A 55,752-nucleotide genomic window follows, 5' to 3' on the forward strand; every position below is an offset into this window, starting at 1 on the left:
ATGCCGTGGAACCGGGTGATGGGCAGCACCGAGGCACCCGCCCGCGCTGCCCGCGCCCTGGGGCCGTGGCATCCGCAGGAGTTCATGGCCGAGTGCGTGGAGACCGTTCCCGAGGCCGGCGGCCTGATGACGTTCGTGTTCCGCCGCTGCGACGGGGCACCCCTCGCGTTCCGGGCAGGCCAGTATGTCAACATCGCCTTTCCCGTGAATGGCGAGGACCAGGACCCGGTGGACCGCAGCTACTCGCTGTCCAGCTCGCCAACGGAACCGTGGACCTTCAGCATCAGCGTCAAGCGCGACGCCGGTGGCCTGGTGTCGCCGTGGGTACATGAAAACGTCAAGCCCGGTACGGTCCTGGAGATGCTGGGACCGGTGGGAGCCTTCCACCTGCCCGATGCCGACCGGCGCGCGCGGTACCTACTGCTGGCTGCCGGCGCGGGTATCACACCCATCATGTCCATGGTGCGGACCATCCACTCACTGCCGGGGCATGCCGACGTCGTTGTCCTCTACCACGGGGCGGAGGCGGGCGGCTTCGCCTTCCACAGCGAGCTGGCGTACATCGCCTCCGTGGATTCGCGCATCCGGGTGTTCTACTCCTTGGGTGACCGCAACAAGCCCGAAGACTGGGAGGGTCTCAGCGGCCGTCTCACCGCGGCCATGATCGATGAAGTGGCGCCGGACGCCAACGGACGCCAGGTGTACGCCTGCGGTCCCGAGGGATACCTGAATACGGCCACGGAGCTGCTTAAGAAGGTAGGGGTGGACGACACCTCGATCTACATGGAGTTCTTCTCGGGTGACCGGCAGACGCTCCTCGAATACGCGGCCGAAGTGGCCCTCGCCGCGGACATCGCGGAGGAAATCGCCGAGGAAATCGCCGATTCAGCGGAGGACTACTTCGAAAGCCAGCCCGCAGCGTTCGGGCTGTACGAGCCCGGCTATGACGCCGACGGAACCTTGGAAGCCACGGGACTGCCGCTGGAAACGGTCGACGCCGAACCGTCAGGTTCCGCTGCCGACGCCGGTCCGGTCGCCTCGCCGGAGCCCGAGGCCGCAACCCCGGATGCGTCGAACTTCGACACCGTGGGAACGGGTAGCCTCACCATGTCCTTCCTGCGCACGGGAATCAACGTCCGGATCGATCCCTCCGAACACATCCTGGGGGTGGCCCAGCGCGCCGGTGTGCGGATCGGTGCGAACTGCCAGGAAGGCATGTGCGGTTCCTGCAAGGTGGTCAAGCTGTCAGGCGACGTGGACATGAACCACCAAGGCGGGATCCGGAAACGGGAAATCGATGCCGGCAAGTTCCTGCCGTGCTGCTCAACAGCGCAGACCGACCTGGTGATCGACGCCTAGTTCCGTGGCCGCCACAGTTGGGGCTTTTCTGCCAGCTCGGACATCCATGGCCGTTGGCCGTGGTGGACGGTGAGCCCGTCGGGGATGCCGCGGATCGTGGCTTCGGTGCCTGAGGCGTCGATGGTGATCCGCGCATCCCCCATGGGGGCGTTGCTGATGTGGAGATCGCCGAATTCCCGTGGAAGGACGGGGTCCAGCCAGATGCCGCCCAAGGAGATGTGCGTGTCATAGCGCATCAGCGAGGTGACAACGTGGATGGGCGTGGTGGCGGCCCAGGCTTGCGGTGAACAGGCCGTGGGGTAGGGAACGGGTTCAGTGAACTGCTTCCGGTCGAAGCCGCAGAAGAGTTCGGGCAACCGTCCGCCGGAATACTCGGCGGCTTCGAGGAGCGCGGTGCCGATCCGCTGGGCTTCCTCGACGTACCCGTACCTGAGGAGCCCGGACATGATCAGGGCATTGTCGTGCGGCCAGACCGAGCCGTTGTGGTAGCTGGCCGGGTTGTAGGCCGCCATGTCCGTGGCCAGTGTCCTGACGCCCCAGCCGCTGAACATCCGGGGCGACATCAAGTGCTCCACCACCGAGGGGACTTTGTCCTCGTCCATCAACCCGAACCACAGGCAATGCCCCATGTTGGAAGCGCAGGCATCCACCGGACGCTTGTCGCCGTCCAGGGCCACGGCATAGTAGCCCTTGTCCGGCAGCCAGAAGTCTTCGTTGAATTTTTGCTTCAGGCGGTCGGCGCGTTCCCGCAGCTCGTTCGCCAAGGCGAGGTCGCCGTCGTCGTACGCCATCCAGGCGCGCGCCACATAGGCGCCGTGCACGTATGCCTGGACCTCGGCCAGGGCGATGGGCGTTTGGGCCAGGGTGCCGTCGGCAAAGTTGATGCCGTCCCACGAGTCCTTCCAGCCTTGGTTGATGAGGCCGTGTTCGTTGGGCCGGCCGTACTCCACGAAGCCGTCGCCGTCACGGTCGCCGTAGTTTTGGATCCAGTCAAGGGCCCGGTCGGCGTTGGGCAGCAGCTCCTTGATGGTGTCCTTGGAGAATCCCCAGCGGCTCACCGAACCCAGGACCACCATGAAAAGGGGAGTGGCATCGACGCTCCCGTAATACGCCGAGTTTCCTTGCAGGGCCTTGCCCGTGCTGACGTCGAGGCGGACCTCGTGCAGGATCTTGCCCGGTTCCTCTTCGGTGTCCGTATTAACCTCGGTGCCTTGACGGTCCGCGAGCGTGCGGAGCGTGCCCAGGGCCAGTGACGGATCCACCGGCAACGCCATCTCCGAGGCCCAGAGCGAGTCGCGTCCGAACAACGTCATGAACCACGGGGCGCCGGCCGCCACCACCACCCGGTCCGGATGGTCGGGATCCTGGATGCGCAGGGCACCCAGGTCCTCGTAGCTGCGGCGAAGCGTGCGTTCGATGGAGCGGTTGCCGATCTGCAGGGCCGGGATCCTGGCTACCCATTCCTGCCTCCGGCGATCGCTCGGCGACAGCTCGCCCGCGGCCGGGTGCGTGAACGGAACCGAAGCGCCTTCCACTGTGGGGGCCACGCTCACGCGGGTGCTCCACGTGCCAAAAGCGGGAACCTTGACTTTGAAACCGAGGGCCTTCGCACCAACGCCCGCGCCCTCGGCCCGGATCACCACGGACTTCCTGATGCCTTCCCAGATGCCGCGGATTTCCAGGGAGTCGTTTTCGATGCGCCGGGTTTCGTGCCACTCCCGGGTGATGCGGGCTTCCTTGACCTCGAACAAGTCCGCGAAGTCCGCCTCCACAACCAGGGTGATGCGGCAATCGGCCGGCTCCCGGGAGTAGTTCCGCACGGTGATGTGTTCCAGGATCCCTGCGCCCACTTCCCGAAGCCGTTCCACCAGCAGTGGGCTGTCCGCATAACCGTCGGCGCGGGGGACCCGGCAGGCGAACAGGGCGCGGTACGGTTCCTTGGTCTCCGCCGCCAGGGATTCCAAAGGCTGATCGTTGATGGTCAGTTCCCACCGGGAAACAATGCGGGTATCCAGGTGGAACACGCCGTGTGGCAGTTCGGGCCGGATGTCCCCGTTGGATGCGGAGATGCAAAAGGACGAGCCCTCAACCAGGGTGACCGTTCCGGAACCAAGCGGACCGGCGGCCGTGTCAGCATTCCATCCAGCCACGTGAAGCTCCTTATTCACAGCGTCGGCAGGGTCGTTCTCGACGCTACGCCGGAGGGCACACGGAAGCCATACCCCGAAGGGCCGGGATGACGCCGGAATTCCGGAGTGGGAGATGCAACCGAGAGTTAACCTTCGCCCCGGCGTGCGGCCCGCAGATAGCGTCTATAGTGAGATTTGTAGCACTCGCTGATGCAGACCGGCGGCCCTTTTATGGCCGGAGGCCTATCCAATGACCGATACCCAGATCGGCGCATTCCTGCGTGAATGCGTTGTGTACGAAGAAGACAGCGAAGAAGGCCTGGATTTGGAGGCCCTGTACGGCCTCTACATCAGTTGGTGCGTCCTTGGCAGCAAGGTGCCCATTCCGGACAGTGCGTTCATCACTTCTGTCCGCATCAACGGCGTGAAACACGACAAGCGCGAGGGAATCCGCTTTTACCCTGGCCTGCGCATGGTGGGCGACGCTGCACGTGACTATGTCCTCAACAGCGTCCCCGCGGCGTACGAGGTCAACGTCCCGCCGCTGCCCATCACCGATGAGGACGAGCCGCTGCCCACCGCAGTCTGAGTTTGTCCAGAGCAGATGCCCCCGGGAACACTTTTTGGGGGCATTTGCCGTCTATAGACTCGGAAGGGTGACTCAAGTGAAGCCATCCATCGTCTGGTTCCGTGACGACCTCAGGGTCCGGGATAACCCGGCCCTGCGTGCCGCCGTCGACGATGGAGCGGCCGTGGCCCTGTTCATCCTCGACGAAGAATCGCCGGGAATCCGCCCGCATGGCGGCGCCGCGCGGTGGTGGCTGCACCATTCCCTGGCTGCCCTCCGCGAGGACCTCGACGCCCTCGGCATCCCCCTCCTGCTGCGCCGCGGACCCGCCGCGGAAATCGTCCGGAAAACCACGACGGCGGCAGGTGCGGGCGCGCTGTATTGGAACCGGCGGTACGGCGAAGTGGAGCGGACAATCGACGCCGGCGTCAAGTCCTGGGCGGGCGACGAAGGCTTGCACGCGGAGAGCTTTCAGGCGTCCCTGCTCCACGAGCCTTGGAAGGTCTCCACCAAGACCGGCGGCCAATACAAGGTGTTCACGCCTTTCTGGCGGGCCGTGTCCGAGCTGGACTTCCGGAAGCCGCTGCCCATCCCCGCCACGGGGCATGGGTTCAACGGCGAGCTTCCGGCGTATGAGGACCTGGACTCGTGGCACCTCCTGCCCACCAAGCCGGACTGGGCGGGCGGTTTGAGGGAGCGCTGGACTCCAGGATCCGCGGCCGGACATCGGCGCTTGAAAGCTTTCGTGGACCGCGGCCTGGACGAGTACAAGGACGGCCGTAACCGCCCGGACGAGGACGGCAGCAGTTGCCTGTCGCCGTACCTGCGCTGGGGGGAGCTCAGTCCGTTCGAGGTGTGGCATGCGTTGGGGCCCAAGCGCTCGGAAAGTGCGTCGATCTATGCCTCCGAGCTTGGCTGGCGGGAGTTCTGCTGGCATCAGTACTTCCACAATCCCAACCTCGCCACGGCCAACCTGCGTACTGAATTCGACCGGTTTCCGTGGGCGTGGCCGGGCGCTTCGGGCGGCGCGGAAGACGGCAAGCACCCCGGCCACGCGTCCGCGGCGCAGGAACTCCGCGCGTGGCAAAAAGGGCTCACCGGCTTCCCCATGGTCGATGCCGGCCAGCGGCAGCTCTGGCAGTGGGGCTGGATGCACAACCGGGTGCGGATGGTGGCCGCGAGCTTCCTGGTGAAGAACCTGGGAATCCATTGGCAAGTGGGCGAGCAGTGGTTCTGGGACACGCTGGTGGATGCCGATCCCGCCTCCAATCCGGCCAACTGGCAGTGGGTTGCCGGCTCGGGAGCGGACGCCTCGCCCTTCTTCAGGATTTTCAACCCGGAGGCCCAACGGACCAGGTTCGACCCCGGCGGAAAGTACATCGCCCATTGGATTCCGGAGTTCGGCACACCCGAGTATCCCGGGGAAATCGTTGATCTCAAGACCACCCGGCAGGAGGCCCTGGAGGCCTACAAGGAGCTCAAAAGCGTCACTGGAAATTAGTAGGAAGTCCGAGTATATTCGGGATCAGAGATGATCTGGATCACAGTTGGCAGCGTTTTGCCGCGGTGCTCCAGCCAGGCGCCACGGCCGATCGGCACGGCGATCATTCACGAATGCAAAGGAGCATTTCCACCATGGTGCGCGAGCTTTCACATTATGTAGGCGGGCAACGGGTCGATGGCGTGTCGGGCCGTTTCAGTGACGTTTATGATCCCTGCACGGGCGAGGTCCAGGCCAGGCTTCCGTTGGCCAGTGCGGAAGAGGTCCGCAACGCGATCGCGAATGCGGAGAAGGGCCAGGTTGAATGGGCCGGCATGAACGCGCAGCGGCGTGGCAGGATCCTGTTGAAGTTCGTGGACCTGGTGAACGAGAACATGGACGAACTCGCCGCGCTGCTCTCTTCCGAGCATGGCAAGACGTTCGCGGACGCGAAGGGCGATATCCAGCGCGGCATCGAGGTGGTGGAGTTCTCCGCCGGTGCCCCGCATCTGCTCAAGGGTGAGTTCTCGGACAGCGCCGGTGCGGGGATTGATGTCCACTCGTTGCGCCAGCCCCTCGGGGTGGTTGCGGGCATCACCCCGTTCAATTTCCCGGCCATGATCCCGTTGTGGAAGTCCGGCCCGGCGCTTGCTGCGGGTAACGCGTTCATCCTGAAACCGTCCGAGCGGGACCCGTCCGTTCCGTTGCGCCTGGCCGAGCTGTACAGCGAAGCCGGGGTCCCGGACGGTGTCTTCAACGTGATCAACGGGGACAAGGAAGCGGTGGACGCGCTGCTGGAGGACCCGCGCGTGAAGGCGATCGGCTTTGTGGGGTCCACCCCGATCGCGCAGTACATTTACGCCACCGCGGCAGCGCACGGGAAGCGGGCTCAGTGTTTTGGCGGGGCGAAGAACCACATGGTGATCATGCCCGACGCCGATCTGGACATGGCTGCCGACGCCCTGATTGGTGCCGGGTACGGTTCCGCGGGAGAGCGGTGCATGGCGATCTCGGTGGCGGTCCCCGTGGGCCAGGAAACCGCTGATGCGTTGGTGGCCAAGCTGAGCGAACGGGTCAAGGACCTCCGCGTGGGGCACAGCATGGACAAGGACGTGGACTTCGGCCCGGTCGTGGCGGCCTCGGCGAAGGAACGGATCGAGGGGTACATCCAGTCCGGCGTGGACGAAGGCGCCACCCTCGTCACCGACGGGCGGGGCCTGACGGTGGAGGGTTACGACGGTGGGTTCTGGGTGGGTCCCACGCTCTTCGATAATGTCACCAAGGACATGAAGATCTACAAGGAAGAGATCTTCGGACCCGTCCTGAGCGTGCTGCGCGCGGCGGACTACGACGAGGCGCTGCGGCTCTGCAGCGAGCACGAGTTCGGCAACGGCGTCGCTATTTTCACCCGCGACGGTGACTCCGCCCGGGACTTCGCCAGCCGCGTGGAAGTGGGCATGGTGGGCATCAACGTTCCGATTCCCGTCCCGATCGCGTATTACACGTTCGGTGGCTGGAAAGCGTCCGGTTTCGGGGACCTCAACCAGCACGGCGCCGATGCCTTCCGTTTCTACACCAAGACCAAAACCGTCACCTCGCGGTGGCCCTCCGGCATCCGCCAAGGCGCCAGCTTCGTGATGCCGGCAGGCAGCTGATGGGAGAAGTGCAGGAGAAAGACGTTCTCTTCGAGCGCCGCGGCCACCTCGGCATCGTGACGCTCAACCGGCCCCGGGCAGTCAACGCCCTCAATGCGGGCATGGTGAAAGCCATGCTGCAGCAGTTGGCTGCCTGGGCTGATGACGATTCCATTGGGACGGTCCTGGTCCAGGGTGCCGGCGACCGCGGACTCTGCGCCGGTGGCGACATCGTGGCCATCTACAAGGACATGCTGCACGGAGGTTCGGAAACCGCCGATTTCTGGGCCGACGAGTACCGGCTCAACGCACTGATCGCCAGCTACCCCAAGCCCTACGTCGCCTTCATGGACGGCCTGGTGCTCGGCGGCGGCGTGGGCGTTTCCGCCCACGGCTCAGTCCGCGTGGTGACCGAGCGTACGCGTACCGGCATGCCGGAAACCACCATTGGGTTCGTGCCCGACGTCGGCGGCACCCTTCTGCTCTCCCGCGCACCGGGGGAGACGGGAACCCACGCCGCGCTGACGGGCGCGCACCTGGGCGGCACGGATGCACTGTTCCTCGGACTCGCGGACCACTTTGTGCCGTCCCAAAGCCTCCCGGCGCTCGCGGAAGCATTGGAAAGCTCGACTGCGGAAGACGCCGTCGTGCGTTTTGCCCAAGCTGCGCCGGACTCGGCACTGGCGGCCCAGCGCGACTGGATCGACCACTGCTACGCCGGCGACGACGCTGAGGAGATCGTCCGGCAACTCCGCGCTGCCGGGGGAGAGGCCGCGGCCGTGGCAGACACCATCGAGGCCAAGTCGCCGACGTCGGTCAAGGTCACTTTGGAGTCGTTGCGGCGCGTCCGTGGGTTGTCCCTCGAAGAGGCCCTGGACCAGGAATACCGCGTAGGCCTGCGGTGCCTGGCCGGCCCCGATTTCCGGGAGGGCATCCGCGCCCAGGTGGTGGACAAGGACCGCAACCCGCAATGGAAACCTGCCACGCTCGCCGAAGTCCACGAGTCCGACGTCGAGGGCTACTTTGCGCCGCTCGGTGAGCGGGAGCTTGGACTTGCCGCAACGCCAGTCCAGTCGAGTTGAAGGAGACGATCATGGCAACGAATGAAACGGGACTCATTGCTTTCCTCGGGCTCGGCCATATGGGCGGTCCCATGGCAGCCAACCTGATCAAGGCAGGGCATGAGGTGATCGGCTACGACCCCGTGCCGGCAGCCGTGGAAGCAGCCAAGGCCCATGGCGTGCCCATGGCAGACTCGGCGGCGGACGCTGCCCGGGACGCAGCGGTGGTGCTGACCATGCTGCCCAGCGGCAAACACGTGCTGGACGCGTACCGCGGCGTGGGTGGACCGGGCCTGCTTTCGATTGCGCAGCCGGACACGCTGTTCCTGGACTGCTCAACCATCAATGTGGACGAGGCCCGCGAAGCGGCTTCCCTGGCCGTCGCGGCGGGGCACCGGTCCGTGGATGCTCCCGTGTCCGGTGGCGTGGTGGGTGCCGAGGCCGGAACGTTGACGTTCATGGTGGGCGCTTTGCCGGAAGATTTTGACACCGTGAAGCCCATCCTTGAGCTCATGGGCAAACGGATTGTCCATTGCGGGGACCACGGTGCGGGGCAGGCCGCGAAGGTTTGCAACAACATGATCCTCGGCGTCTCCATGATTGCCGTGTCCGAGGCGTTCGTGCTCGGCGAGAAGCTGGGGCTCACGCATCAGGCCCTGTTCGACGTCGCTTCCAATGCCTCGGGACAGTGCTGGGCGTTGACCACCAACTGCCCGGTCCCGGGACCCGTGCCCACGAGCCCTGCCAACCGCGACTACCAGCCAGGATTCGCCGGGGCGCTGATGGCCAAGGATCTGCGCTTGGCAGTGAACGCGCTGGAAAGCACAGGTGTTGCGGCTGAAATGGGGCCGTTGGCGTCCAGGATCTACGATGCCTTTGCCGCCGGAGAGGGCGCCGCACGGGACTTCTCCGGCATCATCACCGATATCCGCGACAAGTCCGAGTAAATGTTGGCTGCTGAGAGGGAGAGTATGACGTTCGAGAACATCCTGGTAGAGCGCCGGGGCCGGGTTGGCCTGGTGACGCTGAACCGGCCCTCGGCGCTGAACGCGTTGAATACGGCGCTCATGAATGAGCTCGTCGAGGCTGTCACGGACATGGACCGTGATCCTGGCGTTGGCGCAGTGGTGATCACGGGATCGGCGAAGGCCTTCGCCGCGGGCGCAGACATCAAGGAAATGTCCTCAAACAGCTACATGGAGATGTATGCGGCGGATTGGTTCCGGCACTGGGAGGACCTCACGCGCCTGCGCATCCCGGTCATTGCAGCGGTGTCCGGATTTGCCCTGGGTGGCGGTTGCGAACTCGCCATGATGGCCGATTTCATCATCGCCGGGGACGACGCCAAGTTCGGCCAACCGGAGATCAACCTGGGCGTGATTCCAGGCATGGGAGGGTCCCAGCGGCTGACCCGTGCCGTGGGCAAGGCCAAGGCGATGGACATGGTCCTGACGGGGCGTTTCATGGAGGCCGAGGAAGCCGAGCGTTCCGGGTTGGTCTCGCGCGTGGTGCCCGCGGCCGAATTGCTTGACGAGGCGTTGAAGGCTGCGGAAGTCATCGCCTCCAAGTCCAAGCCCGCGGCGATGGTGGCGAAGGAGGCGGTCAATGCCGCGTTCGAGATGGGGCTCGCGCAGGGCGTGGTCTTCGAGCGGCGGGTGTTCCATTCGTTGTTTGCGACGGAGGACCAAAAGGAAGGCATGGCGGCGTTTGCCGAAAAGCGTCAACCGGAGTTCAAACACCGTTAGACTCCAAGGCACGGACCAAATGGGGAGAGAAACATGTCAATGGAGAGTGTTCGCGCCGACGCTTCGGAAGCCGGAGCCGAATCCGTACTGGAGAGCAATCCCGTCAACAACCTGGCCATCGTCTCGGCGGCCATGGCAGCACTGGCGATCGTCGGGCTGTTCCTCGCGGGTATGGCGATCATCGCCGTGTTCGTTGTAGGTGCCGGGCACGTTGCGTTGAAGCAGATTGAACAGCGCGGGGAGCGAGGACGCCCCTTCGCCATCTCTGCCTTGGTGGTTGGCTACGGGATTGCGGCATTGTCGCTGGTCTCCGCGCTCATCTATACGTTCACTCGATAGGGCGCAGCTCACTGTCTTTCCTGCGTCACTAACCGGGAGTTCCGACACTAGTCGTGGGCGGGGCCGTCCTTTGGCGGACCCCCATCGACGTGAGCGAGGAACACCATGACGTGGAAGTACTGCGACAACCACCGCTGCCCGGACAACTGGCACTGGACCGACCTTGCCGGGGTCCCTGAACAGTGTGCCGCGGCGGACGACACTACGGAAATGGGCGATCAATAGCCCATTGCTAAGCATGCTGATAATATGGTTGTACGGAGACAGAAGTCGAGCAAGGACTGGCCTGCCTGGGGGTGTCAGTAATGACGAAGCGGAAGGTTCCGGACGTGATCAATCAGGATAGTGTCCGGCGGGAGGCTACGGATGTCCTCGCCGAAGGAGACTTGTCCCTGACTGACCTCTGGATCGAGTTCTTTGCCCGCGGGGGCATGGCCGGCGTGGAGGAATTCGAAGCCTTCATCCAAGGCATGATGCCTGTTGAGGGCACCGACCTGCAGATCCTCGACCTCACGCTGGTGGAGCTCCAGAGTCCCTGACCTGGCTCCCTCAGCGGGTGGGTGATGCCGCCAGTGCGGCGTCAAAGAATTCACGTTCCAGGCGGACCGCCTCGAGGAAGGTCGCCGCAACGCGCGCCCGGACCTCGGTGGATTGGGGCTCGACGGAGTCAAACTCTCCGCCCAGCCACGACACCCACGCGTTGTACTCCGGACTGTTGTGAAGGCGTATCCACTCGGCATGCTTTGCTTCCGCGGGCCACGCACCGGCGTCGCCGGCGCGGGCGGCCCAGTCTCCGTACAGCCATTCGGCGACCAGCAGTACTGCCAGCACATCAGGGTATGAGCGGGTGTGCAGCGCGCTGCGCATCAGGGCATCAAATTTCCCGGTGGTTGGCCCCAGTTTCGGTGCCAGCCTGTCCTTTTCCGGCACGCCGAGTTCATTGAAGCAGTCCTGGAAATAGGTGTTCTCATCGGAGGCGAATGCTCCCAGGACCTTGGCGAAGACCAGCCGCGAGGGAAGCGATGGCGCTGATGCAACGGCCTGCCCGAGGAGTGCGGTGAACGCGTCGCAGAACTGGTAATCCTGGTAGACGGAGCCTAGTAGACGGATCCCTGCAGGAGTTCGGAGAGCCGGCCGGCAGCCCGCCTAAGCTCCGGGACCCCGGCCTTCAGGGCTTCCTCTGTGGCGGTTTCCACGGGGCTGGTCAGGGCAATGGATTCGCTGGGCCGCGCGTTCGGGTGTGGTACGGCGACGGCTACCGAGAGGACGCCGGTGGCCCGTTCGTCCTCCGAGTAGGCGAAGTCCGCTCCGTCCTGGGGCAGGCGGCTGCGGAGTTCCTCCACCGAGAATGTGTCCTTTTCGTGGCCTGCCGTGATCGCGGCCGCTGTCACTTGATCCAGCTCCGCCTCTGATGCCGTGGCCAGCAGGATCTTCCCGGCGGCGCCCACTGTCAGGGGCAGGCGCTTGCCGAGCGGAAGGTCGTAGCGCAGCGGGGATTCGCCGTCGACGCGGGCCACCAGGATGCGTTCAAATCCCAGGCGCGTGTACAGCGAGGCTGTGAGCCCGGTTTGGGTGGCCGCCTGCTGCAGGATGGGACGGGCCGCGACCACCAAGGGATCGTTCTCCAGATAGCTGCGTGCTGCCGGCAGCACCGCGGGACCTATGCGGTAGGACTTGTCGGTCTGGCTGACCATGCCGAAATCCTGGAGTACCCGCAGGATCCGCAGCGTGGTGGGGAGGCTCATGCCACAGGTCCTGGCGAGATCGCTGAGCCGCTGCGGACGCTCGGCGCGCTGCAGCTCGGCAAAGACTTCCATGGCCCTGGAGAGGGATCGCATGTTGGCGGCTTTTGGGCCATCCTCGGCTGCGCCGGCTGAATGCGTGGAGCTCACGGTCATCCTTTCATTCTATGTAAGGTCCTTGCGCTTGACATGCATTGTGGCTCCTGTCACTATTTCTCCATACGCAATATTCTTTCATTCTATGAAATTTAGATCCGCACAATGTAAGGATCGCCGGGATGGAGGAACCAGAAAAACCTAAGAAGGAAACCATGACAACGGAGTCACTTATGGCCGAGCCCCGAATCAAGGGGAGGGTCGCGAAGTCCGTGCTCGCGGGTATTGGCGCTTTCACCGTAGTTGGCGTCTACGTCCTCATCAGTTCCATCAGCCTCGGCCTGTGGACCACCCTTGGCCCAGGCCCTGGGTTGTTCCCCTTCGCCATGGGCGTGCTGTTGGTGGCCATGTCCGCCGTGTGGCTGGTGCAGGAACTGCGCAAGCCCAGTGAAACGCCCGGGGGAGTGGACGGCGGCCTGGTGATTGCCGTCGTCGTGAGCCTTGCCGTGCTGGCAGCCGTGCTGGACCTGATCGGCTTCCAACTCAGCATGTTCCTGTTCTTGCTCTACCACCTGAAAGTGCGTGGCCGCAGGGGCTGGATCTCGTCGCTGATCATCGCGCTCGCCGGCAGCGTAGGGGCGTTCTACGCCTTCAACTACGGACTTAACGTCACCCTGCCCACGGCGGGGATCCCCCTCTTGAACTCGATCGGACTCTAGACGTGGACACACTCAACGAACTGATTGGCGGCTTCGCTGCTGCCATGACGTGGCAGAACCTGATCTTCGCCTTCCTGGGCTGCCTCCTGGGCACCATCATCGGTGTGCTTCCCGGCATCGGCCCGGTAGCCGGCGTCGCCCTGCTCATCCCCCTCACCATGAACCTCGACGCCACCGGGGCCATCATCATGCTGTGCGCCATCTTCTACGGCACGGCCTACGGCGGAACCATCACCAGCGTCCTGCTGAACACGCCAGGCGAGGCGGCTTCTGCGATCACCACCATTGACGGCTATGCCATGACCAAGATCGGCAAGGCCGGAGCGGCGCTGACCATTGCCGCCGTCGGGTCCTTTGTGGGCGGTACCATCGCCACGCTCGGACTGGTGGCCGCCGCCAAGCCCCTCGGTGAGATGGGCCTGCTGGTTGGCCCACCGGAATTCTTCGCCCTCATGGTGGTGGGCATCTCGCTCCTGGTGGCGCTGGCAGGCAAGTCCATGGTCAAGGCCATCATCTCCGGAGCCCTTGGCCTGCTGATCTCCATGGTGGGCATCGACCCTGTGGCAGGCGCTCCGCGATTCACCTTCGGCTCGGACAACCTCCTGGACGGTGTCAGCTTCGTCGCCGTCATTGTGGGTGTCTTCGGACTTTCGGAGATCCTGTCCTACCGTAAGGACGCAAAGGCCGAGACTGTTCATGCCCCGGGTTTGAGGTCCCTGCTTCCCAACCGGACCGAATGGCGCCGCAGTGTTCCGTCCATGGCACGCGGCACCGGCATTGGCTTCGGACTTGGACTGATCCCGGGCATGACGGGCTCCGTCTCCTCGCTTCTGGCCTATGGTGCCGAAAAGAAGTTTTCCAAGCACCGCAAGGAACTCGGTCACGGTGCCATCGAGGGTGTCGCGGGACCGGAAACGGCGAACAACGCCCACGCCAATGCGGCGCTCATCCCGTTGTTCACGCTCGGCATCCCTGCGTCCCCCACCATCGCCGTCCTGATGGGCGCGTTCCTCCAGCAGGGCCTGACTCCCGGGCCGACGCTGTTCACCGAGCACTCGGAGATTGCCTGGGCCATCATTGCCAGCCTCTTCATCGGCAACCTGTTGCTGCTGCTCCTGAACGTTCCGCTGGTGGGCCTGTGGACTTCGATCCTGCGCGTGCCGGCATCCATCCTGACGGCGTTGATCCTGCTGTTCATGGTGATCGGTGCCTACACCATCAACTTCAACGTCTTCGATGTGTTCGTCATGATCGCCTTCGGACTGCTTGGCCTGGCCTTGCGGCACCTTGATATTCCGCTCGCTCCCATGGTCCTGACGCTCGTGCTGGGTCCCCTCATGGAGAGGTCGTTGCGCGAGTCGCTCGAAATCTCCCAGGGCGACTTTGGAATCTTCGTCAACCGGCCCATCTCCGCGGTGCTGATCGGGTTGGGACTCCTTATTGTCCTGAGCCCGCTCCTGAAGCTCCGCAAGCCCAAGGCGCTCACCGAAGACCCCGAAACCTAAACCACCACCCGCCCCCCACATCACATACTTCAAAGGAGAAGACCCATGCCTCGTGCACGCATCCTCGCAGCTTTCGCTGCAGTAACCCTCATGGCCCTCACGGGCTGTGGCGCCAACGCCGGAGCCACCAACAACGCCGCCGACGATTTCCCCAAGAAGGGTAAGTCGATCGACCTGATCGTTTCCTTCTCCTCGGGCGGCGCCGTGGACACCGCCGCCCGGTTGGTCCAGCCGATCCTCGAAAAGGAACTCGGCACCAACGTAGAGGTCATCAACAAGCCCGGCGCCGGCGGCCAGATCGGCTACACGCAGCTCACCAGCGCCAAGCCCGACGGCTACACCATCGGCGCCACGGGCTCCCCGTCGGTCGTTGTCTCGCCGCTGGACCCGGCCCGCGGAGCCAAGTACACCCGCGACAGCTTCCAGCCGCTGGGCCGCCAGGTCATCGACCCCACCGTGATCGCCGTTCAGCCGGACAGCCCCTACAAGACGCTCAAGGAACTCCTTGACGCCGCCAAGGCAAAGCCCAAGTCCATGACGGCCAGCACCACGGGCCTCCAGACCGGCGAGCACTTCGCCCTGGCGCAGATGCAGGAAACCACCGGTGCCGAGTTCGCTCCCGTCCACTTCTCCGAGGGTGCATCGCAGGCAACCACGGCGTTCCTGGGCAAGCACGTGGACATCCTGGTTGCCAACGTCAGCGACGTGACCGACCTGTCCAAGCAGGGGAAGGCCCGTGTGCTGGGTGTCATGACCGCCGAGCGTGCGCCGTCGCTGCCTGACGTACCCACGTTCAAGGAATCCGGTTACGAACTCGAAGCGGGCACAGTCCGCGGCTACTCCGCACCGGCAGGCCTGCCGGGCGCCGTCGCCAAGAAGATCGAAGCAGCCCTGCAGAAGGCGATCGAAGACCCCACCGTCGTCCAGAAGATGAAGGACCTCGGCCTCCAGACGAGCTACCTGAACGGCGCCGACTACAAGTCGTTCTGGGCTTCCCAGGAAGACGACTTCAAGAAGGTCCTGCCGCTGGTCCAGAAGAAGGACTAGCCCAGGCCGGGCAAATACCCTCCAGAAAGAAGAAACACCATGACATCTCCCGTCCTCGAAGACCTTGACGCAGATTTCCCCCGTCCCGACCGGGACCGGGAGGTCCTCGACCGCCTCGCGAAGCTGCCCGCGGCCAACATCGGCGATGCGATGGACCGCCTCGGCGTGGCAGACTCCGCCATCCAGGCCGTCTGGCCCGGCGCACGCCTGGCAGGGCCGGCGTTCACCGTGTGGACCCGTCCCGGCGACAACCAAGGCATCCACCGCGCACTCCAACTGGCCCAGCCCGGCGACGTGATTGTTGTTGCCGGTGGTGGAGACGAATCGCGGGCGTTGCTGGGCGAATTGATCGGCGAGCGGGCCATCAACCTCGGCATCGCAGGCTTCGCCCTGGACGGTGCCGCAAGGGACGCGGAGGCTTTGGGCGAGATCGGGATGCCTGTCTTTGCGCGGGCAGTGACGCCGGCCGGACCGTACAAGCACGGCCCTTCCAGGCTCGGAACCCCCGTGGCCTTCGGCGGCGTTCCGGTCATGCCGGGCGACATCATCATTGGCGATTCGGATGGAGTGGTGGTCATTCCGCAGGACCAGGCCGTGGCCGTCGCCGACGCCGCGGAGGCGGTCTTCGCAGACGAAACCAACCGCCGCGCTGCGATCATCGCGGACCGCCAAAAGTAAAACGCCGGTACACAGCGACCTGCCGGACCCCACAACGTCCGGTCCGGCAGGTCAGCGCCAGCGTGCCCTCAGAACCCACACAGGAAAGACAAGATCATGACAGTTTGCACCGTCATCGGGCTCGGCGAAGCCGGAGCCACCTACGCGGCAGCCCTCGTTGCCGCCGGCCACGAGGTCAAGGGCTTCGACCCCGTTGCTCCCGAAGCACCCGCAGGAGTTGCCCGTGCAGCCACCGCCGCCGAAGCATGCGCCGGGGCGGACATTGTCCTGGTGCTGACGGGGGCAGCGGCAGCCCGCAGCGTGGCCGCGGAATGCCTTCCGGTCCTCGCAGAGGGCAGCTGCTACGCGGACTTCACCTCTTCCTCGCCGCACGTGATGCAGGAACTTGGGCAGTTGCCCTCCCGCGCAGCGTTCGCCGACGTGGCCATCCTCGGCCCGGTCCCGACGCAAGGTGCCAAGACCCCCTTGATGGTCAGCGGCCCAGGCTCCGAAGCGGTAGCCGCACTGCTCGCCCCGCTGGGTACCGACGTCGAAATTGCCGACGGCGAACCGGGCGCGGCCATGGCGCATAAGCTGTTGCGCAGCGTGCTCATGAAGGGCCTCGCGTCCGTGGTGGTCGAAGCGGTCACCGCCGGCCGGGCCGCCGGGCTGGAGGAGTGGATCCGGAGCCAGATCGCGCGCCAGTTGGCCGGTGACGGCCAGGCAGTCATCGACCGTTTCCTGGTGGGCACGGCGAAGCACGCGCAGCGGCGGTCGAAGGAAATGCAGGACACCGCGAGCTACCTCGCCGACGACCTGAACGTGCCGGCAGAAATGACGACGGCGGCCGCCGCGGCCTTGGTACGGATGGCCAGCTAGTAAGGACAAGAGCAACAATGAAGTACTCAGCAGCAACGCAATCCCCGTCAGGAGCACCAACATGATCGGCATCTGGGCCCTCGGAGCCTATCTCGCCGTGATCCTGCTCTGGACCACCCTCTTGAAGCGCAGTGTCGGCGAGGCCATGATCATCGGCTTCCTGGCGGTCCTGCCTTTCACTGGTGCTGCCGCGGCCCAGGTTGGCTGGGCGTCGCTCTATTCGGCCGTGACGGATGAGATTGTGTACGCCACCATGGCGTTCGTCTTCATGGGGTATCTCCTGGACAGGACGGGCGTGCTGGACAAGCTGATCGACCTCTTGAACTCGATGATCGGCGGCGTGAAGGGCGGGCCGGCCTGGGTTTCCACGGTGGCGTCGGCCGGCCTGGGCGGTGTGGTCCACAACCAGGCCGCCATCGCCGCGACCGTTGGCTCGGTGACCATCCCGTGGATGGAGAAGTCCAAGCTGGACAAGCCATCGGCGGCCACACTGGTGGCGGGCAATGCGGGCATGGGCATCACCTTCCCCTTCAGTGCATCCATGTTCGTCCTGGTGGGATCGGCAACTGTCGGGCCACTGCTGAACATCAACGATCTGGTGCTGCCCCTGCTTGTTGGCGGTTTGTGGTGCTTCCTGCACCGGCTGGTAGTCACGTGGTTGCTGGTCCGGAAGAGCGGAATGACGGCGTTGGATTCGGCTCATCGGCTTGCCGTCCGGACCGCGTTCGGTCGAGGATGGGCCACCCTGCTGCTGTTCGTGGTGGTGGCGGTTCCGCTGATCATCACCTCTGGAGCCATTGCTTCTGCGCTGTCCGACTGGACCGGTGGCGACATCACCAAGTCCGTCAGCGTCATCGTGTGGATTCCCGTGGTGCTCATCATCACCGGCGCTTTGCTCGGCTGGAAGCTCCTTCCCCGGAACCGCCGGGCCTGGTGGAGTTTGCTGGAGTCGTCGGCTCCGCGCTTCGGCGTCGTCGGAATCACGGTGGTGTTCGCGTTCGCCGGAGCCAACGCCTTGGCCGCAACAGGGCTGCCCAAGCAAATGACTGCGCTGCTGAGCCAGATGAACCTGCCGCTGTGGTTGCTCGCGATCCTGATCGGCCTGATTGTGATTGCCGTGGCTGCGCCGTTGTCCGCGACGGCGACCATGGCCGCCGTCGGGACCGTTGGCGTGGCGACGCTTGTGGCAGCCGGCGTACCGGCGACGACGGCCGCAGTTGCCGTGCTTGTCTTTTCCTCCTGCGAAGCCGCGGTCCCGCCCGGCGGTGCGCCGCTGTACGTCGCGTGCGGCATTGCGGACGTCAACCCGATCAAGACTTTCTCCAGGCTCCTCACGCACTATGCCTTGCCGTTGCTGGGCATCGGTGTGCTGATCATCCTGGGCGTCCTTCCCATCTAAGGAACCACCATGCAACAGATACGACGAGCCATCCAAGCAGTCTTCGTGATTACCCTCGCCGTGCTCCTGGCCGGAGGTGTGCTGTTCGTGGCCGGGCAAGCCGCTGGCCTGGTTGCCGGGCAGGGTGCGTGGTTGACGTTCCTCAACGAGTTCTTCAAGCCCGGTATGTGCATCGCGGCCTCTGTTTGCGCCGTGGCAGGGTTCCTGTTGAGCTACAAAAGCCGGCAGGAGACGGACGTGAAACAGGAAGCAGGCACGCGATGAGCTACCCGTCCTACGCCCAACTGCTGGAACGGGAAGGCCGGCTCGCCGGGACGTCCTGGGCGCTCTTCCCGGAGAAGGACCGCGGAACTCCGTCCTTCATCACCCCGCAAGCCGTCCTGGCGGCAAAGGCGTGCATCCGGACCGGTACGGTTTTCGGGCTGGACTACGCGGCAGACGACTTCGACCCCGGAATGTCGCTCAAACGGGGTGCACCCCGGCACATCATCTACTCGGCGCATCCGGCCCACCGCGACGATTACCTCGATGGCTACTACCTCCAAGGGTCCACACAGATCGACGGGCTCAGGCATCGCCGGGCGGATGACGTGGGCTTCTACAACGGCACTCCGGACCACTTGGTGTGCGAGGGCACGTCCGAGCTCGGAATCCAGGAGTGGGCGGATCAGCCAATCGTTGGCCGGGGTGTGCTGGTGGACGTCGACAGCTACCGCTCCACCGCCGGGGCTCCCATCGACCACGCGGCCGGTGAGCCGCTTGGTTTCGAGCTGATCCAGGCGGCGCTTGAGGCCCAGTCCCTCACCTTGGAACCCGGGGACATCCTCATGCTGCACACGGGCTGGTGCGAGTGGTTCCTCGGTCTGCCGTCCGATGAGAAGCAAGAGGTCCGGGCCAGCAGAAAGGCTACCGGAATCGCGCAGAGCGAGGAGTTTGTGGCCTGGGCCTGGGATAACCAGCTCGCGGTTCTTGCCGCGGACAACTTCGCGTTCGAATGCCTCCCCGCCGTACCGGACAGCCCGTTCCTCGAGTCGGCGCCCAACGACAACGGCATGATGCACCAGCAACTCCTCGCCAAACTGGGCATGCCACTCGGAGAACTCTGGCGGCTCGGTCCCCTGGCCAGGCACATGCGAACCACCGGTACCTGGGATGCGTTCCTCAGCATCAAACCGCTCAACATCGTGGGCGGCACGGGTTCGCCCGCGAACGCCACCGCGCTGATCTGAGGCGCGCAGCCCTGAGGCGCGCAGCACGACGCCGGCCGGACAGTCAGGGTGACTGTCCGGCCGGCGTCGTTGTTTTGGGCCAGTACGCCCATCAGCAGACTATCCGGCTCCTTTCCGCCTGCATTGGCTCCGGCCAGTTGCCGACCAAGTCGGGCCAAAACCCGATGTTTCGGCTGGCGGATGCCTTTGCGTGGTTGCGTACGGGGACCTGGATCTTGCGAAGCATGAGTGCCTCCTGACTGATGACTATGCCTGCGTCGGTTGGCGCAGGTGGTGGTGCCTGCCGGAGCAGGAGCCACCGCATCAGTCGGGTCGGGACCCTGGATCGAACGAAGGTTGTGGTGCTGCCGTTCGCTGCGGGTCCGTCACTGGACCCGCTCGGGGTGGTGGCAGCGGGGAGAGAACGTCAGGGATGTCGGACGTTCCGGGGGCGGACGTGCTTGAGCCGCCTGCGCCGGGACCGCCAGCAGTTCGCGGCGTTGGCAAAGGATCCAGAGGCGCCCCGGGAGCCGGGCGGCCGGGGGCTGGCGTGGCAGCAGCCGCAACACCCGCTGGATCGAACACCGGCAGGTTCAGCGGGAGCGGAATGTTTTCGGGCAGAGGCTCCGCAGGCGGCATGGGTTGAAGAACGACGGCGGGTGGCAGCGCGGGAAGCGGCGGTGCGGGCGGTGCTGCCATCGAGACGGTCAGTGCTGGCGGTGCTGCTGCCGGCGGCGCTGCCGGTGGTGCTGGCGGTGCTGCTGCCGGCAGTGCGGGCACTGTCAACCCAGGCGCCGGAAGCTCGGGCGCAGACAGGCCATCAGGAACGTCGGGAAGGATCTCCGGGATATCGCCCACCACGGGAAGTTCCGGGACAGCAGGTAGTGTCTGGCCGAGGAGTTGGACGGCGGGGACAGTTACGGCGGGAAGCGCGGGAATCGCCGGCAGCGGGGCCGCCGGGGGAGCCGGGAGCGGGACCGCCGGAGCCGGGACCGCCGGAGGAGCCAGGGCCACGCCCACCGGCTCCACAGCGTCCGTCAGCGGTTCAACTGGCGGCGGTTGCACGGGCTGCGTCAGTGCGGGGGCGCCGTTCGGAAGCGGAGGAACGGCGGGCAGGATGTCCGCGGCCGCTGCCGAAGGACCCGTCACCCACAGAATCCAAACAGAAGAGACCAGCGTGGCCAAGAGGAGAGGGCGCAGCAACATACTGCGGCGTCTTGGTTCCTTGGCCAAACAGCCCACCCCCTATTTGGCAATGGGGTAACAGGATACGCTCGCACGGGCTTCGGGTACAGACGCTTGGGCTGACATTCCAGCGCGAAAAACTACTCGTCCGTGAAGTCTCCGGCGTCCCTGCGGAAGGTGCCCAGCACGCGGATGAGGTGATCGACGTCGTCGTCCCCAAAACCCGACTTGCCGAAAACCTCGGCGTTGAGTGCCGCCGTCGCCTTTTTCGCGAGCGTGCGGCCCTCGGCGGTGAGCTCGATCAACGTGGTGCGGCCGTCCGTGGGGTGGGGTGAACGGGCCACCAGGGCGGCCCGTTCCAAACGGTCGACGGCGTTGGTCACCGAGGTGGGGTGCACCTGCAGGAGAGCGCTGGCTTTGTTCATGGGCAGCGCTCCGCTGCGGGCGAAGCTGAGCAGGGCGAGGAGTTCGTAGCGCGCGAAGGTCAGTCCGAAGGGCTTGAGCACAGTTTCGATGCGGGCGAGCAGGATCTGCTGCGTGCGCATGATCGCGGTGATGGCAGCCATGGGCGCGGCGACATCGCCCCAACCATGCCGTTCCCAGTTCCGTTGGGCGTCGGCAATGGGGTCTCGGGGGAGCGGGTTGCCCATGGGCCTCCTTAGTGGGTGGGGAATCAGTCTTTCAGATTCGGAAACTCTTCCTCGGTGTATTCCACGCCAAGCCCCGAGGGCAGCGGACCGTCGCTGCGCCGTTTGATCTCCGTGCCGCGCAGCTCAACCCGGCGGATCTTGCCCGAAATTGTCTTGGGCAGTTCGCCGAATTCGAGCCTCCGGATCCTTTTGAACGGTGCCAGGTGCTCGCGGGCGTACCGGAGGATGTCCTCGGCGACAGCGGGCCCCGGTTCGTAGCCGGCGGCCAGCACCACGAACGCTTTGGGCACCGACAGCTTCACCGCGTCAGGCGAAGGTACGACGGCGGCCTCCGCCACTGCGGGGTGTTCGATCAGGACGCTTTCGAGTTCGAAGGGCGACAATCGGTAGTCCGAGGACTTGAAGACGTCGTCGTCACGCCCAACGTAGGTGATGACGCCGTCGGCGTCCCGGCTGGCCATATCGCCCGTGTGGTAGTAGCCATCGCGGAAGGCTTCGGCTGTTTTCGCTTCGTCGCCGAAGTAGCTTTTCATGAGCCCCACGGGCCGCGGGTCCAAGCGCAAGCAGAGCTCGCCGTCGTCGGACTCCTGGCCGGTGAGCGGGTCCACCAGGACCACGTCGTAACCGGGGAGGGGCCTCCCCATGGAGCCGATCTTCACCGGTTGCGCAGGGGTGTTGGCGATCTGGACGGTGGTTTCGGTTTGGCCGAAGCCGTCCCTGATGGTCACGCCCCAGGCTTCCTCGATTTGGCCGATGACCTCCGCGTTGAGCGGTTCGCCGGCGGACACCACCTTGTGCGGAGGGTTCTTGAGCTGTGTCAGGTCGGCTTGGATGAGCATACGCCACACGGTGGGCGGGGCGCAGAAGCTCGTGACGCCTTCCCGGTCCATCTGTTCCATGAGGGCTTTCGCGTCGAAGCGCTCGTAGTTGTAGATGAAGACGCAGGCCTCGGCGATCCAGGGCGTGAAGACGTTGGACCATGCGTGCTTGGCCCAACCCGGCGAAGCGACGTTGAGGTGGACGTCACCGGGTTCCACGCCGATCCAGTACATCGTGGACAGGTGTCCCACAGGGTAGGAGGTATGCGTGTGTTCCACGAGCTTGGCCCGCGACGTTGTCCCGGACGTGAAGTACAGCAGCAGTGTCTCGTCCGCCCGGGTGGGGGCGTCGGGCGTGAAGTCCGTGCCGGCGTCGTACGAATCTTTATAGTGTTTAGCCGCCTTGCTGGTGGCTTCCTGGCCAACTTCGATCAGCGTGTAGGTGCCCTCGACATCGGCGAACTTGGCTATGTTGGCGCTGCCCACAGCCACCCAGCCCGCGCCGCCACGCTCCACCCGGTCCTGCAGGTCCCGGGCGCCCATGAGCGTGGTGGTGGGGATCATGACAATGCCCAGCTTGATGCCGGCCAGCATGAGCTCCCAGAGTTCCACCTGGTTGCCGAGCATGATGATCATGTGGTCGCCGCGTTGGATGCCCTGAATCCGGAGCCAGTTGGCCAGTTGGGAAGACCGCTGGGAGAGTTCTTCATAGGTGCGACGGGTGGAACTGCCGTCCTGCTCCACGATGACCAGTGCCGGGTGGTCCTTTCGCGCCGGGTCTGCTGCGAGCTGGTCGAACCAATCCAGGGCGAAGTTGAAGTTTTCGAAGCGGGGCCACTCGAAGTCACCGTGGGCCTGCTGGTAGTCCTCACGAAGCTCGAGCAGGCGGTCGCGGGCCGCACGGAAGTCGTCAGTGACTGTCATAGTCCGCCTTTCGCTGGGGCATCGATGCCCTAGTGATCCACATCACCTTGCAATATACTAGGACATCCAAGGGTTTGGAAGAGCCTGCGCGGGACATGACGAAGGGGTCACATGCTCGACGAGAAAGCCGGCACTGCCACAAGCGGTGCAGCCAAGGAAAATGTCCTCCCTCCTTATCCGGAGGCGGACCTGATGTACGTAGTGGACCTGCTCCCGGCCGGGGAGCGCGCCCGTTACGTTGAAGTGCGGGAGTTCCTCCAATCGCAGGTGCGGGCCGCGAGCATCGACTACTGGAACAGGGAAGAATTCCCCTTTGGCCTGCTTGCCGACATGGCCAAGTTCGGGCTTGGCAGGCTGCAGACGGACGGTTCGTCCAAGCTCTTCAAAGGGCTCATGTACACCGAAATTGCCAGGGCCGACGTCTCGCTCTCCGCGTTGGTGGGCATCCACAACGAACTCATTGTCGGAATGATCCACGAGTTGGGTTCCCCCGAGCAGAAGCAACGCTGGTTGCCGGGGCTCGAGACTTTCACGCAACTGGGTGCCTTCGCACTCACCGAACCCGAGCACGGTTCCGACATCGCCGGAGGACTCTCGACGACGGCGCGGCGCGACGGCGGCGAATGGGTCATCAACGGTGCCAAACGCTGGATCGGAGCGGGGACCATCGCGGACTTCGCCTTGGTGTGGGCGCGCGACGAGGCCGACGGGCACGTCAAGGGCTTCATTGTTGAGACGGACCGACCCGGCTACACGGCCACCAAAATCTCACACAAGATCGGCCTGCGGATCATGCAGAATGCCGACATTCTTTTGGATGAGGTCCGCGTGCCGTTGTCTAATCTCCTTCCCGGCGCCACGGAGTTTTCCCGTGCCAACGACCTCCTCCGGGATTCCCGGGCGTGGGTGGGATGGCAGGCCGCAGGGATCCAGCTGGCCGCGTTCGACGTCGCCCGGTCCTATGCCTTGAGCCGTTTCCAATTCGGCAGGGAGTTGGCGCGCTTCCAGTTGGTCCAACAGCAACTCGCGGACATCCTGGGGAACGCCCACGCGTCCCTTTCCCTGATGGTTGAGCTGGCCCGCATCCAGGAGGCCGGCAAGCTCGAGATGGTCCAGGCCGCCATGGCCAAAGCCACCACCACCCGCTTGGCCCGTTCCTCCGTGGCGATGGGGCGCTCGCTGCTGGGTGGGAATGGAATCACCACGGACTACCAGATGGGCAAGCTCTTCGGAGACGCTGAGATTCTCTATACGTACGAGGGCAGCTACGAGATCAACTCGATGATCGTGGCCCGCGCGGTAACGGGGAAGTCGGCGTTTGTTTAAAGGAGCCCTGGCTGCTGTGGTGATCAAGGATCTTTTCACTTAGTGGACTAAGTGAAAAGATCCTTGCCAAACTATTTCACTTCCCGAACCACCTAGGCCGGGCAATCTCCAAGGATCCGCGCCATGGCGTCGTGTTCAGCCTGCGTTACCCAGAGCTTGTACGCGGCCTTGACGGAAATCTGCCGTGCAACGTATTCGCAGCGGAAGGCTTTGCTGGGCGGCAACCAGGTGGCGGCGTCGCCGTCGCCCTTTTGTTGGTTGGTGGGTCCATCGGTGGCTTGCAGGTTCAGCGGATCGTTCGCGAGGGCGGTGCGCTTTTCGAGGCTCAGCTGCTGGGCCCCTTTTTGCCAGGCGTCGCTGAGAGCAACCACATGGTCGATTTGTACAGCTGAGCTTGTGGTGGTGCCGCGGACAAAGGCGATGGTCTTGGCCGTGTAGGGGTCGGCGAGTGTGCCGCTTTGGACTTTGCACGGAACGCTGTTGGTGTAACTGATGGCCGTGAGGTCACGTTTGAGGATGTCGTTCCGGGTATCGCATCCATTGCGGTCGACGTCGGCCCAGGCTTGCCCGAAAAGGTCGCGGTCGTATCCGGTTTTCGGCGCGCGGCCTTTGATAGGGAGGGCAGCCAGGGCGTCGAGTGCTTGGGAGGCACCACGAACGCCAGTGGCTTCGACGGGACCGGGCGCGCAGCTTCCCAGGAGCAGTGCGAGCGATACCGCCAGGACAAGGGCGCCTAAGCGTCGCCAGCCGGATAGGACGTGTGTGGGCAAAGCCGACAAAAAGAATCCCCTTCTTCATGACATCAGGCCGCGAGTCAACGGCCGACTGGGGCGCTTTTGGGAAAACACCCTCGGGGATTCTAGTTGGCTGAATTACAAGGCTGGAATTTGCTCCGGCCTGTTCTACAGGTTCGCCTCCGCGTAGACCCGCAACGCGTCCCGCACAAATGATGCACCGGACTCCCCGCCGTAGTTGGCCGCGAAGCGCGGATCGGCGACGTACATTTCGCCAAGCCCAATGACGTACCCCTTCACATCGCCCCCGGGAGCGGCGGAGGGGGTTCCCGGAGTACCGCGCAGCCACTCGACGTGGCGCCGTGCGAGATCCTGGGCTTCTGCGCTGTCAGGCGAAACCCCGGACATCGCGGCCGCAATCCAGTCGCTGCCAAGCTTCTGTGAACGGTCCTTCCATTCCTGCTTTTCGTCAGGGCTCATGCCACGCCACCACGCATCACTCGCGGCGTAGGCGTCCTTGCCCCATCGCTCCTCCACCTCGTCCTTGTACTGAGTGTGGTCGAAGCCGTCAAACATGTCCTGTGCCATGTACTTTCCATCCCCTTTCAATGTCTCGATGGTTTGCTGCACGGAGGCGATCTGCCTGGCCAAGCGGTCCCGTTCCCGCCCGAGCCATTCCAGATGGCCGCTCAAGGCTTTGACGGTGTCCGTCTCCCTGGCCAGCACGTCTGATATCGCCGGCAGGCCCAATCCGAGCTCCCGCAGCAAGAGGATGCGCTGGAGTTGAACCAAGGCCGGACCGTCGTAATAGCGGTAGCCGTTATGTCCGGTCCGGCTTGGTTTGAGCAGCCCGATGTCGTCGTAGTGACGCAGCGTTCGGCTGGTGGTTCCTGCCATCCTCGCGATTTCCTGGATTGACCAGTCCATCCGTCCTCCGTCCGTGCCTGTCCTTTGACAGTAGAGGTTGACGTTACGTCAAGGTCAAGGGGATGAGTGTGGCACTAGTCGGCCAGGATCAGGTACAGCGCGCGGCGGGTTTCATCGAGCTTCTCGATGGCTGCCTTGCGCTGTTCCTCTGTGGCCGTGGTGCGGAACTGGTGGATGGCTCCCATGAGCTTCCCGATGCTCTGGTGGAACTCGTGGTCGGTCCCGTCCACGCCGGTATTCCAGGCGTTGGCGAGTTCCTCTTCGTGTTCGGCCACGTATTCGCGGCCGGCGTCGGTGAGGGTGAACTCGGTGCGCCGCCCCTCGCCCGTAGCGGTGATGAGGTCCTCATCAACCAACTGCTGCAGGGTCGGGTAGACGGATCCCGGGCTGGGACGCCACGCGCCGGAGGTCTTCTCCGCGATGGTCTTGATCAGGCCGTAGCCGTTCGATGGGGATTCGGCGAGCAGCGACAGGATTGCCGCGCGGACGTCACCGCGGTTGCGGCGCGGACCGCCCGGTCCGAATCCGCGGGGGCCGAATCCGCCGGGTCCAAATCCAGGACCGAAGCCTGGCCCGAATCCGCCGCCGTGACCGCCCGGACCCCGACGCCCTGCGCCGCGGCCAAACCGTCCACGGCCGGGGAAACCCGGACCCTGCTCGGGAGAGTGGTGTTCATTTTCGTGGATGCCTTTCATAACAGCATCGTCCTTTCGGTAGGTTTCACCGATGGAGTATCGGCGATAGTTAACGATATATCGGTAACTATCGGGACGTCAAAGGGTAGTGAGAGAGCGTTTGGCTGAAGGGGGCGTTAGGTGAGAGAGCGTCGTTAACGCACGACGGCGGGTGCGGACTTATCGCTAAGTCCGCACCCGCCGTCGGGGTTTTGGCGTTGTCTCCGGCTATTTCCACCAGGTATCGAAGATCGTGACCGGAACGGTGCGCTTGTGCCGGGTCCGGAGGTACTTCTGTTCGATGAGCGCTGCGACGCCCTCGGGTACGTCGCGGCCCTCGAGGTAGTCGTCGATCTGGTCGTAGGTGATGCCGAGTTCGTCCTCGTCGGTGCGGCCGGGGGTGCCGTCCAGGAGGTCGGCCGTCGGAACCTTCTCCCACACGCGGGAAGGGGCGCCCAGTTCGCCCAGGAGCTCACGGTTCTGGCGTTTGTTCAGGCCGAACAGCGGCAGGATATCCGCACCGCCGTCGCCGTATTTGGTGAAGAAGCCCGTCACGGACTCGGCGCCGTGGTCGGTTCCGATCACCAGGTAGTTGTGTTCTCCGGCGAGTGCGTACTGGGCGATCATGCGGGCACGGGCCTTGGTGTTGCCCTTGTGGAAGTCGGAAATCGCGGCACCCGTGGTCTTCTCGAACTCATCCTCGAAGCCGTCCACGGCGCTGGAGATGTTGAACGTCCACTCGGTCTTGGCCTTGATGAAGTCCAGTGCGGCCTGGGCGTCGTCTTCGTCGTGCTGGATGCCGTACGGCAAGCGGACTGCTACGAAGTTGGCCTCGACACCTTCAGCCTCAAGCTCCTCGACGGCGAGCTGGGCGAGCCTTCCGGCCAATGACGAGTCGATGCCGCCGGAGATGCCGAGCACAAAACCTTTCGTGCCCGTCGCCTTCAGGTAGTCCTTCAGGAAAGCGACGCGTTTGCGAACCTCCTCTGCGGGATTGATCCGGGGCTGGACGCCCATTTCCTCGATGATCTTTGCCTGGAGTTCGCGCATGGGTTCAACACTAGCCAGCGCACTTGTGACCGCTCAACCATATTGCCGCCGGAGACCCAACTAAGTCGCAGTTGTGCGCGTTATGGGCCCGCTAAACGCGCTCTGCTGCGACCTACTTGGGTGCCGGGCCTGTTGAGCCCCGCACGGTGAGGTGCGTCGGCATGACAGCTAGCCGCCGGCTGGAACCGGCGTGAAGCCGATCCAGTTGGGCCAGGAGCATGGACACGGCCACCCGCCCTGCCTGCTCAATCGGTGAAGCCATGGTGGTGAGGGGTGGATTGCAGAAGTCGGCGCCGAAAATGTCGTCGCAGCCCACAATGCTCATGTCTTCAGGGACGCGGATCCCGCGCTCCCGAAGGCGCTGCAGCATGCCGATGGCCAGGAGGTCGTTGAAGACAATGCAGGCCGTTGCCCCGGTTCGCGCCGCAGCGTCGGCGGCTGCTGCTCCGGACGTTGTTTTGGGGGTGAAGGGTCCTACCCGGGAGGTGGTCAGTCCGCGATCACGGCTTTCGTCTTCAAAAGTCTTCCAGCGTTTGGCGTTTGACCATGACGACGCCGGCCCGCCGACGTAGCAGATCCTGGTGTGGCCCAGTGATGTCAGGTGTTCAAGGGCCTGGACTACGGCGCCGGGGGTGTCGATGACCACGGTGGGGGCGTTGGCTGAGGAGCGGTTGATGGTGACGATTGCCTGCGAGCTTGCCGCCTCCAGAATCTGGGCATCGGTGAGGCGGGAGGCGGCAAGGATGAATCCGTCGGCGGTCCGCTGCATCTTCTGCAGGGTGTCGGCTTCCATTTCGGCCGACTCTTCGGTGTCCACCAGCAGCTGGGTGTAGCCGGCGGCTTTGAGCTGGTTCTGGGTGCCGCGGATGATGTCGAAGTAGAACGGGTTGGTGACGTCGGGAACCAGCAGGGCGATGGCATTGGTTCGGCCGGAGCTAAGGCTGCGGGCCTGCGAACTGGGGACGTAGTTGAGCTCGGCGGCCACTTTCTCGATGCGTTCACGGGTTGCCCGGTTCACGCGGTCCGGGTTGGAAAGGGCCCTGGAGACAGTGGATGTTGCCACTCCCGCCAAGGCAGCAACATCCTTGATTGTGGGTGCGGATCCCCGCCCGTTCGTCTCAGCCATAAAAAGATTGCACCATCTCATGGCAACTTTTGGCAACCGCTTGCCGCAGCTTTGCCACACTCCTAGACTCGAAGCCGAAGCCCCTGTGACGTAGACCACTACCGGGCTGTGTATCCAAGGAGGAAACAATGAGGTTTGCACCATCAGCCAAGCTTGCCGCCGTCGCTCTGACTGCCGCGCTGGCACTGACAGCCTGCGGCGGGAGCGGCAACAGCACGACGTCGGCCAGCTCCGGGGGTGCCGTTGACGGAACAGGCAAGACACTGAATGTCCTGACCGGCGTCAACAACCAGTATCCGGAAGAGCAGAAGAAGTGGCAGAGTGACATCGCCGCCAAGTTCAAGGCAAAGACCGGCGCGGAGGTGAAATTTGAGACCTTCGCATCAGCAAACGACGAACTGACCCGCATCCAGACCTCTGTTGTTTCCGGCCAGGGCCCGGACGTCTACACCCTGGGCACCACATTCACGCCAACTGCCTACGCCACCAAAGCCTTCGTGACTCTTTCCGAGGACGACTGGAAGAAAGTAGGCGGCAAGGACCGGTTCAACCCCGCCGCCCTTGGCATCTCCGGCCCGGACTCCGAGCACCAAGCAGGCATCCCGTTTGTCAGCCGTCCGTTCGTCATGGCTTATAACAAGGACCTCCTGGCAGCGGCGGGTATCGAAAAGCCTGCAACCTCGTGGGACGAGCTCGCCGAGCAGGCAAAGAAAATGACCAACGCCAGCGCGGGAACCTACGGTCTGGCCACCGGGTACAAGGACAACTTTGATCCCTGGAAGTTTATCTGGGCCATGTCCGTGCAGGCAGGCAATCCGCTGGTGGACGGCAACAAGCTGAAGATGGATGACCCCACAGTCAAGAAGGCCTACGAAACCTACTTCGGCTGGCTCACCAAGGACAAGGTGGTGGATCCGGCAGCGATCGGCTGGAGCAACAGCAACGCGGTAGCAGCCTTCGCCTCCGGCAAGGCCGGATACCTGATGATGACCACGTCCAGCTCCATTCCCACCCTGGACAAGTCCGCTATCGCCGGCAAGTACGCCTACTCCCTGATGCCCACCACGGCTCCGGGCGAGTCTTCCCCCAAGGGCGACGGCGACAAGGCCGCAAGCATCCTCTCCGGCGACAACGTAGTGGTAGCCGACTACTCCCAGCAGAAGGACTTGGCGTTCGCCTATGTCGAGCTGATCACTTCCAAGGACGAGCAGTTGAACTACCAGAAGATCTTCGGCGAGCTCCCTGCCAATGCCGAGGCACTGGCAACCCTGACTGATCCCAAGCTGAAGCCCATCGCGGATGCTGCGGGCAAGTCCAAGGCAACACCCTTCACCGGTGCTTGGGGCGATATCCAGCTGGGCCTCCTGAACGTGACCGTCCAGTCCATCCCGGACCTGGCCAAGGGATCCGTTGATGAGAGTGCCCTGGAATCACGCTTGAAGGACGCCCAGTCCAAGGGCCAGGCTTCCCTCGACCGGGCTGCGAAGTCCTAGGCAGGGTCTCCCATGTCCACTGATTCCTTCAGGGAAATGAAACCTGTGTCCGGTCCGGCTGCCCGCGGGCAGCTGGCCCGGTCCGGGTCGACAGAGCCAGCGCTCGACGCCGGTGCCTCACCGGCCGCAGACACAGGAACCCTCCAGCCGGCCGGCGGTGGCCGGAAACCTGTCCGCCGCAAGGGCTTGAGCGAGCGGAACCGTCCACTGTGGATGCTGATCCCCGGCGGCGTCCTGATGTTCGTCATCATCGTGGTCCCGCTGTTCCTGGGTATCTACATGTCGGCGCTCAACCTCGACCAGTACTCGCTGCGCAAGTGGGTCAGCGCACCGTTCATCGGCGTCGAGAACTTTGTGGAGGCCTTGACCGATTCGCCGCTGCTCCACTCGGTGTGGCTGAGCGTCAGCTACTCGCTGATCGCCATGCTCGTCACCTTGCCCTTGGGCATCGCAGCGGCTGTTGCTACTCAGAATGCCTTCAAGGGCAGGGCGCTCATACGTTCGATCTTCTTGATCCCGTACGTGCTCCCTTCCTTCGTGGTGGCAACAGTGTGGCGGACCATGTTCCAGCCGGACGGAGTCATCAACTCCGCACTGGGTGTGTTCGGCGTGGACGGTGGGCTCTGGCTCAACGGGCCGCAAACATATTGGACGCTGATCCTGGTCCAGATTTGGGCATCCTGGCCGTTCATCTACCTGCTGGCACTTTCCGGCCTGCAATCCGTGGACCACGAAGTCCATGAGGCCTCGGCCCTGGACGGCGCTCTGTGGTGGAACAAACTGCGCTATGTCGTCTTCCCGTATCTCAAGGGCCCGCTGTCTCTGGCTTTCCTGATCGGCATGCTGCACCACATCAATAACTTCACGCTCCCGTTCGTGCTGTTCGGCGTCCCGGCCCCATCCGACGTCGAAGTTCTGCCGATCCTCACCTACGTCACCAGTTTCCAGAGCTTCCGTTTCGGCCTCAGCGCCGCCATGGCGTTTGTGTCCCTGGTGTTGATCGCCATTCCGCTGTTCATCTACCTTCGCGCCGTCAAGTTGGACGACGCCGAGACGCCGGGAGGCAAGAAGTGAGCGCATCAACCACCTCGGTCCGCGGCACGTCCCGCCCGGACCCGTCGGTGGCTACGTTCCGGCCCGGTTCAAAGCGGCAGCACGAAGTCACCCGGCTCCTGCCTGGCCCGATGCTGGCCATCATCCTCACGGTCCTGAGCGCCATCGTCCTGATCCCGGTTGCCTACATTTTCCTGGCATCGGTGAACTCGGATATCGGCGTCGCCAACGGCGAGTTTTGGCCGTCCAGCTTCTCGCTGGAGAACTACACCAAGATCTGGTCCAGCGTGGGCCTGGCGAAGGGCCTTGCAAACAGCGTCCTGGTAGCCGGCGCCACCGCCGTGGTGTCGGCAGCCATGTCCGTGTCCATCGCCTACGTGCTGGTCCGCTACCAATTCCGCGGGCGGCTGACCATCCTTCGCGGCCTCCTGGCGCTGCAGTCGGTGCCGGGTACGCTGATGGTCCTTCCGGTGTTCGTGCTCTTCTCTTCGGCCGCCAGCTACCTTGGCATCCAGGTGATCGGTACGCAATGGGGCCTCTTTGTCACCTACCTGACGTTCGCGATGCCCTTCTCCACCTGGGTGATGGTCACCTATCTGCGCGGCTTGCCACGCGAACTGGAAGAGGCGGCAAGGATCGACGGCGCCAGCAACCTGGGCGTCCTGGTCCGGATCATCCTCCCGCTCAGCTGGCCCGGAATTGTGGTCTCGGGCATCTTCGCCTTCCTGCTTGGCTGGAACGATGTCCTCTTTGCCTCGGTGATGACCCGGCCAGAAAGCCAGACGGCAGCCGTGGCCCTGCAGATCTTTGGAGCTTCCCAGGAGGGTGGAGCAATTCCCCTGTACGGCCAAATGATGGCGGCCTCGCTGGTGTGTGCGGCGCCCGTCGTGATTCTCTACCTGATTTTCCAACGTTACCTAGTGGGCGGTCTGACCGCCGGAGGAGTCAAATAGCAATGACAGGTTCAGCAAAAGTCGAGTGGACGCTCTCCGGGTTCGGCGATGAGATCAGTGATGATCCAGTGGTCCAGATCGCTGTGCTGCAGGCCCTCGGCGCGAACCACATTGAAGTACGCAGCGCGTGGGGCACCAACATCGTGGATCTCGACGCCGGTCAGCTCGAGCAGCTCAAGTCCCTCCTGGAGGACGCCGGTATGGGGGTTTCCGCAATCGCTTCTCCCATCGGCAAGGTGGACGTGAGCCTCCCGGTGGAACACGAACTGGACCGCCTGCGCCGGGCAGCCAATGCGGCACACGTGCTGGGCGCCCGCTATATCCGGATCTTCTCCTTCTACTACGGAGAAGGCGTGGCTGTGGACAGCATCCGGGACGAGGTCATCGTGCGGATGCGCGCTTTGGCGGCCTTGGCGGAAGAGCAGGACGTGGTCCTTCTTCACGAGAACGAGAAGGACATTTTCGGAGACACCCCCGATCGCGTGCTCGACATCATTGAGTCCGTGGACTCGCCGGCCCTGAAAGTCGCCTGGGACCCGGCAAACTTCGTCCAAGTGGGCGTCAAGCCCTTCGATGAGGGATACGCAAAGCTGCGGCCCCATCTGGAGTACCTGCAGGTCAAGGACGCCCGGTTCGCTGATGGAGTGGTGGTTCCCTCCGGTGAAGGCGACGGCGACCTGCTCCGGACAGTCAAAGCCCTGAAGGAAGACGGTTACGTGGGCTTCGCCAGCCTCGAACCACACCTCGCCGGCGCCCACGGGCTCGGCGGATTCTCCGGACCCACCGCGTTCGGAATGGCAGCACGAGCCTTTGCAAAAGTAGTGAACGAAGCTGGAGTGGAAACCAAGTGAGCACTGATACGAACCGGATCATCAACGTAGCCATTGCCGGGTGCGGCAGCATCGGCAGGACGCACGCAGCCGCCGTCGGCGAATTGCCTGAACTGCGCGTCACGGCGCTCGTGGACGAGATCGAGGAAGCCGCAACAGCCCTGGCACAGCAGATCGAAGACACCGGTGCCGCCCGCCCGGCCACGTTCGGGAGCCTGCGTGAAGCGCTGGCGGGTGACGACGTCGACCTCGTCATCATCGCAACTCCCAGCGGCCTGCACATCGAGCAGGCGCTGGAGGTGCTGGCCGCCGGCAAACACGTTGTCATCGAGAAACCGCTGGATGTGAACCTGGACCGGGCAGACGAAATCCTGGCCGCAGCAAAAGATGCGGAGGACAAGGGACTCGTTGCCACCGTCATCAGCCAGCACCGTTTCGATCCGGCGTCGGTCCTGGTGGACAAGGCACGCCGCGCAGGGCGGTTCGGTCGGTTGACCTCGGCCATCGCATCGGTGAGCTGGTTCCGCAGCCAGGGCTACTACGATTCCGGCGCGTGGCGCGGAACGTGGGCCATGGACGGCGGCGGTGCGGTCATGAACCAAGGTGTGCACACCGTGGACCTCCTTCTCTGGTTCCTGGGCAAGCCGGTGGAGATCAGCGCCAAGACGGCGTTGCTCGCACACACGGACGTTGAGGTCGAGGACACTGCGGTGGCCACCCTGACCTTCGAATCCGGCGCGCTCGCGGTGCTTCACGCAACCACGGCGGCCTACCCGGGACTCACTGTCCGGCTCCAGGTCATGGGTTCAACCGGTTCGGCCGTCATCGACAACGACAATCTCGAGTACTTCCACGCAGGGGACCCGGAGGAAGTCAACAAGAATCCGATGGGTGTCCGCGGCGGTGGAAACCAAGCCGAGGCGGAGCTGGCCACGTTCGACGAACCAGCGGTGGATACCAACCTGGACCCCACGGTCTACCCGGCCGGACACATCCGTCAGTACCGCGACGTCGTGGACGCCATCCGCAACCGCAGGGCACCCGGCGTCACCATCCAGGATGCCATCACCGCCCTCGGCACGGTCCGGGCGCTGTACGTATCGGCGACCCTTGGCAAGCCGGTCCTGATCGCCGACGTCCTGGCGGGCAAGTACAACGACGTGCAGGTACGCACCGGAAACGGCCACTTTGAGGAGGTCACGGCATGAAATTCTCCGTCTTCACGGCATCCACCCCGGAATGGACTCCGGAAGAGGCTGCCACGACGCTGGCCGCGCAAGGCTGGCACGGCATCGAATGGCGCGTCACGGATCAAGCGGAGGCACCGGAGCCCGGCTTCTGGGCAGGGAACAAAGCCACTTGGCCCATGACCGGGCTTGAAGACTCCCTCCCTGAAATTGCCCGGCTGACCCGCGAAGCGGGCCTGGAATACTCCGGCCTGGGTGGGTACGCCCGTTGTGACGACCACGACGGCGTTGAACGGGTTCTCGCCGCAACGGCGGCTTTGGGCGCCCGGCAAGTCCGGGTCAATGTCCTTCCTTTGGGCAACTCGACCATGGGCGGCCAGGAACCGAGCGGGCTGTCCTATCCCGAACTGTTCGCCGCCACCCGTGAGCACTACGAATGGGTCGCGGAGCGGGCCGCGCACCACGGCGTCAAAGCACTCGTTGAACTGCACCACGGCACCGTGACGGCATCCGCTTCATCTGCGCGAAGGCTCCTGGAGGGCCTGGACCCACAGCACGTGGGCGTCATCCACGACCTGGGCAACCTGCTCATCGAGGGCTGGGAGTCGCTCCTCCCTGGGCTCGAACTGCTCGGGCCGTACCTTTCCCACGTGCATGTCAAGAATGCCCGCTGGGTCCGCACGGAGGAACGCGACGCGGCAGGCGCTGCCGTTTGGGCCAATGAGTGGGCTCCGCTCGCCGAAGGGCAAGGCAGTGTCCTGGCCTATTTCCAGGCGCTCGCAGCCGTGGGCTACGACCAATGGGTCACCGTGGAGGACTTTTCAACGGAGGTTCCACTGGCCGACCGCACCGCCGGAAACCTTGAATTCCTCCGCCGGGCTGCTGCCGCAGCGGGACTGACCGTCAGCGGAAGCAACTCCGCTGACCTGCTCTCGAAAGGCTGAACCGATGTCCCCGTCAATCGCAGCCCATCCGGACCGGCTCCTTCCCGCGGACCCAAGAACCCGCGAGATCGCCCGCGGGTTGCTGTCCAGGGTCCAGGATCTCCCCATCATTTCCCCGCACGGCCACGTGGATGCGGCGGTGATCGAACGGAACACTCCCTTTCCCGACCCTGCCGAGCTCCTGGTCACTCCGGACCACTACGTCACGCGCCTGATACATGCCTCCGGCGTGCCCATGGAGCAGTTGCAGGGCGGGAATCCACAAGGCGCCAGGGGAGTCTGGCGGCGGTTCGTCGAAGCGTGGCCGCTCTTCGAGGGCACCGCGTCCGGGTACTGGCTTCGCACCCAGTTCGAGCAGGTGTTCAAGCTCGGGGCCGAGCTGTCCGAGCTCTCCGCGGACGCCAGCTACGACGCCATTTCCGACCGGCTCGTGGAGCCGGACTTCCGTCCGCGGCAACTCTGCAAGGACTTCAACATCGAGGTCCTTGCCACCACCGACGATCCCCTCGACTCGCTGGACAGCCATGCTGCGCTGGCCGCCGACCCGTCCTTCAACGGCCGGGTGCTGCCAACGTTCCGGCCGGATGCTTACATCAATATCGCGAACCCGTCTTGGGCGTCGAATGTCGAGCGGCTGATCGAAACCGCGGCCGACGGCGCAACCGGCTACGCCGGCTACATCGCGGCCCTGGAAAACCGGCGTCGTTATTTCGTGGATCATGGCGCCGTGTCCGCCGATCATGGCGTGCGGACCCCGGCGACCCTCAAACTGGACGACGCCGACGCCGAGGCCCTCTTCGAGAAGGCCCGCGCAGGGCAGGCCACGGCCGCGGACCGTGATGCGTTCGAGGCCCACATGATGTACCAGATGGCGCGGATGTCGGTGGAAGACGGACTGGTGATGACCATCCATCCGGGCTCCTACCGCAACCACCACGGCCCCACCTTCGAGGCCTTCGGCGCCGACACCGGGCACGACATTCCCTTCGCGGTGAACTACACCGAGGCCATCCGCCCGCTGCTGCAGGATTTCGGCACGGCCAAGGATTTCCACCTGGTCCTCTTCACCCTGGACGAGACCGTGTTCTCCCGGGAGTTGGCACCCCTGGCGGGCTTCTACCCGTCGGTCTACATCGGTGCGCCGTGGTGGTTCCTGGACGCGCCGGATGCGATGTTGCGGTTCCGTTCGGCCGTCACCGAAACGGCAGGCTTCTCGAGGTCTTCAGGCTTCATCGATGACACCCGGGCGTTCTGTTCCATCCCGGCCCGGCACGACGCTTCCCGCCGGATCGAGGCAGCGTTCCTCGCCCGGCTCGTAGCCGAGCACCGCGTGAGCGAGGACCGCGCGCACGAGCTGATTGTCGACGTCGTGGATTCCTCGCCCAGAAGGGTCTTCAAACTGTGAGCTCCCAAGAGGCGTTGCCACGGCTGAACCGGACCCTGGCGTTTACCGGCGCCACGCCACCCATCCGGATGGTGCACCTGGGCTTGGGCGCCTTCCATCGCTCGCACCAGGCCTGGTACACCCAGCATGCCGGCGACGCCACCGAATGGGGGATCGCGGCTTTCACCGGCAGGCGCCCGGATGCGGCCGCCGTCTTGGCAGCCCAGGACGGGCTGTTCACAGTGGTGGAACGCTCGGGCGGCGGTGACACTTTCGAGGTGGTGGGAAGCATCGTCCGGGCCATCGACGGAGCTGATGTGGGGTCGCTCGTGGAACTGGTCTCCGCCCCGGCCACAGCGGTCGTTACCCTGACCATCACCGAGGCAGCTTACGGGCCCGGTGCCACGGACCTTCCGCTGCTGGCCTCCGGAAAGGAACCTGCGACGCCGATGGGCCGCTTGGTCGCGGGCCTCGCCGCCCGCAGGACGAACGACGCCGGACCGCTCGCCGTCGTGAGTTGCGACAATCTCTCCGACAACGGAAACGTGGCCCGCCAAGCGGTGCTGTCTCTGGCGCGGGAGTTCGATGCCGGGCTGGCGGAGTGGATCGAAGCGAACGTCAGCTTTGTCAGCACGTCCGTGGACCGGATTACGCCGCGAACCACCCCGGACGATATCGCACTGGTGGCCTCTTCCTGCGGCTACCAGGACGATGCCCCCGTGGTCACCGAGCCGTTCCACAACTGGATCCTCAGCGGAAACTTTCCCGCAGGACGCCCCCAGTGGGAGGACGCCGGAGCTGTGTTCGTTGACGACATAGAACCCTACGAGAACCGCAAGCTTTGGCTGCTCAACGGTGCCCACTCGATCCTTGCCTACGCAGGCTTGGTCAGGGGGCACACCACCGTGGCGGAGGCCCTCGCAGATTCCGTCTGCAGGGAGGCCGTTGAGGAGTTCTGGGACGAGGCAGGGCAACACCTGACAGCCCCCGACCTGCACATACCGGAGTACAGGGCCGCCCTGTTGGAGCGCTTCGGCAATTCACGGATCGCCCATCATCTCAGCCAAATCGCGGCGGACGGAACCACGAAGCTCAGGATGCGTTCCGTGCCTGTGCTGCACGCCGAGCGATCCGCCGGACGTGTAGGGGCGGGTGCGGCCGGCATGATCGCGGCGTGGGCTGCCTGCCTTGCTGTGAAGCCGGACCTCCAGGACCCCTTGTCGGCCGAGATCAGGGCAGCGAACGCACTCACAGGTGAGCCTCGGACTGCTGCCTTGCTCCGGCTCATCGGCCCCGAACTGGCAAAGGAACCGCAGCTTGTATCCCTGGTGCACGGTCTTCAGGACCGTTTTGCCGCCGCTCCCACGCCCGCCTCCCATTGATTTCCCACACCTTCCGGAAGGACCAACGACCATGAAAATCATTGCTGCCGAAGTGTTCGTGACCAGCCCCTCGCGTAACTTCGTGACGTTGCGGATCACTACCGAGGACGGGGTGACCGGTATTGGTGACGCGACGCTCAATGGCCGGGAACTCGCCGTCGCCGCGTATTTGAAGGAGCACGTTGCGCAGTTGCTGATCGGCAAGGATCCACACCGGATCGAGGACACTTGGCAGTTCCTTTACCGCTCCTCGTACTGGCGTCGTGGCCCGGTGACCATGGCCGCGATCGCCGCCGTGGACATGGCATTGTGGGACATCAAGGGCAAGGTGGCCGGGCTGCCCGTCTACCAGTTGCTGGGTGGCGCGTCCCGGAACGGTTTGCGGGCTTACGGGCATGCCTCGGGTTCGGACATTCCCTCGCTCTTTGATTCGGTCCGCGAGCACCTGGAGCTGGGCTACAAGTCCATCCGTATCCAGACCGCCATTCCCGGCATCAAGGCCGTGTACGGTGTTGCCGCGCAGGCCCAGGCTTCGGGGGAGCGGTACGACTACGAACCCGCCGGCCGTGGCGCGTTCCCCCTCGAGGAGGACTGGGACACCCGCGCCTACCTCCGCCACCTGCCCACAGTGTTCGAAGCCGTGCGCAACGAGTTCGGCCCCGAGATCCCGCTGCTGCACGACGGCCACCACCGCATGACCCCCATCCAGGCCGCCAAGCTCGGCAAGGCCCTGGAACCGTACGACCTCTTCTGGCTCGAGGACTGCACCCCGGCCGAGAACCAGGAGGGCCTGCGCCTGGTCCGCCAGCACACCACCACCCCGCTGGCTATCGGCGAAATCTTCAACACCGTGTGGGATTACCAGACGCTTATCAAGGAACAGCTGATCGACTACGTCCGTGCCGCGTCCACGCACTTCGGCGGCATCAGCCCGTTGAAGAAGGTCATGGACTTCGCCGCGCAGTACCAGATCAAGTCCGGCTTCCATGGACCCACGGACATTTCGCCGGTCGGTTTCGCAGCCCAGTTGCACGTTGGCCTGGCCATCCACAACTACGGCATCCAGGAATACATGCAGCACTCGGACAAGACCAACGAGGTCTTCCAGCAGTCCATGACCTTCAAGGACGGTTACCTGCACCCGGGCGACAACCCCGGCATCGGCGTCGAATTCAACGAAGAAGCCGCTGCTGCGTTCCCGTACCAGCAGGCCTACCTGCCGTACAACCGCCTCGTGGACGGCACGGTTCATGACTGGTAAACCGCTCCACATCGTCGTGATGGGCGTCGCCGGTTGCGGCAAAAGCACCGTTGGCGCCGCCCTCGCCGAACGCCTCGGCGCGGAATTCCTCGACGGCGATGCGCTGCACCCGCAGGCGAACATCGACAAGATGGCCTCCGGCACTCCGCTCAACGACGACGACCGGGCACCGTGGCTCGCCGAAATCGGCAGGCGATTCTCGGCGTCGGACGCTCCCCTGGTGATCGCCTGCAGCGCGCTCAAGCGTGCCTACCGGGACCTCATCCGCAGGGGCGACCCCTCCGTGGTGTTCGTCCACCTGCACGGAAGCCGCGAGGTGCTGAACGAGCGCATGAACTCCCGGCCCGGTCACTTCATGCCGGCCTCGCTGCTGGACTCGCAACTGGCTACCCTTGAACATCTCCAAACCGACGAAGAAGGAGTGGTTGTGGACATCGAGACGCCCGTTCAGCAGATCGTTGACCAGGCCGTGGAATCGTTGCTGGGCCCGCAGGATGATGCAAGCAGGTTCCTGGTGGACCTCAAGGCGGCACCGTTCACGCTGGACGACGCAGCCGTGGAATGGGTTGAATCCACCATCGCGTCCATGACCTTGGAAGAGAAGATCGGCCAGCTCTTCATCAACCACAACAACCACTACGCGCCTGAGTATCTGGACAACGTGCTGGAGAACTTCCACGTGGGCGGCATGCGCTACCGGCCCGGCCCGTCGGGTGCGGTCCAGGAACACATCCGCTATGCGCAGTCGAAGACGCGGATCCCCTTGCTGGTGGCCTCCAACCCGGAGATGGGCGGCGCCGGAAGCTGCGACGACGGCACGTTCGTCTCCACGCACCTCCAGGCGGGTTCACACCCGGACAAGTCGATCGCCCGCCGCATGGGCGAGGTTGCCGGCGTCGAAACCGCTGCCCTCGGGTGCAACTGGGCTTTCGCGCCGATCGTGGACATCCACTACAACTGGCGGAACACCGTCATCTCCACGCGGGCGTTCGGCAACACGCCGGAGATCGTGGTGGAACGGGCCAGGGAGTATTTCGACGGCATCAGTGAGTCGCCCACGGTGTGCGCCATGAAGCACTTCCCGGGCGACGGCATTGACGAGCGCGACCAGCACGTCGTGACCTCGTACAACACTCTGGGCTACGAGGAATGGAACGCGACGTACGGGCACGTGTACCGGGAAATGATCGGGCACGGCGTGCAGTCGATCATGGTGGGGCACATTGGCGCACCGGAGGTTTCCCGGCACTTCCGTCCAGGCCTCACCGATTCGGAGGTCCGGCCTGCGACCCTTGCACCGGAACTGCTGCAGGATCTGCTGCGCGGCGAACTCGGCTTCAATGGCCTGGTACTCACGGATGCTTCGCTCATGGTGGGACTGACGCAGGCCATGAAACGGCGCGACCTTGTTCCGGCAACGATTGCGGCAGGCTGCGACATGTTCCTCTTCTTCCGCAACCCGGAGGAGGACTTCCAGTTCATGCTGGACGGCTACAAGTCGGGCATCATTTCTGATACCCGACTCGAAGATGCCCTGCGGCGGATCCTCGGGCTGAAGGCAAGTCTTGGCCTGCACGTGACGCCCCGGGAATCCTTGGTTCCTTCCTCGGAGGCGCTGGCCGTCATAGGCAGCGACGCACACCGGTCCATCGCAGCGGACATCGCAGACAAGACTGTGACGCTCGTTAAGGACACGGCACACAACCTGCCCATCACCCCGGAAACCCACCGGCGCATCCGCCTGTACGGGATCTCTGGCGGGGCTGACTTCACCCGCGCCGACCCTCTGGCCTACCTGGACACTGTCCGCGAAGAGCTGGAAGCGGCAGGCTTTACCGTGGACGTGTTCAAGACCGCCGAACAGCGGGAGGCCGCAGGGGAGACGGGCATGAACTTTATGAGTGTGCTCGCCGAGGAAGCCACTTCAGACTATGCGGAGCGTTACGACGCAGCCTTCGTGTTCGCCAACGTCAAGGGCTTCGCGCAGGAAGCGGCCATCCGCATCAAGTGGTCCTCGCCCATGGCCGCCGAAATCCCTTGGTACGCCACGGAGATTCCTACAGTGTTCGTTTCCTTGAACCAACCGAACCACCTGATCGACGTGCCCATGGTCAAGACCGCCATCCACGCCCACGCAGGAACGCGGGAGGCCATCCGCGCGACCACCCAGAAAATCCAAGGGAAGTCCGAATTCCAGGGAACGTTCAACGAGAACGTGTTCTGCGGTTCGTTCGACACCCGCCTCTAGCTCCTGGCTCGCAGCGGGAACGCAACGATTCCACGGCGCAGATTGCGGCGCCGCGGCTTCCGTAGAATAGGAACCATGACTTCCTCGCCTGACACCTCAGTTGCCCGCGCCCGCCTTCTTGAACTCATTAAAGAACTGGCGGTGGTCCGCGGAAAGGTGATCCTGTCCAGCGGCAAGGAAGCCGATTACTACATCGACCTCCGCAGGATCACCCTGCACCACGAGGCTTCCAAGCTCGTCGGCCAGGTCATGTTGGCAATGATTGACGACGCCGGCATCCCGCTTGAGTGCGCGGGCGGCCTCACCATGGGTGCCGACCCGGTTGGTACCGCTGTGATGCACGCAGCTGTTGACGCCGGCCGCACCGTGGACGCGTTCGTTGTCCGCAAGGCGCAGAAGTCGTACGGCATGGGCCGCCAGGTGGAAGGTCCCTCGGTTGAAGGACGCAACGTTGTGGTCCTTGAAGACACCTCCACCACCGGCGGTTCCGCACTGACCGCCGTCGAAGGTGTCCGGAAGGCAGGCGGCAACGTTGTGGCCGTCGCCGTGATCGTTGACCGCAACACGGGCGCCAAGGAAAAGATCGAAGCCGAAACGGGTGTCCCGTACCTCTTTGCCTTTGGCAAGGATGAGCTGGGCCTCGACTAAGCGCGGCCCCCGGCTGGCGGCGTTGAAGACCGCAGGGCAACGTACTACGGTAGTACCAAATATGGCCGTGGGAGGGAGCCCCTCATGAGGATCAAGAACAGCGTCACCAGCCGGGAGTTCAATCACACCTCCAGCGAAATTCTTCGCCAGGTCCGCGAAGGTAACGTGATTCCCGTGACTTACGGCCGGGACGGCGAGGTGGTGGCGTACGTGGTTCCGGCTTCCACCCTAAGGAACCACGATGAGATTGAAGCCGTCCATCGAGCTGTCACTGCTCATCGTCCGTCGGCGCGGGACGTGGTTATGGGTTCCACAGTGATCTTCAATTCCGAAGACACCCTTCGCGAAATGCGTGATGGGGAACGCTACTGATGCCGATGGTCGGTGCGGGGTGTTATCTGGACACGTCTTCGCTGATCCGACTGTTGACGCCCCACCATCCCTCCCGTCAGACGCTGGTGGATTACCTGGACCATGCAGATCTCTGGGACAAGCTGTACACAAGTAAACTGACACAGCTTGTGGCCACCCGTGTGGCCGTCAGGGACGGTAACCAAGACCTGCGTACGCAGGTGAACCTCTTCCTGGAACAGATAACGGTGATGCCCATCTCGGATGACATCCTGACCCGGGCCATGGAAATCCCGTTCCACGTCAAATCCCTTGACGCCATACACGTCGCCTCGGCGGCAGCCGCAACTGTAGTCATAACCTCGGACAAGAACATGACAGACGTGTTGAACAAGCTCCATCAGCACCCGGAATGGTCAGCCATGTACCGCTTCAGCGATATCGTCGGCTAAGAGCGACGCGGGGGCGGCATCGGAGAACAGAATGCCCCCAAGGGCGCATCCTAAGGGCAATCGCAGTGCACTTTCCATGGGGCTGTAAGGCCGTGCTTTCGAAGCCTATGCTTGCTGCGTGGGCGTTCAGGTAGGCAGGCTTCCGGCACCGCCGGAAGTGGAAGAAGACCTCCCGCTGACCGCCACGCCTGAGCCGGGCCCGAAGCCTGGGGCGGGGACGGAGCCAGCGGAGGATCCGGGTTCATGGGCCCGGATCCTGCCGTATGCTGCCCGGTTGAAGAAGTCGTCGCGTCGTAACTTCCTCATCGCGGCCGGAGCCTCTGCGGCCTTGGCAGGGGACATGTTGTTCACCCGGCATGTTCAGGCCGAACGACGTTCCCCGAAAATCCTCCGCGTCCCGGATTCCTTCGCGGACCTCTACTTCCCGAAGGCCAGCTGGATCCTCTTCCCGGGTTACAAAACCAGTTGGGAAGAGGCCCAGTGGATCCTCAACTCACTCCGGCCGGCACTTCACCAGCGAGGGCGCCTTGCGGCGGTGGGATATTCCAACCTGGGGCTGGACGTAGACGAAGTTGTTCGCGAACTCGTCCTGCACGTGCGCGAACTGGGCTTGGAGAAGCTCTACTTCTACGGCCACAGCTTCGGCGGCATGCTCGCTACCCAGGTTGCCGCGCGCTTGCTGGAACTGCATGGCGTCGAAACCGAGCTGATCGTCCTGGATTCGAGTCCGTTCAGCCGAGCAGACGTCCTGGACCAAAGCTGGTTCGACGGCGTGGTGTTCCTTTACGAGAACGGGTTCCGCATCCCCTCGGTTCTTCGCGGCGGCTATGAGCTGGGGGAGCGGTTGGTCCACAAGGACGAGCGCTCCTGGCGGCAGATCCTGGATCAGACGGCCGAGCAGCTCTCGCCGATCGCGCCCTCCAGCGTGTTGGTCCAGACCGAATCCGCCTACATCTACCACTTCGATGGCCTGCGGTTCGTGGGCAAGCTGGGTCCGGCGAAGATGGCCTACATGGGGAACTCCGGCGACGCGACAGTGAACTACCTGACGGCCCGTGCCGGGTGGAGCAAGGTGTTCGCCGAAAACATGAAGCTGCCCATCCTCAGCACGGAAGGAGCCCGGCCCGCCCACGCCAGCCCGCAATGGAATGGCGACGTGTACCGGCCGTTGCTGGAGCACGTGCAGAACCAGCTTGAACCGCTCCCGCCCGCCCGGGAAGAGCCGTCGTACGAGGAACCGAACGGCAGGATCATCCGCCCGGCTTAGTTTTCATTTGCCGGTGCGCAGGGCTTCAAGCTCGACGGCGGACAGGCCCGCCTCGCGCAGGAAGCCCTCCGCGTCGCCGAACTCGCGGGCGAAGCCCACGAGGAAATGCCGGATGGCGGCCTCGGGACTCTGCAGGATCATGAGCTCCGGGCTGAAGTACTGTGCGGGCGTCGAAGGGACGTGCAAGCGCCACGTTTCGGCCATGACGCCGAGAAGGTTTGGCAGGTTTTGCGTAGTGGCTGTGTAGTCGTTCACCACGGCCTCGTCCGGGGCGCCGGAGGCGAGGAGCGCCACCGCTGACACCACGCCCGTGCGGTCCTTGCCCAGCGAGCAATGGATCAAGGTCCGTTTGCCCTGCGCAACCGGCCGCAAGGCGTCGGCAACCCACTCCGGACGGATGCGAAGCCAGCCCAGGTAGAGGTCGCCAAGGTCCTCGGGGGTCTCCACTGCCTGCAGCGATCCAGCAACTGTGTTCGGATCCAGGGGGTTGTTGATGAGCTCGGGCGAACCGTCACCCACCTGCCACGGCACCATGGACCGCTCCAGCTCGCTGCGGAGATCGACGATGGCCTGGATGCCGTGCTCCGCCAGGAATTCCGACGTCGCAGCCGCATCCAGGCCGAACGGCTGGCTCCCCCTGAGAATCCGGCCGCCGGCCAGAGGACGCAGATTGAGCACAGCCATGATGGATTCCCTAGATCTGGCTCTTGAGATCGGCAACGGAGTTCAGGATCTGGTTGGGCCTGAACGGGAAGGAGACGATCTCTTCGCGTTGGGTGATGCCGCTGAGGACCAGGACCGTGTGGAGGCCCGCTTCCATGCCCGCGACGATGTCCGTGTCCATGCGGTCGCCGATCATGGCGGTGGTTTCGGAATGGGCATCGATCTGGTTCATGGCGGAACGGAACATCATGGGGTTTGGCTTGCCCACGATGTACGGTTCGCGGCCCGTTGCCTTGGTGATCATGGCCGCGATGGCACCGGTGGCGGGGAGGGGGCCGTCCTTGGAGGGGCCGGTGGCGTCCGGGTTGGTGGCGATGAAGCGGGCGCCGGCCAGGATGTGGCGCACCGCCATGGTGATCGCTTCGAAGGAGTACGTGCGTGTTTCACCGAGGACCACGAAGTCGGGGTCGGTGTCCGTGAGGATGAACCCGGCCTCGTGAAGGGCGGTGGTGAGGCCGGCTTCGCCGATGGTGTAGGCGCGGTTTCCGGAGTCCGAGGATTGGACCTGGTCCTTGAGGAACTGTGCCGTAGCCAAGGCCGAGGTCCAGATGTTCTCTTCCGGGATCTCCAGGCCGGAGGCGCGCAGGCGTGCGGCGAGGTCACGCGGGGTGAAGATCGAGTTGTTGGTCAGCACCAGGAACCGCTTGGACGTATCCACCCAGCGCTGGACGAGCTCGGCAGCTCCGGGGATTGCCTGGTTTTCGTGGACCAGTACGCCGTCCATGTCCGTCAGCCAACACTCGATTTCATGGCCGTTGCGGTACACGGAGTCGGACGTCTGGGGCGTGGATTCTTCTGCCATATTTGCCTCCGGCTGGGGTTGTTCATGCACTGCGTCCCAGTCTTTCATTATTCAGACCGCCAGACACCCCGGGGTCTTGCTATGTGGATAGATCTACCCATGCGGAAAGCCGCTTTTGACTTGCAAGCCCAGTGGCAGGCTGAACTACTTGAGGGGAACATCTGATCGTCACGCCGGCCACGCCAGGAGCCGGCCTCCTGAAAGGGCCCTCATGAGCAACAACAACGGCGTCCCCCAGCCTCCCTACAACCCGGATGGCGTCCCGCAGCCCCGCTACGCGACGGACCAAGACCAGTACCGGCAGTACCAGCCCGGGCAGACCGAGGCCCTCCCGGCACAATCTGAACCGACGCAGGCCTACCCCGCCCAGCCCGGCTACCCCGCCCAGCAGCCCTACGCCGCCCAACCCGGCTACGCGGCGCGCCCCGGCATGCCCGGCAACCCCGACCCCGGCAACCACAACAAGAAGGCGCTGTTCCTGATCCTCGGCGGGATCGCCGTCGTCGTGGTTATTGCGCTGGTGGTGGTTTTCGCGTGGCTGATCCCGTCCGTCGCGAAGCCTGTTGCAGTGGAAACGGCGACGCCAACCGCGGAAGCCAGCGACGCGGCGTCGGACGCGTCCGCGGAAGCCGAACCGTCGGAGGAACCGTCAGGCTCCTCCGACATTCCCGCCGGTGCCATCCCGCTCCCCGCCGGTTGGGACCAGTTGGCCGGCCCCAGCAACGTCCCCGCGGACGGCGATCCATTGTTCAGCAAGTGGGTCACCGGCGAATCGTCGTTCCAGTATCTGGCTGAGTGGACGCACGACGAGTCGTTCGGAATCACCAAGGACCCCTCAACAGGAGAGGAAATCCAGAAGAAGGCACAAGGCACTACTGAAACCGACGGCGACGGCATTGCCCTCGCCTACGCGTTCTTCGCCGAATCCGAGGAAGGAAAGTTCGGCAAGGATCCGGAAAAGGTCAAGGCAGCGATCAAGGACATCGAGGCCCGCTACCAGGGCATGACGGCCACGGAACTGCCGCAGAACCTGGTGGGCCACAAATGCGCATCGGACTTCAAGACCACCATGCCGGAGATCCGCGAATTCCGCCGCGGAGCAGCCGTGGTGGTTGGCTTCACGTGCACCAACGCGCGGGGCGAGGAAATCCAGGCCGTCAACCTGTTCTCCGTCACGCCGTGGGGAACCCCGCAGATGCTGGGCGTGAGCGGGCACAAGGAGTATTGGGACGCCCACCCCGGACTCTTCCAGCAACTGGCCAACTCGTACCGGATCAACAAGTGGAAGGTCGGCTAGCGCCCGCGGCTAAAGTTGAGGGGTGACTGAACTTCCCCCCAACGAAACCCCGCCAACAGTTGACGGAACCACAGCAGATGGTGAGGCCGAAGCGAAGGCGGAGGTCGGCGTCGGGCCTTGGGAAGGCGACTGGCCGGAAGGCGAGCACTGGGACCCGGACCTGCTGCGCGACGGCGACCGCCGCAACGTGGTGGACCAGTACCGCTACTGGAAGCACGAGGCGATCGTGGCGGACCTCGATTCCAAGCGCCACGAGTTCCACATTGCCATTGAGAACTGGCAGCACGACCTCAACATCGGCACCGTGGTGCGTACCGCGAACGCGTTCCTCGCCAAGGAAGTCCACATCATCGGACGACGGCGGTGGAACCGTCGCGGGGCCATGGTCACCGACCGCTACCAGCACGTCCGTCACCACCCCACCGTGGAGGACTTCGTGCAGTGGGCGGAGGCGGAAGGGCTGGCCGTGATCGGCATCGACATCTTCCCGGACTCCGTGCCCCTGGAGACTTACGACCTACCGCGGAAGTGCGTGCTGGTTTTCGGGCAGGAAGGTCCGGGCCTCACCCCGGAGGTCCACGACGCCGCCGTCGCGACGCTTTCCATCGAGCAATTCGGCTCCACACGGTCAATGAATGCAGCATCCGCCGCTGCGATCGCGATGCACGCCTGGGTTCGCCGCCACGTGTTCAAGCAACCGGTCTAACCCCCGCCGAGATGGCAGTTGATGACAATCCGACGCCCCGGGATTGTCATCAAATGCCATCTCGGCGAGGCGTGTGCTGCCCTGGCTGTGGATAACCCAGATGGGCGCCTCGTGGAACGGCCAGAATGGGGCATGCGCAGGAAAGAACTACCCGAACACCTCCTCACAGGTTCGTTCTCTGTGCGCGCGTCGGACAAAGCCGGTGTGACCAGGTCACGGACCCTGGCCAAGGACTTGGTGTTGGTGTCTCGCGGGATTCGCCTGCCGGCCGCGTCCGACGCATCCGGAGCCTCGGCTCTGCGCGCATATACGGACCTGGACGATTCGTCGATTCTGGTTTCCCTCTCGGCGGCGAGGATCTGGGGCATTCCCTTGCCTGGCAACCGGAACCGGGATTGGCGCATCCACCTCGCGCGGCGCCGGGGGTTCAGTTTTCCGCGGCGGGTCAAGGTGGTGGGGCATGCGTTGAGTTTCCTCCCGGGCGAGGTACTGGAGCACGACGGCGTCAGGCTCACCTCGCCGGCGCGGACATGGTTGGACTTGGCTGCGCTGTTGAGCGTGGAAGACCTCGTGGCGGCGGGTGACCACCTGGTGTGTTCCCACGGCCCGGAATTCCCTGTTCCCAAAGAAGCGCTCTGCAGCATTGAGGAGTTGATGGAAACCGTGGGCCGCCATCCGGGCATGCGGGGAGTAAGGACTGCGCGGGCGGCGCTTGAACTCATCAGGGTTGGTGCTGACTCTGCCCCGGAATCACACATGCGTCTTGCCTTGGTCAACGCGAACCTTCCTGAACCCTTGCTCAACCACGTGGTCAGGAACCACATTGGCCAAGCTGTGTTGTGGCCGGACGCTGCCTACCTCGAGTATCGGGTCTCCCTCCAGTACGACGGCCAACACCATGGCGGTGCGGACCAACATCTAAAGGACATCGAGCGCCAGGAAAAGTCCCTCGCCCACGGCTGGTTGGAAGTCCGGATCTCCAAGCACGACCTCGAAGGTGAGCGGCCCGCCGTCGTACATAAGGTCCGCCGCGCGCTCCAAAGCCGAGGCTGGAAGCGGCTTTGATCCTCCGCGAGTTGGCATTTAATGGCAGTGTTTCTCTCCAACATTGTCATCAAATGCCAACTCGGCGGGAGGGTGGGAGGCAACTCGGCGGAAGTGTTAAGAGGCCCAGTGACCGGAAACACGGCGCTTGGACGGATATCGCTAGGATGGTGCTAGCCGTAAGCGGTCTACTCCAGGGTTACCAACCCACAGACGAATTCAGCATAGGAGTCACCATGCCCATTGCAACCCCAGAGATTTACTCCGAGATGATCGACCGTGCAAAGGCTGGCGGCTTCGCCTTCCCTGCGGTCAACGTGACGTCGTCGCAGACTCTGAACGCTGCGATCCGCGGTTTCGCCGAGGCAGAATCCGATGGCATCATCCAGGTTTCCACCGGTGGTGCGGCGTACTGGTCCGGCGCCTCGGTCAAGGACATGGTGGCCGGTTCCCTGGGCTTCGCCGCTTTCGCCCGCGAGGTAGCCAAGAACTACAACGTCAACATCGCCCTCCACACGGACCACTGCCCGCAGGACAAGCTCGAGGGCTTCGTCCTGCCGCTGCTCGCGGCGTCCGAGGAAGCAGTGAAGGCCGGCAAGGACCCGATCTTCAACTCGCACATGTGGGACGGCTCGCACGAGACCCTTTCGGAGAACCTGCGTATCGGCCGTGAGCTGCTGCAGCGCGCCGCTGCGGCGAAGATCATCCTCGAGGTCGAGATCGGCACCGTCGGTGGTGAAGAGGACGGTGTGGAGAACGAGATCAACGAGAAGCTCTACACCACCACCGAGGACGCCCTGGCAACGATCGAGGCCCTGGGTGCGGGCGAGAACGGCCGTTACTTGACCGCGTTGACGTTCGGTAACGTGCACGGTGTGTACAAGCCGGGCAACGTCAAGCTCAAGCCTGAGCTGCTCAAGCAGATCCAGGCCGAGGTTGGTGCGAAGATCGGCAAGGAGAACCCGTTCGACCTGGTGTTCCACGGCGGTTCGGGTTCCTCGGAGCAGGAAATCGCTGACGCTGTGTCCTTCGGTGTGATCAAGATGAACATCGACACCGACACCCAGTACGCGTTCACCCGCCCGGTGGCCGGGCACATGCTCGCCAACTACGACGGCGTGCTGAAGGTCGACGGCGGTTTGGGCAACAAGAAGACCTACGACCCCCGCGTCTGGGGTGCTTCTGCTGAGGCCGGCATGGCAGCCCGCATCGTCGAAGCAGCACAGCAACTCGGATCGGCCGGCAAGACGTTCTGATGTCCGACGAATTCCGGAAGAACCTTATGGGGCCGGAGCCCACCCTCCTGCCCGCCGAAAACGAGATCTACCAGCACCTGGCCCTTGGCAAGGAAGCACTGGACCTCGTGGCACAGAACCCTACGTCGTCCCTCCTGTGGGCCATCCTCGCGGAGGAAGCCTGGGCGGAGGGCCGGACCATCGAGTCGTACGCCTACGCCCGCGTCGGCTACCACCGCGGCTTGGACGCCCTGCGCCGGAACGGTTGGCGCGGCGTAGGCCCCATCCCGTGGGAGCACGAGCCCAACCAGGGCTTCCTGCGTGCGCTCTATGCGCTGGGTCGGGCGGCAGCCGCGATCGGCGAAGCTGACGAGCCCGAACGGATCGAGCAGTTCCTGAACGACTCGGACCCCAAGGCCAAAGCTGCAATCGAAGCTCGCTAAAGGCAACAACAAACGACGGCGGCCCTCACCGAAAAGGTGAGGGCCGCCGTCGTTTGTCAACCCGCCCAAGTAGGTCGCACTTGTGCGCGTTTTCAGCGGTCAAAACGCGCACTATTGCGACTCAGTTGGGTTAGGCCTTGCGGGGGATGCCCGTGCGTGCCATGGCTTCGGCGTAGGCCGCGTGGATGGCGTCCAGGTACTCCTGCTGGCGTTCGGGGGTTCCGGCGAAGGAACGGCCACCCAGCGAACGGACCTTGAACGTCTTGAAACCGCGGCGGGCGATGCTGGCCGGTGCTGCCTTCATGAGCTGGTCGGCGAGGCGGTGTGCCTCGTTGCCGTGGGCCACCAGGGCAGACGTGCGCGGCAGGAGCTGCAGCAGGCGCAGGAGCGGCTTGAGGCCCTCGGTGATGTTGGCGGGGGTGAGCTTGCCCGGCTCCTCGTTCGGCTCGATCCACGGGTACGCGTTCCACGGAATGACGAATTCCGGACGCAGGCCCAGCTGCCACTGCATGCCGAGCATGCGGGTGGTGGCCTCGTCATCGCCCGGCTTGATGAAGCCTTCGCCGGAGGTGGTGCGCTGGTTGGAGAAAAGGCTGACGATGCGGCAGTCGTCCATGCTGTGCGCGGGGTCGATGTAGAGGACCTCGCTGCCTGGCTTCTGGTCCTTGAGGGAATCGCACAACGCGTTGACCTCGGCGATGTGGTCTTCGTAACGGCGGTTCCAGAGGAGTTGTTCGGGTGAGTCAGTCGCCAGGTCTTGCATCAGAAGTTTGGTCTCCTAGGTGTTACAGCGCGCACCAATCGGACCGGCTGCGGACATGGCGCAGTCGACGCTCAAAGGGTGCTGTTGGGGGCTGGTTAACCTTACCGGACTATGGAGGTGGTACCGTGCCGCCTCCGGCGTGCCGACCGAATAAGACACGGCGTGTTGCGGCCCCGCACGGGCCGTAAGCAACCACTTTAGTAACATTCCCGCAGGTCAGCACCCTTACCGTTGACTTTGTCCAAGCCAAGTGATGGGTTGGGGGCAGCGGTTTTGGGGGAAACCGAACCCCCCGGGCCAGATCCGGTCTCCTGAGCGGACAGCAAACATCTACCGTGGGGGTAAAAGTGGTTGCAACACATGAAGCGGCATCTGAAACACCTCAACGTCCAAGCAAGGCTCCCAAAGTCCGTGCCATCCTTGCCGGCGGCCTTGTCCTTGGATTAGGTGCGGCAATTACCTTGGCCGCCTGGAACGATTCCGAATTCGCCCAAGGCACCTTCACTGCCGGCGCCTTCAACCTCGAAGGAAGCACCGACGGCACTGCCTTTGCCGAACATCCCGTGGGTTCGCCTGCCACGCTGAGCTTTACGGCCAACCCGGGCAACCTGGCACCGGGCGATGCGGTTACCGCACCTTTCGCCGTGCGGCTCGACGACAGCACCACCAACGACGCCACCGTCACCGTCTCCACCGAAGCATCCACCGGCTCGCTGACCGGACTCACGTACTCACTCACCCAATCGACGGCGTTCGGTTGCGGCGAGCCGGTCACCGCCACTTTGGTGACGGCCGGGCAGGCGTTGGGTACGACGCCGGGCAGCGTCACCTTCGCGCTGGCGCAGGGCGCGGGGACGGATCCCGGAGACGCCGTAAACCTGTGCTTCCGGATCACGGCGGACACCAACCTGGTCCAATCCCAAACCGGGACCACCACGTGGGAATTCGCGGCGGAATCCCAGTGATCCATGGGCATCCGACCATCAGGGACGCGGCGGGCCCGAAGGCAGCGCCGCGGAGTTTTCCTGCGCGTGCGGGCACTCCTCGCGGGAGCTTTGGCGTTGGGGATAGGCGGCTCGGTCACGCTGGCAGCGTGGACTGACACCGACTACGCCGCCGGGACCTTCGGGGCCAGCGTTTTCGTCACGGAATCCAACGTCACCAAGCCCTACAGCGCCGCGGGGACGTGGAGCACCAATGACGTCGCTCCCGGCGGGGCGCTCGTGTTCACCGCCACCGCCATGAGCCCGGGGACGGTGGCCTATGCGCCGTTCGCCATCCGGACCAAGGCCGCGTCCGTGGCCGGGGAAGTGGTGCTCGGCATCCCGTCCGTTACCAGCAGCGGAACCGGCAATGCCGATCTGGGTGCTGCACTGCGGTACCGGGTTGTGCGTTCGGCGACGTGTGATTCCACGGCGTTCACAGGTTCGCCAACCTTCGTGGTGGGCAGCGACGGAGCCAAACCGTTCACGCAGGGGCAAGCCGCCGGCGTCGTCAATCCGCTCGCAGCCGCCACCGCAACCTTGCCGGGAACACCTACGCAGTTCTGCTTCGAAGTGATGCTGCCCGCAGGAGCGAACAACGCCCTCCAAGGCCAGACAGCGACGGCCACCTGGCAGTTCACTGCCAGCTCGAGCTCATGAGCCGGACAAACGCCGTGCGGCGGGTCCGCGAGTTGCTGCTCAACCTTGCCGCGGCGGGCGGTGCTGTGTGCATCGTTGCCGTCATCGCGACCGTGGTGTTCAGCATTTCCCTGGTCCTGTTCAAGACCGGTTCCATGTCCCCGGCCATTCCGGCGGGCTCGCTTGCTCTTGTCCGGGAGATCCCGGCGGCGGAGATCCAGATCGGCGACGTGGTCACCGTGAACCGGCCCGGCAAGCTGCCGATCACCCACCGGGTCCAGACCATCACGCCCGCCCAGGGGGAAGCACGGACCATCACCATGAAGGGTGACGCCAACGCCGAACCCGATCCCGCACCTTATGTGGTGGAACGGGTACGCGTGGTGCTGTGGTCCGTCCCCGGGCTCGCGTACCCCCTCGCCGCAGCCGCAAATCCCGTGGTGCTAGGTGCAACCACCCTTGCCGTCGCCGCGCTGGTCACATGGGTGCTGTGGCCGCGTGCGGGGAGCAGGGGCAGCCGACGGAAAGGTCAACATGCGGCTGCGTAGTTGGGGCACTGCCGTAGCGGTGCTCGTATTGTCGGGCACCCTGGGAGGCGTCAGCGCGTCGCCCGGCGCAGCGTACGCGTTGCCCGGCGCGGCCCAGCCGACGCCCGGTTCATCACGTGACGGGCAGCCGTCGGGCTGGTTGGAGCTCGACGCCGGTCCGGCCGCCCAGGCTCATCAACTCACCCCCGGCGGGACTGCCCGGTGGGCAGTGGACGTGAAGGTCCGGGGCGAGCCCGCGAGTGCGCTGGAGGTGTGGTTGGAACCGGGTGCGGTTGAAAACGGAGAGCAGTTGCTCCGCGAGCACCTCAGCATTGAACTGCAAGCTTGCGCCCAACCATGGACGGACGGAACCTGCGCCGGAGGTTTGCAGGAGCTGTTGGACCCCACGCCGCTCGCTGACGCGGAAGGCGCACGCGTGCAGCTGGAGGATCCCGGGCCGGGCGGTTCCACTGGCACCTACGTGCTGCTCACCGCTGCGCTCGCCGACGACGCGCCGCGGGAGGTGCAGGGAACCCGGACCCGCATCATCCTCGGCGTTCACGGTGCGGGGGATGACCCTGGCTCAAGCTCCAGCCCGCCGAACCAAACCGGCCCCGGGCACGCCGGCGAGGCACCGCCGTCGGGCTTTCTCGCCAACACGGGCGCCCAGCTTGGCGGCTTCGCGCTCCTGGGTGTCCTCGCCGTTGGGGCAGGTTTTGGGCTGGCACGAATGCGGGGTGCGAAGGCATGAGGAGGCTGTTGGCGTGTCTCGGGCTTGGGTTGGTCCTGGTCTTATCCGCAGCCAGCCCACCTGCAGTCACCGAGGCAGCTTGGCAGCAGAACACCTACGCAGCGGGCAGCTTCGGGACGATCACGCTGCCACCGGCAACTCTCAACGGCCCTTGCGAGTTCAACCCTGCCTTTCTTGGCGTTGGCGCGTATGTCCGGGTCTATTGGAAACCCCCGGCGGCTTACCCGAACCTGACGGATGCCGCGATCGACGTCCACCTGATCACCTCCGGATCCGCCGTGACCACCCTGCAGGGGTACCCGGGGGTGGCCAACACGACGGGGACGTCGGCGGGCTACACAACGGACATCCCCGCCACACTCCTCGGGGGATTGCTGGGATTCAACACACAGTTCCAGGTGGACATCTACATCACATCGGCCGGGTGGAGGTCCACGCCGGTGTCGGTCCGGGCGAACGCAGGACTCATCGCGGGCGTGGGTGGTTCGTGTACCAATGTGGCCTGACAACGTTACTCCCTGGCCCGCACTACCAAAACTTCACGCGACCGCCGTCGGACGTGCCTTGACACCAGACTTTCAGGGCTCATCGGCTAAACTTGGCTGGTAAGAGCCCCGAACCTCTTGCGTTGGCTGCCGCCTCTGGCGGCCATGGCGGTAACCTCGGGGCATTCTCATGTACGGCGCCGGACCCTGGTAATCCCGCTTGGGCCGGCCCGAAAGAATGGGGGAGGATCCCATGCCCGCAATCGTGATCGTCGGAGCCCAGTGGGGCGACGAAGGCAAAGGCAAAGCAACCGACCTGCTCGGCGGCCGCGTTGACTACGTGGTCAAGCCCAACGGCGGAAACAACGCCGGCCACACCGTGGTTGTTGGCGGTGAGAAGTACGAGCTCAAGCTCCTTCCCGCAGGCATCCTGAGCCCCAACGCCATTCCGATTATCGGCAACGGCTGCGTGGTGAACCTCGAGGCCCTCTTCCAGGAGATCGACGGCCTCGAAGCTCGTGGCGCCGATACCTCCCGCCTGCGTGTTTCCGCCAACGCCCACCTGGTTGCCCCGTACCACCAGGTGCTGGACAAGGTCACCGAACGCTTCCTCGGCAGCCGCGCCATCGGCACCACTGGACGCGGCATCGGTCCGGCGTACATGGATAAGGTGGCCCGCCTGGGCATCAGGGTCCAGGATGTGTTCGACGAGTCGATCCTTCGCCAGAAGGTGGAAGGCTCGCTGCGCCAGAAGAACGAACTCCTGGTCAAGGTCTACAACCGCCGCGACATCGAGGCCGAAGAGATCGTCCAGTACTTCCTGTCCTTCGCCGAGCGCCTGCGCCCGCTGGTCATCGACAGCACCCTGGAACTGAACAACGCCCTGGACGAGGGCAAGGTTGTGCTCATGGAAGGCGGCC

Annotated in this window: 57 protein-coding genes (2 of these 57 running past the window's edge); 43 read left to right on the plus strand and 14 right to left on the minus strand. The window is 64.3% G+C overall.

Features of this window, described 5'->3' with window-relative positions:
- A protein-coding gene (locus ACFVSJ_RS11960) for a ferredoxin reductase (protein WP_387437011.1) crosses the window boundary here: on the plus strand, positions 1-1,359 show its 3' portion. 60 nt of this gene lie to the left of the window's left edge; the window shows 1,359 of its 1,419 coding nt (coding positions 61-1,419); its start codon lies off the left edge, out of view; its stop codon occupies positions 1,357-1,359.
- Here the strand turns inward: ACFVSJ_RS11960 and ACFVSJ_RS11965 are convergent.
- On the minus strand, positions 1,356-3,509 hold the full coding sequence (locus ACFVSJ_RS11965) for a glycogen debranching N-terminal domain-containing protein (RefSeq protein WP_387437012.1): 2,154 nt from the start codon (positions 3,507-3,509) through the stop codon (positions 1,356-1,358). The two genes, ACFVSJ_RS11960 and ACFVSJ_RS11965, sit on opposite strands and share 4 nt — an antisense overlap.
- Positions 3,510-3,738: 229 nt before the next feature.
- On the opposite strand from ACFVSJ_RS11965, the gene ACFVSJ_RS11970 reads away from it, so the two are divergent.
- The 8 genes from ACFVSJ_RS11970 to ACFVSJ_RS12005 all read left to right on the plus strand — a co-directional run bounded on the left by ACFVSJ_RS11970 (position 3,739) and on the right by ACFVSJ_RS12005 (position 10,854).
- Positions 3,739-4,077, plus strand: coding sequence for a hypothetical protein (locus ACFVSJ_RS11970; RefSeq protein WP_387437013.1), 339 nt, complete (start codon positions 3,739-3,741; stop codon positions 4,075-4,077).
- A gap of 76 nt (positions 4,078-4,153) precedes the next feature.
- On the plus strand, positions 4,154-5,557 hold the full coding sequence (locus ACFVSJ_RS11975; protein WP_387437076.1) for a cryptochrome/photolyase family protein: 1,404 nt from the start codon (positions 4,154-4,156) through the stop codon (positions 5,555-5,557).
- A 134-nt stretch (positions 5,558-5,691) separates the two neighbouring features.
- Positions 5,692-7,191, plus strand: a complete 1,500-nt coding sequence (locus tag ACFVSJ_RS11980; RefSeq protein WP_387437077.1) for a CoA-acylating methylmalonate-semialdehyde dehydrogenase — start codon at positions 5,692-5,694, stop codon at positions 7,189-7,191.
- Positions 7,191-8,252 (plus strand): enoyl-CoA hydratase/isomerase family protein, encoded by a 1,062-nt coding sequence (locus tag ACFVSJ_RS11985; protein WP_387437014.1) that lies wholly within the window; start codon positions 7,191-7,193, stop codon positions 8,250-8,252. The genes ACFVSJ_RS11980 and ACFVSJ_RS11985 overlap by 1 nt, the downstream gene beginning before the upstream one ends.
- A gap of 11 nt (positions 8,253-8,263) precedes the next feature.
- Entirely contained in the window at positions 8,264-9,178 is a 915-nt protein-coding gene (mmsB, locus tag ACFVSJ_RS11990; protein ID WP_387437015.1) for a 3-hydroxyisobutyrate dehydrogenase, read from the plus strand.
- A gap of 24 nt (positions 9,179-9,202) precedes the next feature.
- Positions 9,203-9,976 (plus strand): enoyl-CoA hydratase, encoded by a 774-nt coding sequence (locus ACFVSJ_RS11995; protein ID WP_387437016.1) that lies wholly within the window; start codon positions 9,203-9,205, stop codon positions 9,974-9,976.
- A 33-nt stretch (positions 9,977-10,009) separates the two neighbouring features.
- Entirely contained in the window at positions 10,010-10,315 is a 306-nt protein-coding gene (locus tag ACFVSJ_RS12000) for a DUF4190 domain-containing protein (RefSeq protein ID WP_387437017.1), read from the plus strand.
- A 329-nt stretch (positions 10,316-10,644) separates the two neighbouring features.
- Positions 10,645-10,854 (plus strand): hypothetical protein, encoded by a 210-nt coding sequence (locus ACFVSJ_RS12005; protein ID WP_387437018.1) that lies wholly within the window; start codon positions 10,645-10,647, stop codon positions 10,852-10,854.
- A gap of 10 nt (positions 10,855-10,864) precedes the next feature.
- Here the strand turns inward: ACFVSJ_RS12005 and ACFVSJ_RS12010 are convergent, their stop codons facing one another.
- Positions 10,865-11,425, minus strand: a complete 561-nt coding sequence (locus ACFVSJ_RS12010; protein WP_387437078.1) for a TenA family protein — start codon at positions 11,423-11,425, stop codon at positions 10,865-10,867.
- A complete protein-coding gene (locus tag ACFVSJ_RS12015) occupies positions 11,413-12,213 on the minus strand; it encodes an IclR family transcriptional regulator (protein ID WP_387437020.1) in 801 nt (266 codons plus the stop codon). Before ACFVSJ_RS12015 ends, ACFVSJ_RS12010 begins: the two co-directional genes overlap by 13 nt.
- Positions 12,214-12,368: 155 nt before the next feature.
- On the opposite strand from ACFVSJ_RS12015, the gene ACFVSJ_RS12020 reads away from it, so the two are divergent.
- The 8 genes from ACFVSJ_RS12020 (at position 12,369) to ACFVSJ_RS12055 (ending at position 19,588) form a co-directional block, all read left to right on the plus strand.
- On the plus strand, positions 12,369-12,872 hold the full coding sequence (locus ACFVSJ_RS12020) for a tripartite tricarboxylate transporter TctB family protein (RefSeq protein ID WP_387437021.1): 504 nt from the start codon (positions 12,369-12,371) through the stop codon (positions 12,870-12,872).
- A 2-nt stretch (positions 12,873-12,874) separates the two neighbouring features.
- Positions 12,875-14,377, plus strand: coding sequence for a tripartite tricarboxylate transporter permease (locus ACFVSJ_RS12025; protein ID WP_387437022.1), 1,503 nt, complete (start codon positions 12,875-12,877; stop codon positions 14,375-14,377).
- 45 nt (positions 14,378-14,422) lie between these two features.
- Positions 14,423-15,424, plus strand: coding sequence for a tripartite tricarboxylate transporter substrate binding protein (locus tag ACFVSJ_RS12030; RefSeq protein WP_387437023.1), 1,002 nt, complete (start codon positions 14,423-14,425; stop codon positions 15,422-15,424).
- A gap of 39 nt (positions 15,425-15,463) precedes the next feature.
- A complete protein-coding gene (locus ACFVSJ_RS12035; RefSeq protein WP_387437024.1) occupies positions 15,464-16,102 on the plus strand; it encodes a methyltransferase in 639 nt (212 codons plus the stop codon).
- Between the two features lie 96 nt (positions 16,103-16,198).
- Positions 16,199-16,960, plus strand: coding sequence for a DUF1932 domain-containing protein (locus ACFVSJ_RS12040; protein WP_387437025.1), 762 nt, complete (start codon positions 16,199-16,201; stop codon positions 16,958-16,960).
- Between the two features lie 61 nt (positions 16,961-17,021).
- On the plus strand, positions 17,022-18,359 hold the full coding sequence (locus ACFVSJ_RS12045; RefSeq protein ID WP_387437026.1) for a TRAP transporter large permease subunit: 1,338 nt from the start codon (positions 17,022-17,024) through the stop codon (positions 18,357-18,359).
- Between the two features lie 9 nt (positions 18,360-18,368).
- Positions 18,369-18,623 carry a hypothetical protein gene (locus ACFVSJ_RS12050; protein ID WP_387437027.1) on the plus strand — a complete coding sequence of 85 codons (255 nt, stop codon included), beginning with the start codon at positions 18,369-18,371 and terminating at the stop codon, positions 18,621-18,623.
- Positions 18,620-19,588: a cyclase family protein gene (locus tag ACFVSJ_RS12055; protein WP_387437028.1), complete on the plus strand. Its 969-nt coding sequence runs from the start codon at positions 18,620-18,622 to the stop codon at positions 19,586-19,588. Before ACFVSJ_RS12050 ends, ACFVSJ_RS12055 begins: the two co-directional genes overlap by 4 nt.
- Before the next feature lie 303 nt (positions 19,589-19,891).
- Here ACFVSJ_RS12055 and ACFVSJ_RS12060 read toward each other — a convergent pair whose 3' ends face one another.
- The 3 genes from ACFVSJ_RS12060 to ACFVSJ_RS12070 all read right to left on the minus strand — a co-directional run bounded on the left by ACFVSJ_RS12060 (position 19,892) and on the right by ACFVSJ_RS12070 (position 23,144).
- Positions 19,892-20,716, minus strand: coding sequence for a hypothetical protein (locus ACFVSJ_RS12060; RefSeq protein ID WP_387437029.1), 825 nt, complete (start codon positions 20,714-20,716; stop codon positions 19,892-19,894).
- Between the two features lie 176 nt (positions 20,717-20,892).
- On the minus strand, positions 20,893-21,402 hold the full coding sequence (locus tag ACFVSJ_RS12065) for a MarR family winged helix-turn-helix transcriptional regulator (RefSeq protein ID WP_387437030.1): 510 nt from the start codon (positions 21,400-21,402) through the stop codon (positions 20,893-20,895).
- Positions 21,403-21,425: 23 nt separating this feature from the next.
- Entirely contained in the window at positions 21,426-23,144 is a 1,719-nt protein-coding gene (locus tag ACFVSJ_RS12070) for an AMP-binding protein (RefSeq protein WP_387437031.1), read from the minus strand.
- Between the two features lie 111 nt (positions 23,145-23,255).
- Here ACFVSJ_RS12070 and ACFVSJ_RS12075 point away from each other — a divergent pair, with 111 nt between their 5' ends.
- Positions 23,256-24,470: an acyl-CoA dehydrogenase family protein gene (locus ACFVSJ_RS12075; protein ID WP_387437032.1), complete on the plus strand. Its 1,215-nt coding sequence runs from the start codon at positions 23,256-23,258 to the stop codon at positions 24,468-24,470.
- Positions 24,471-24,562: 92 nt separating this feature from the next.
- On the opposite strand, the gene ACFVSJ_RS12080 is transcribed toward ACFVSJ_RS12075, so the two are convergent.
- The 5 genes from ACFVSJ_RS12080 to ACFVSJ_RS12100 all read right to left on the minus strand — a co-directional run bounded on the left by ACFVSJ_RS12080 (position 24,563) and on the right by ACFVSJ_RS12100 (position 28,981).
- Positions 24,563-25,240: an HNH endonuclease family protein gene (locus ACFVSJ_RS12080; protein ID WP_387437033.1), complete on the minus strand. Its 678-nt coding sequence runs from the start codon at positions 25,238-25,240 to the stop codon at positions 24,563-24,565.
- 132 nt (positions 25,241-25,372) lie between these two features.
- Positions 25,373-26,131 (minus strand): MerR family transcriptional regulator, encoded by a 759-nt coding sequence (locus tag ACFVSJ_RS12085; RefSeq protein ID WP_387437034.1) that lies wholly within the window; start codon positions 26,129-26,131, stop codon positions 25,373-25,375.
- A 74-nt stretch (positions 26,132-26,205) separates the two neighbouring features.
- Positions 26,206-26,826, minus strand: coding sequence for a PadR family transcriptional regulator (locus tag ACFVSJ_RS12090; protein WP_387437035.1), 621 nt, complete (start codon positions 26,824-26,826; stop codon positions 26,206-26,208).
- A 207-nt stretch (positions 26,827-27,033) separates the two neighbouring features.
- Entirely contained in the window at positions 27,034-27,855 is an 822-nt protein-coding gene (nadE, locus tag ACFVSJ_RS12095; protein WP_387437036.1) for an ammonia-dependent NAD(+) synthetase, read from the minus strand.
- A gap of 112 nt (positions 27,856-27,967) precedes the next feature.
- A complete protein-coding gene (locus ACFVSJ_RS12100; protein ID WP_387437037.1) occupies positions 27,968-28,981 on the minus strand; it encodes a LacI family DNA-binding transcriptional regulator in 1,014 nt (337 codons plus the stop codon).
- Positions 28,982-29,109: 128 nt separating this feature from the next.
- On the opposite strand from ACFVSJ_RS12100, the gene ACFVSJ_RS12105 reads away from it, so the two are divergent.
- The 14 genes from ACFVSJ_RS12105 to ACFVSJ_RS12170 all read left to right on the plus strand — a co-directional run bounded on the left by ACFVSJ_RS12105 (position 29,110) and on the right by ACFVSJ_RS12170 (position 44,434).
- Positions 29,110-30,474 (plus strand): ABC transporter substrate-binding protein, encoded by a 1,365-nt coding sequence (locus tag ACFVSJ_RS12105; protein ID WP_387437038.1) that lies wholly within the window; start codon positions 29,110-29,112, stop codon positions 30,472-30,474.
- Between the two features lie 12 nt (positions 30,475-30,486).
- Positions 30,487-31,548: a carbohydrate ABC transporter permease gene (locus tag ACFVSJ_RS12110; protein ID WP_387437039.1), complete on the plus strand. Its 1,062-nt coding sequence runs from the start codon at positions 30,487-30,489 to the stop codon at positions 31,546-31,548.
- Positions 31,545-32,480, plus strand: a complete 936-nt coding sequence (locus ACFVSJ_RS12115; protein ID WP_387437040.1) for a carbohydrate ABC transporter permease — start codon at positions 31,545-31,547, stop codon at positions 32,478-32,480. Before ACFVSJ_RS12110 ends, ACFVSJ_RS12115 begins: the two co-directional genes overlap by 4 nt.
- Before the next feature lie 2 nt (positions 32,481-32,482).
- Positions 32,483-33,331 carry a sugar phosphate isomerase/epimerase family protein gene (locus ACFVSJ_RS12120; RefSeq protein ID WP_387437041.1) on the plus strand — a complete coding sequence of 283 codons (849 nt, stop codon included), beginning with the start codon at positions 32,483-32,485 and terminating at the stop codon, positions 33,329-33,331.
- Positions 33,328-34,518, plus strand: a complete 1,191-nt coding sequence (locus ACFVSJ_RS12125) for a Gfo/Idh/MocA family protein (protein WP_387437042.1) — start codon at positions 33,328-33,330, stop codon at positions 34,516-34,518. The genes ACFVSJ_RS12120 and ACFVSJ_RS12125 overlap by 4 nt, the downstream gene beginning before the upstream one ends.
- Positions 34,515-35,441, plus strand: a complete 927-nt coding sequence (locus tag ACFVSJ_RS12130) for a sugar phosphate isomerase/epimerase family protein (RefSeq protein WP_387437043.1) — start codon at positions 34,515-34,517, stop codon at positions 35,439-35,441. Before ACFVSJ_RS12125 ends, ACFVSJ_RS12130 begins: the two co-directional genes overlap by 4 nt.
- Positions 35,442-35,445: 4 nt before the next feature.
- The gene (gene uxaC, locus ACFVSJ_RS12135) at positions 35,446-36,846 is read left to right on the plus strand and encodes a glucuronate isomerase (protein ID WP_387437045.1); all 1,401 of its coding nucleotides are present in this window, start codon (positions 35,446-35,448) and stop codon (positions 36,844-36,846) included.
- A gap of 68 nt (positions 36,847-36,914) precedes the next feature.
- Positions 36,915-38,207 carry a mannitol dehydrogenase family protein gene (locus ACFVSJ_RS12140; protein WP_387437079.1) on the plus strand — a complete coding sequence of 431 codons (1,293 nt, stop codon included), beginning with the start codon at positions 36,915-36,917 and terminating at the stop codon, positions 38,205-38,207.
- A 31-nt stretch (positions 38,208-38,238) separates the two neighbouring features.
- On the plus strand, positions 38,239-39,468 hold the full coding sequence (manD, locus tag ACFVSJ_RS12145; RefSeq protein ID WP_387437046.1) for a D-mannonate dehydratase ManD: 1,230 nt from the start codon (positions 38,239-38,241) through the stop codon (positions 39,466-39,468).
- Complete coding sequence (locus ACFVSJ_RS12150) at positions 39,458-41,716, plus strand: gluconokinase, GntK/IdnK-type (RefSeq protein ID WP_387437047.1); 2,259 nt, start codon at positions 39,458-39,460, stop codon at positions 41,714-41,716. The genes manD and ACFVSJ_RS12150 overlap by 11 nt, the downstream gene beginning before the upstream one ends.
- 75 nt (positions 41,717-41,791) lie before the next feature.
- On the plus strand, positions 41,792-42,364 hold the full coding sequence (gene pyrE / locus ACFVSJ_RS12155) for an orotate phosphoribosyltransferase (RefSeq protein WP_387437048.1): 573 nt from the start codon (positions 41,792-41,794) through the stop codon (positions 42,362-42,364).
- An 84-nt stretch (positions 42,365-42,448) separates the two neighbouring features.
- Positions 42,449-42,736: a hypothetical protein gene (locus ACFVSJ_RS12160; protein WP_387437049.1), complete on the plus strand. Its 288-nt coding sequence runs from the start codon at positions 42,449-42,451 to the stop codon at positions 42,734-42,736.
- Positions 42,736-43,167 (plus strand): type II toxin-antitoxin system VapC family toxin, encoded by a 432-nt coding sequence (locus tag ACFVSJ_RS12165; protein WP_387437050.1) that lies wholly within the window; start codon positions 42,736-42,738, stop codon positions 43,165-43,167. The genes ACFVSJ_RS12160 and ACFVSJ_RS12165 overlap by 1 nt, the downstream gene beginning before the upstream one ends.
- A 118-nt stretch (positions 43,168-43,285) precedes the next feature.
- Complete coding sequence (locus tag ACFVSJ_RS12170) at positions 43,286-44,434, plus strand: alpha/beta fold hydrolase (RefSeq protein ID WP_387437051.1); 1,149 nt, start codon at positions 43,286-43,288, stop codon at positions 44,432-44,434.
- Between the two features lie 3 nt (positions 44,435-44,437).
- Here ACFVSJ_RS12170 and ACFVSJ_RS12175 read toward each other — a convergent pair whose 3' ends face one another.
- Together ACFVSJ_RS12175 and ACFVSJ_RS12180 are read right to left on the minus strand one after the other, a co-directional pair.
- Positions 44,438-45,118, minus strand: a complete 681-nt coding sequence (locus tag ACFVSJ_RS12175) for a tyrosine-protein phosphatase (protein ID WP_387437052.1) — start codon at positions 45,116-45,118, stop codon at positions 44,438-44,440.
- 10 nt (positions 45,119-45,128) lie between these two features.
- A complete protein-coding gene (locus tag ACFVSJ_RS12180; RefSeq protein WP_387437053.1) occupies positions 45,129-45,959 on the minus strand; it encodes an HAD-IIA family hydrolase in 831 nt (276 codons plus the stop codon).
- A gap of 211 nt (positions 45,960-46,170) precedes the next feature.
- Between ACFVSJ_RS12180 and ACFVSJ_RS12185 the strand changes: the two genes are divergently transcribed.
- From ACFVSJ_RS12185 to ACFVSJ_RS12205, 5 genes are all read left to right on the plus strand, one after another.
- Positions 46,171-47,256, plus strand: coding sequence for a hypothetical protein (locus tag ACFVSJ_RS12185; RefSeq protein ID WP_387437054.1), 1,086 nt, complete (start codon positions 46,171-46,173; stop codon positions 47,254-47,256).
- Positions 47,257-47,278: 22 nt separating this feature from the next.
- Positions 47,279-47,962 (plus strand): TrmH family RNA methyltransferase, encoded by a 684-nt coding sequence (locus ACFVSJ_RS12190; protein WP_387437055.1) that lies wholly within the window; start codon positions 47,279-47,281, stop codon positions 47,960-47,962.
- Positions 47,963-48,094: 132 nt separating this feature from the next.
- Positions 48,095-49,027 (plus strand): endonuclease domain-containing protein, encoded by a 933-nt coding sequence (locus ACFVSJ_RS12195; protein ID WP_387437056.1) that lies wholly within the window; start codon positions 48,095-48,097, stop codon positions 49,025-49,027.
- Positions 49,028-49,242: 215 nt separating this feature from the next.
- On the plus strand, positions 49,243-50,262 hold the full coding sequence (gene fbaA, locus ACFVSJ_RS12200) for a class II fructose-bisphosphate aldolase (protein ID WP_387437057.1): 1,020 nt from the start codon (positions 49,243-49,245) through the stop codon (positions 50,260-50,262).
- Positions 50,262-50,684, plus strand: a complete 423-nt coding sequence (locus tag ACFVSJ_RS12205; protein WP_387437058.1) for a DUF3151 domain-containing protein — start codon at positions 50,262-50,264, stop codon at positions 50,682-50,684. The genes fbaA and ACFVSJ_RS12205 overlap by 1 nt, the downstream gene beginning before the upstream one ends.
- 130 nt (positions 50,685-50,814) lie before the next feature.
- On the opposite strand, the gene ACFVSJ_RS12210 is transcribed toward ACFVSJ_RS12205, so the two are convergent.
- Complete coding sequence (locus ACFVSJ_RS12210) at positions 50,815-51,447, minus strand: uracil-DNA glycosylase (RefSeq protein ID WP_387437059.1); 633 nt, start codon at positions 51,445-51,447, stop codon at positions 50,815-50,817.
- Positions 51,448-51,794: 347 nt separating this feature from the next.
- On the opposite strand from ACFVSJ_RS12210, the gene ACFVSJ_RS12215 reads away from it, so the two are divergent.
- The 6 genes from ACFVSJ_RS12215 to ACFVSJ_RS12240 all read left to right on the plus strand — a co-directional run.
- Complete coding sequence (locus ACFVSJ_RS12215) at positions 51,795-52,412, plus strand: SipW-dependent-type signal peptide-containing protein (RefSeq protein ID WP_387437060.1); 618 nt, start codon at positions 51,795-51,797, stop codon at positions 52,410-52,412.
- A 3-nt stretch (positions 52,413-52,415) separates the two neighbouring features.
- The gene (locus ACFVSJ_RS12220; RefSeq protein ID WP_387437061.1) at positions 52,416-53,090 is read left to right on the plus strand and encodes a SipW-dependent-type signal peptide-containing protein; all 675 of its coding nucleotides are present in this window, start codon (positions 52,416-52,418) and stop codon (positions 53,088-53,090) included.
- Positions 53,087-53,617: a signal peptidase I gene (locus tag ACFVSJ_RS12225; RefSeq protein WP_385665574.1), complete on the plus strand. Its 531-nt coding sequence runs from the start codon at positions 53,087-53,089 to the stop codon at positions 53,615-53,617. Before ACFVSJ_RS12220 ends, ACFVSJ_RS12225 begins: the two co-directional genes overlap by 4 nt.
- Positions 53,604-54,347 carry a hypothetical protein gene (locus ACFVSJ_RS12230; protein WP_387437062.1) on the plus strand — a complete coding sequence of 248 codons (744 nt, stop codon included), beginning with the start codon at positions 53,604-53,606 and terminating at the stop codon, positions 54,345-54,347. Before ACFVSJ_RS12225 ends, ACFVSJ_RS12230 begins: the two co-directional genes overlap by 14 nt.
- A gap of 8 nt (positions 54,348-54,355) precedes the next feature.
- Entirely contained in the window at positions 54,356-54,853 is a 498-nt protein-coding gene (locus ACFVSJ_RS12235) for a hypothetical protein (protein ID WP_387437063.1), read from the plus strand.
- Between the two features lie 232 nt (positions 54,854-55,085).
- A protein-coding gene (locus ACFVSJ_RS12240) for an adenylosuccinate synthase (protein ID WP_387437064.1) crosses the window boundary here: on the plus strand, positions 55,086-55,752 show its 5' portion. Its footprint extends 623 nt past the window's final position; only the first 667 of its 1,290 coding nucleotides appear in the window; the start codon lies at positions 55,086-55,088; its stop codon lies off the right edge, out of view.

The organism is Paenarthrobacter sp. NPDC058040 (genome assembly GCF_042885775.1).
Taxonomy (GTDB): Bacteria; Actinomycetota; Actinomycetes; order Actinomycetales; family Micrococcaceae; genus Arthrobacter.

Excerpts from the sequence above, each read along its gene's own strand:
- ACFVSJ_RS11970 (WP_387437013.1), top strand. The coding sequence starts at position 3,739 with ATGACCGATACCCAGATCGGCGCATTCCTGCGTGAATGCGTTGTGTAC.
- ACFVSJ_RS11980 (WP_387437077.1), top strand. The coding sequence starts at position 5,692 with ATGGTGCGCGAGCTTTCACATTATGTAGGCGGGCAACGGGTCGATGGC.
- ACFVSJ_RS11985 (WP_387437014.1), top strand. The coding sequence starts at position 7,191 with ATGGGAGAAGTGCAGGAGAAAGACGTTCTCTTCGAGCGCCGCGGCCAC.
- mmsB (WP_387437015.1), top strand. The coding sequence starts at position 8,264 with ATGGCAACGAATGAAACGGGACTCATTGCTTTCCTCGGGCTCGGCCAT.
- ACFVSJ_RS11995 (WP_387437016.1), top strand. The coding sequence starts at position 9,203 with ATGACGTTCGAGAACATCCTGGTAGAGCGCCGGGGCCGGGTTGGCCTG.
- ACFVSJ_RS12000 (WP_387437017.1), top strand. The coding sequence starts at position 10,010 with ATGTCAATGGAGAGTGTTCGCGCCGACGCTTCGGAAGCCGGAGCCGAA.
- ACFVSJ_RS12015 (WP_387437020.1), bottom strand. The coding sequence starts at position 12,213 with ATGACCGTGAGCTCCACGCATTCAGCCGGCGCAGCCGAGGATGGCCCA.
- ACFVSJ_RS12020 (WP_387437021.1), top strand. The coding sequence starts at position 12,369 with ATGACAACGGAGTCACTTATGGCCGAGCCCCGAATCAAGGGGAGGGTC.
- ACFVSJ_RS12030 (WP_387437023.1), top strand. The coding sequence starts at position 14,423 with ATGCCTCGTGCACGCATCCTCGCAGCTTTCGCTGCAGTAACCCTCATG.
- ACFVSJ_RS12035 (WP_387437024.1), top strand. The coding sequence starts at position 15,464 with ATGACATCTCCCGTCCTCGAAGACCTTGACGCAGATTTCCCCCGTCCC.
- ACFVSJ_RS12040 (WP_387437025.1), top strand. The coding sequence starts at position 16,199 with ATGACAGTTTGCACCGTCATCGGGCTCGGCGAAGCCGGAGCCACCTAC.
- ACFVSJ_RS12045 (WP_387437026.1), top strand. The coding sequence starts at position 17,022 with ATGATCGGCATCTGGGCCCTCGGAGCCTATCTCGCCGTGATCCTGCTC.
- ACFVSJ_RS12050 (WP_387437027.1), top strand. The coding sequence starts at position 18,369 with ATGCAACAGATACGACGAGCCATCCAAGCAGTCTTCGTGATTACCCTC.
- ACFVSJ_RS12055 (WP_387437028.1), top strand. The coding sequence starts at position 18,620 with ATGAGCTACCCGTCCTACGCCCAACTGCTGGAACGGGAAGGCCGGCTC.
- ACFVSJ_RS12065 (WP_387437030.1), bottom strand. The coding sequence starts at position 21,402 with ATGGGCAACCCGCTCCCCCGAGACCCCATTGCCGACGCCCAACGGAAC.
- ACFVSJ_RS12070 (WP_387437031.1), bottom strand. The coding sequence starts at position 23,144 with ATGACAGTCACTGACGACTTCCGTGCGGCCCGCGACCGCCTGCTCGAG.
- ACFVSJ_RS12075 (WP_387437032.1), top strand. The coding sequence starts at position 23,256 with ATGCTCGACGAGAAAGCCGGCACTGCCACAAGCGGTGCAGCCAAGGAA.
- ACFVSJ_RS12085 (WP_387437034.1), bottom strand. The coding sequence starts at position 26,131 with ATGGACTGGTCAATCCAGGAAATCGCGAGGATGGCAGGAACCACCAGC.
- ACFVSJ_RS12090 (WP_387437035.1), bottom strand. The coding sequence starts at position 26,826 with ATGAAAGGCATCCACGAAAATGAACACCACTCTCCCGAGCAGGGTCCG.
- nadE (WP_387437036.1), bottom strand. The coding sequence starts at position 27,855 with ATGCGCGAACTCCAGGCAAAGATCATCGAGGAAATGGGCGTCCAGCCC.
- ACFVSJ_RS12100 (WP_387437037.1), bottom strand. The coding sequence starts at position 28,981 with ATGGCTGAGACGAACGGGCGGGGATCCGCACCCACAATCAAGGATGTT.
- ACFVSJ_RS12105 (WP_387437038.1), top strand. The coding sequence starts at position 29,110 with ATGAGGTTTGCACCATCAGCCAAGCTTGCCGCCGTCGCTCTGACTGCC.
- ACFVSJ_RS12110 (WP_387437039.1), top strand. The coding sequence starts at position 30,487 with ATGTCCACTGATTCCTTCAGGGAAATGAAACCTGTGTCCGGTCCGGCT.
- ACFVSJ_RS12120 (WP_387437041.1), top strand. The coding sequence starts at position 32,483 with ATGACAGGTTCAGCAAAAGTCGAGTGGACGCTCTCCGGGTTCGGCGAT.
- ACFVSJ_RS12130 (WP_387437043.1), top strand. The coding sequence starts at position 34,515 with ATGAAATTCTCCGTCTTCACGGCATCCACCCCGGAATGGACTCCGGAA.
- uxaC (WP_387437045.1), top strand. The coding sequence starts at position 35,446 with ATGTCCCCGTCAATCGCAGCCCATCCGGACCGGCTCCTTCCCGCGGAC.
- ACFVSJ_RS12140 (WP_387437079.1), top strand. The coding sequence starts at position 36,915 with ATGGTGCACCTGGGCTTGGGCGCCTTCCATCGCTCGCACCAGGCCTGG.
- manD (WP_387437046.1), top strand. The coding sequence starts at position 38,239 with ATGAAAATCATTGCTGCCGAAGTGTTCGTGACCAGCCCCTCGCGTAAC.
- ACFVSJ_RS12150 (WP_387437047.1), top strand. The coding sequence starts at position 39,458 with ATGACTGGTAAACCGCTCCACATCGTCGTGATGGGCGTCGCCGGTTGC.
- pyrE (WP_387437048.1), top strand. The coding sequence starts at position 41,792 with ATGACTTCCTCGCCTGACACCTCAGTTGCCCGCGCCCGCCTTCTTGAA.
- ACFVSJ_RS12160 (WP_387437049.1), top strand. The coding sequence starts at position 42,449 with ATGAGGATCAAGAACAGCGTCACCAGCCGGGAGTTCAATCACACCTCC.
- ACFVSJ_RS12165 (WP_387437050.1), top strand. The coding sequence starts at position 42,736 with ATGCCGATGGTCGGTGCGGGGTGTTATCTGGACACGTCTTCGCTGATC.
- ACFVSJ_RS12175 (WP_387437052.1), bottom strand. The coding sequence starts at position 45,118 with ATGGCTGTGCTCAATCTGCGTCCTCTGGCCGGCGGCCGGATTCTCAGG.
- ACFVSJ_RS12180 (WP_387437053.1), bottom strand. The coding sequence starts at position 45,959 with ATGGCAGAAGAATCCACGCCCCAGACGTCCGACTCCGTGTACCGCAAC.
- ACFVSJ_RS12185 (WP_387437054.1), top strand. The coding sequence starts at position 46,171 with ATGAGCAACAACAACGGCGTCCCCCAGCCTCCCTACAACCCGGATGGC.
- ACFVSJ_RS12195 (WP_387437056.1), top strand. The coding sequence starts at position 48,095 with ATGCGCAGGAAAGAACTACCCGAACACCTCCTCACAGGTTCGTTCTCT.
- fbaA (WP_387437057.1), top strand. The coding sequence starts at position 49,243 with ATGCCCATTGCAACCCCAGAGATTTACTCCGAGATGATCGACCGTGCA.
- ACFVSJ_RS12205 (WP_387437058.1), top strand. The coding sequence starts at position 50,262 with ATGTCCGACGAATTCCGGAAGAACCTTATGGGGCCGGAGCCCACCCTC.
- ACFVSJ_RS12210 (WP_387437059.1), bottom strand. The coding sequence starts at position 51,447 with ATGCAAGACCTGGCGACTGACTCACCCGAACAACTCCTCTGGAACCGC.
- ACFVSJ_RS12220 (WP_387437061.1), top strand. The coding sequence starts at position 52,416 with ATGGGCATCCGACCATCAGGGACGCGGCGGGCCCGAAGGCAGCGCCGC.
- ACFVSJ_RS12225 (WP_385665574.1), top strand. The coding sequence starts at position 53,087 with ATGAGCCGGACAAACGCCGTGCGGCGGGTCCGCGAGTTGCTGCTCAAC.
- ACFVSJ_RS12230 (WP_387437062.1), top strand. The coding sequence starts at position 53,604 with ATGCGGCTGCGTAGTTGGGGCACTGCCGTAGCGGTGCTCGTATTGTCG.